The 57,671-nt window shown below is 41.0% G+C and carries 48 protein-coding genes, 3 tRNA genes and 3 pseudogenes (1 of these 54 running past the window's edge); 32 read left to right on the plus strand and 22 right to left on the minus strand.

Going from position 1 to position 57,671, the window contains the following annotated elements:
• The 4 genes and pseudogenes from FTT71_RS02780 to FTT71_RS02795 form a co-directional block, all read right to left on the minus strand.
• Nucleotides 1–324: pseudogene (locus FTT71_RS02780) on the minus strand (RNA-guided endonuclease TnpB family protein); the annotation flags it as partial.
• Nucleotides 325–498: 174 nt separating this feature from the next.
• On the minus strand, nt 499–903 hold the full coding sequence (gene rnk / locus FTT71_RS02785; protein ID WP_168461171.1) for a nucleoside diphosphate kinase regulator: 405 nt from the start codon (nt 901–903) through the stop codon (nt 499–501).
• Between the two features lie 163 nt (nt 904–1,066).
• The gene (glyA, locus tag FTT71_RS02790) at nt 1,067–2,320 is read right to left on the minus strand and encodes a serine hydroxymethyltransferase (RefSeq protein WP_019836649.1); all 1,254 of its coding nucleotides are present in this window, start codon (nt 2,318–2,320) and stop codon (nt 1,067–1,069) included.
• Nucleotides 2,321–2,497: 177 nt separating this feature from the next.
• On the minus strand, nt 2,498–3,760 hold the full coding sequence (locus FTT71_RS02795) for an alpha/beta fold hydrolase (protein WP_167846114.1): 1,263 nt from the start codon (nt 3,758–3,760) through the stop codon (nt 2,498–2,500).
• Between the two features lie 251 nt (nt 3,761–4,011).
• On the opposite strand from FTT71_RS02795, the gene FTT71_RS02800 reads away from it, so the two are divergent.
• From FTT71_RS02800 to FTT71_RS02810, 3 genes are all read left to right on the plus strand, one after another.
• Complete coding sequence (locus tag FTT71_RS02800; RefSeq protein ID WP_179994499.1) at nt 4,012–4,710, plus strand: exonuclease domain-containing protein; 699 nt, start codon at nt 4,012–4,014, stop codon at nt 4,708–4,710.
• 109 nt (nt 4,711–4,819) lie between these two features.
• Nucleotides 4,820–5,536 (plus strand): hypothetical protein, encoded by a 717-nt coding sequence (locus FTT71_RS02805; RefSeq protein WP_179988940.1) that lies wholly within the window; start codon nt 4,820–4,822, stop codon nt 5,534–5,536.
• 217 nt (nt 5,537–5,753) lie between these two features.
• Entirely contained in the window at nt 5,754–6,122 is a 369-nt protein-coding gene (locus FTT71_RS02810; RefSeq protein WP_004972910.1) for a hypothetical protein, read from the plus strand.
• Nucleotides 6,123–6,236: 114 nt separating this feature from the next.
• Here the strand turns inward: FTT71_RS02810 and FTT71_RS02815 are convergent, their stop codons facing one another.
• The 3 genes from FTT71_RS02815 to FTT71_RS02825 form a co-directional block, all read right to left on the minus strand.
• Nucleotides 6,237–6,455, minus strand: a complete 219-nt coding sequence (locus tag FTT71_RS02815) for a hypothetical protein (protein ID WP_004972907.1) — start codon at nt 6,453–6,455, stop codon at nt 6,237–6,239.
• 532 nt (nt 6,456–6,987) lie between these two features.
• Entirely contained in the window at nt 6,988–7,185 is a 198-nt protein-coding gene (locus FTT71_RS02820) for a hypothetical protein (RefSeq protein WP_004972905.1), read from the minus strand.
• A 155-nt stretch (nt 7,186–7,340) separates the two neighbouring features.
• Nucleotides 7,341–7,416 (minus strand) — tRNA-Arg (locus FTT71_RS02825).
• A gap of 179 nt (nt 7,417–7,595) precedes the next feature.
• Here FTT71_RS02825 and FTT71_RS02830 point away from each other — a divergent pair.
• The 7 genes from FTT71_RS02830 to FTT71_RS02860 all read left to right on the plus strand — a co-directional run bounded on the left by FTT71_RS02830 (nt 7,596) and on the right by FTT71_RS02860 (nt 13,730).
• Nucleotides 7,596–8,531 (plus strand): ABC transporter ATP-binding protein, encoded by a 936-nt coding sequence (locus tag FTT71_RS02830; protein WP_154320519.1) that lies wholly within the window; start codon nt 7,596–7,598, stop codon nt 8,529–8,531.
• A complete protein-coding gene (locus tag FTT71_RS02835) occupies nt 8,528–9,301 on the plus strand; it encodes an ABC transporter permease (protein WP_004972812.1) in 774 nt (257 codons plus the stop codon). The genes FTT71_RS02830 and FTT71_RS02835 overlap by 4 nt, the downstream gene beginning before the upstream one ends.
• A complete protein-coding gene (queF, locus tag FTT71_RS02840) occupies nt 9,301–10,116 on the plus strand; it encodes an NADPH-dependent 7-cyano-7-deazaguanine reductase QueF (protein ID WP_180160690.1) in 816 nt (271 codons plus the stop codon). Before FTT71_RS02835 ends, queF begins: the two co-directional genes overlap by 1 nt.
• An 18-nt stretch (nt 10,117–10,134) precedes the next feature.
• Nucleotides 10,135–10,785 carry a hypothetical protein gene (locus FTT71_RS02845; protein ID WP_180160691.1) on the plus strand — a complete coding sequence of 217 codons (651 nt, stop codon included), beginning with the start codon at nt 10,135–10,137 and terminating at the stop codon, nt 10,783–10,785.
• Between the two features lie 353 nt (nt 10,786–11,138).
• Nucleotides 11,139–12,140 (plus strand): lytic murein transglycosylase B, encoded by a 1,002-nt coding sequence (mltB, locus tag FTT71_RS02850; protein WP_180064482.1) that lies wholly within the window; start codon nt 11,139–11,141, stop codon nt 12,138–12,140.
• Nucleotides 12,141–12,434: 294 nt separating this feature from the next.
• Nucleotides 12,435–13,043: a septal ring lytic transglycosylase RlpA family protein gene (locus tag FTT71_RS02855; RefSeq protein WP_004972798.1), complete on the plus strand. Its 609-nt coding sequence runs from the start codon at nt 12,435–12,437 to the stop codon at nt 13,041–13,043.
• Between the two features lie 231 nt (nt 13,044–13,274).
• Nucleotides 13,275–13,730 (plus strand): DUF962 domain-containing protein, encoded by a 456-nt coding sequence (locus tag FTT71_RS02860; protein ID WP_004972797.1) that lies wholly within the window; start codon nt 13,275–13,277, stop codon nt 13,728–13,730.
• A gap of 34 nt (nt 13,731–13,764) precedes the next feature.
• On the opposite strand, the gene FTT71_RS02865 is transcribed toward FTT71_RS02860, so the two are convergent.
• From FTT71_RS02865 to rpsB, 3 genes are all read right to left on the minus strand, one after another.
• The gene (locus FTT71_RS02865) at nt 13,765–14,286 is read right to left on the minus strand and encodes a DUF3465 domain-containing protein (protein ID WP_004972795.1); all 522 of its coding nucleotides are present in this window, start codon (nt 14,284–14,286) and stop codon (nt 13,765–13,767) included.
• Nucleotides 14,287–14,478: 192 nt separating this feature from the next.
• The gene (gene tsf, locus FTT71_RS02870; protein WP_004972793.1) at nt 14,479–15,354 is read right to left on the minus strand and encodes a translation elongation factor Ts; all 876 of its coding nucleotides are present in this window, start codon (nt 15,352–15,354) and stop codon (nt 14,479–14,481) included.
• Between the two features lie 143 nt (nt 15,355–15,497).
• Nucleotides 15,498–16,244, minus strand: a complete 747-nt coding sequence (gene rpsB / locus FTT71_RS02875; protein WP_004972791.1) for a 30S ribosomal protein S2 — start codon at nt 16,242–16,244, stop codon at nt 15,498–15,500.
• Between the two features lie 208 nt (nt 16,245–16,452).
• Between rpsB and map the strand changes: the two genes are divergently transcribed.
• The 5 genes from map (at nt 16,453) to FTT71_RS02895 (ending at nt 21,456) form a co-directional block, all read left to right on the plus strand.
• Nucleotides 16,453–17,280, plus strand: coding sequence for a type I methionyl aminopeptidase (gene map, locus FTT71_RS02880; RefSeq protein ID WP_004972787.1), 828 nt, complete (start codon nt 16,453–16,455; stop codon nt 17,278–17,280).
• Between the two features lie 341 nt (nt 17,281–17,621).
• The gene (locus tag FTT71_RS02885; RefSeq protein ID WP_180160692.1) at nt 17,622–18,674 is read left to right on the plus strand and encodes an OmpW family protein; all 1,053 of its coding nucleotides are present in this window, start codon (nt 17,622–17,624) and stop codon (nt 18,672–18,674) included.
• 241 nt (nt 18,675–18,915) lie between these two features.
• On the plus strand, nt 18,916–20,127 hold the full coding sequence (locus FTT71_RS02890) for an MFS transporter (RefSeq protein ID WP_180160693.1): 1,212 nt from the start codon (nt 18,916–18,918) through the stop codon (nt 20,125–20,127).
• Nucleotides 20,120–20,254: a hypothetical protein gene (locus FTT71_RS13290; protein WP_004972778.1), complete on the plus strand. Its 135-nt coding sequence runs from the start codon at nt 20,120–20,122 to the stop codon at nt 20,252–20,254. Before FTT71_RS02890 ends, FTT71_RS13290 begins: the two co-directional genes overlap by 8 nt.
• Before the next feature lie 245 nt (nt 20,255–20,499).
• Nucleotides 20,500–21,456: a TauD/TfdA family dioxygenase gene (locus tag FTT71_RS02895; protein WP_131261572.1), complete on the plus strand. Its 957-nt coding sequence runs from the start codon at nt 20,500–20,502 to the stop codon at nt 21,454–21,456.
• Nucleotides 21,457–21,616: 160 nt separating this feature from the next.
• On the opposite strand, the gene sthA is transcribed toward FTT71_RS02895, so the two are convergent.
• Complete coding sequence (gene sthA / locus FTT71_RS02900) at nt 21,617–23,032, minus strand: Si-specific NAD(P)(+) transhydrogenase (RefSeq protein ID WP_042068765.1); 1,416 nt, start codon at nt 23,030–23,032, stop codon at nt 21,617–21,619.
• A 287-nt stretch (nt 23,033–23,319) separates the two neighbouring features.
• On the opposite strand from sthA, the gene lipA reads away from it, so the two are divergent.
• Together lipA and FTT71_RS02910 are read left to right on the plus strand one after the other, a co-directional pair.
• Nucleotides 23,320–24,333, plus strand: a complete 1,014-nt coding sequence (gene lipA / locus FTT71_RS02905) for a lipoyl synthase (RefSeq protein ID WP_179990319.1) — start codon at nt 23,320–23,322, stop codon at nt 24,331–24,333.
• Between the two features lie 212 nt (nt 24,334–24,545).
• Nucleotides 24,546–24,932, plus strand: coding sequence for a carboxymuconolactone decarboxylase family protein (locus FTT71_RS02910; RefSeq protein ID WP_004972770.1), 387 nt, complete (start codon nt 24,546–24,548; stop codon nt 24,930–24,932).
• A gap of 77 nt (nt 24,933–25,009) precedes the next feature.
• On the opposite strand, the gene FTT71_RS02915 is transcribed toward FTT71_RS02910, so the two are convergent.
• Entirely contained in the window at nt 25,010–25,270 is a 261-nt protein-coding gene (locus tag FTT71_RS02915; RefSeq protein ID WP_004972768.1) for a hypothetical protein, read from the minus strand.
• Between the two features lie 205 nt (nt 25,271–25,475).
• On the opposite strand from FTT71_RS02915, the gene FTT71_RS02920 reads away from it, so the two are divergent.
• On the plus strand, nt 25,476–25,988 hold the full coding sequence (locus tag FTT71_RS02920; RefSeq protein ID WP_131261573.1) for a tetratricopeptide repeat protein: 513 nt from the start codon (nt 25,476–25,478) through the stop codon (nt 25,986–25,988).
• Nucleotides 25,989–26,077: 89 nt separating this feature from the next.
• Here the strand turns inward: FTT71_RS02920 and FTT71_RS02925 are convergent, their stop codons facing one another.
• On the minus strand, nt 26,078–26,584 hold the full coding sequence (locus FTT71_RS02925) for a cysteine peptidase family C39 domain-containing protein (protein ID WP_178319510.1): 507 nt from the start codon (nt 26,582–26,584) through the stop codon (nt 26,078–26,080).
• 220 nt (nt 26,585–26,804) lie between these two features.
• Between FTT71_RS02925 and ahcY the strand changes: the two genes are divergently transcribed.
• From ahcY to FTT71_RS02955, 6 genes are all read left to right on the plus strand, one after another.
• Nucleotides 26,805–28,187, plus strand: coding sequence for an adenosylhomocysteinase (ahcY, locus tag FTT71_RS02930; protein WP_004972762.1), 1,383 nt, complete (start codon nt 26,805–26,807; stop codon nt 28,185–28,187).
• A 183-nt stretch (nt 28,188–28,370) separates the two neighbouring features.
• Nucleotides 28,371–29,207, plus strand: coding sequence for a methylenetetrahydrofolate reductase [NAD(P)H] (gene metF, locus FTT71_RS02935; RefSeq protein WP_004972760.1), 837 nt, complete (start codon nt 28,371–28,373; stop codon nt 29,205–29,207).
• 41 nt (nt 29,208–29,248) lie between these two features.
• Nucleotides 29,249–29,965: a 16S rRNA (uracil(1498)-N(3))-methyltransferase gene (locus tag FTT71_RS02940; protein ID WP_004972758.1), complete on the plus strand. Its 717-nt coding sequence runs from the start codon at nt 29,249–29,251 to the stop codon at nt 29,963–29,965.
• Nucleotides 29,966–30,151: 186 nt separating this feature from the next.
• Nucleotides 30,152–33,028, plus strand: coding sequence for an EAL domain-containing protein (locus FTT71_RS02945; RefSeq protein ID WP_180160694.1), 2,877 nt, complete (start codon nt 30,152–30,154; stop codon nt 33,026–33,028).
• A gap of 139 nt (nt 33,029–33,167) precedes the next feature.
• Nucleotides 33,168–35,447, plus strand: coding sequence for an NADP-dependent malic enzyme (locus tag FTT71_RS02950; RefSeq protein ID WP_004972754.1), 2,280 nt, complete (start codon nt 33,168–33,170; stop codon nt 35,445–35,447).
• 90 nt (nt 35,448–35,537) lie between these two features.
• Entirely contained in the window at nt 35,538–36,773 is a 1,236-nt protein-coding gene (locus FTT71_RS02955; protein WP_004972751.1) for a multifunctional CCA addition/repair protein, read from the plus strand.
• 170 nt (nt 36,774–36,943) lie between these two features.
• On the opposite strand, the gene epmA is transcribed toward FTT71_RS02955, so the two are convergent.
• Both epmA and FTT71_RS02965 read right to left on the minus strand, forming a co-directional pair.
• A complete protein-coding gene (gene epmA / locus FTT71_RS02960; protein WP_096902381.1) occupies nt 36,944–37,924 on the minus strand; it encodes an EF-P lysine aminoacylase EpmA in 981 nt (326 codons plus the stop codon).
• Nucleotides 37,921–38,988 carry a 4-phosphoerythronate dehydrogenase gene (locus FTT71_RS02965; protein WP_180160695.1) on the minus strand — a complete coding sequence of 356 codons (1,068 nt, stop codon included), beginning with the start codon at nt 38,986–38,988 and terminating at the stop codon, nt 37,921–37,923. The genes epmA and FTT71_RS02965 overlap by 4 nt, the downstream gene beginning before the upstream one ends.
• A 51-nt stretch (nt 38,989–39,039) precedes the next feature.
• Here FTT71_RS02965 and FTT71_RS13295 point away from each other — a divergent pair, with 51 nt between their 5' ends.
• On the plus strand, nt 39,040–39,171 hold the full coding sequence (locus tag FTT71_RS13295) for a hypothetical protein (RefSeq protein ID WP_256732322.1): 132 nt from the start codon (nt 39,040–39,042) through the stop codon (nt 39,169–39,171).
• A 26-nt stretch (nt 39,172–39,197) separates the two neighbouring features.
• Here the strand turns inward: FTT71_RS13295 and purL are convergent, their stop codons facing one another.
• From purL to FTT71_RS02985, 4 genes and pseudogenes are all read right to left on the minus strand, one after another.
• Nucleotides 39,198–43,034, minus strand: coding sequence for a phosphoribosylformylglycinamidine synthase (gene purL / locus FTT71_RS02970; RefSeq protein ID WP_180160696.1), 3,837 nt, complete (start codon nt 43,032–43,034; stop codon nt 39,198–39,200).
• 331 nt (nt 43,035–43,365) lie between these two features.
• Entirely contained in the window at nt 43,366–44,133 is a 768-nt protein-coding gene (locus FTT71_RS02975) for an OmpA family protein (protein ID WP_180008701.1), read from the minus strand.
• A 2-nt stretch (nt 44,134–44,135) separates the two neighbouring features.
• On the minus strand, nt 44,136–45,095 hold the full coding sequence (gene tagF / locus FTT71_RS02980) for a type VI secretion system-associated protein TagF (protein WP_179994234.1): 960 nt from the start codon (nt 45,093–45,095) through the stop codon (nt 44,136–44,138).
• Nucleotides 45,096–45,132: 37 nt separating this feature from the next.
• Nucleotides 45,133–47,952, minus strand: a pseudogene (locus FTT71_RS02985) (ImcF-related family protein); the annotation flags it as partial.
• A 101-nt stretch (nt 47,953–48,053) separates the two neighbouring features.
• Between FTT71_RS02985 and FTT71_RS02995 the strand changes: the two are divergent.
• A pseudogene (locus FTT71_RS02995) lies at nt 48,054–48,707 on the plus strand (IS66-like element ISAba25 family transposase); the annotation flags it as partial.
• Between the two features lie 727 nt (nt 48,708–49,434).
• On the opposite strand, the gene FTT71_RS03000 reads toward FTT71_RS02995, so the two are convergent.
• Nucleotides 49,435–49,524, minus strand: a tRNA-Ser gene (locus FTT71_RS03000).
• Between the two features lie 129 nt (nt 49,525–49,653).
• On the minus strand, nt 49,654–51,687 hold the full coding sequence (locus FTT71_RS03005; RefSeq protein ID WP_004972684.1) for an NADPH-dependent 2,4-dienoyl-CoA reductase: 2,034 nt from the start codon (nt 51,685–51,687) through the stop codon (nt 49,654–49,656).
• 611 nt (nt 51,688–52,298) lie between these two features.
• Between FTT71_RS03005 and argG the strand changes: the two genes are divergently transcribed.
• A complete protein-coding gene (gene argG, locus FTT71_RS03010) occupies nt 52,299–53,642 on the plus strand; it encodes an argininosuccinate synthase (RefSeq protein WP_004972682.1) in 1,344 nt (447 codons plus the stop codon).
• A gap of 116 nt (nt 53,643–53,758) precedes the next feature.
• On the opposite strand, the gene FTT71_RS03015 is transcribed toward argG, so the two are convergent.
• Nucleotides 53,759–55,018 carry a GGDEF domain-containing protein gene (locus tag FTT71_RS03015; protein WP_096902183.1) on the minus strand — a complete coding sequence of 420 codons (1,260 nt, stop codon included), beginning with the start codon at nt 55,016–55,018 and terminating at the stop codon, nt 53,759–53,761.
• 197 nt (nt 55,019–55,215) lie between these two features.
• Here FTT71_RS03015 and pyrC point away from each other — a divergent pair, with 197 nt between their 5' ends.
• From pyrC to FTT71_RS03040, 5 genes are all read left to right on the plus strand, one after another.
• Nucleotides 55,216–56,250, plus strand: coding sequence for a dihydroorotase (gene pyrC / locus FTT71_RS03020; RefSeq protein ID WP_004972678.1), 1,035 nt, complete (start codon nt 55,216–55,218; stop codon nt 56,248–56,250).
• Nucleotides 56,235–56,897: a ribonuclease T gene (rnt, locus tag FTT71_RS03025; RefSeq protein WP_131261730.1), complete on the plus strand. Its 663-nt coding sequence runs from the start codon at nt 56,235–56,237 to the stop codon at nt 56,895–56,897. The genes pyrC and rnt overlap by 16 nt, the downstream gene beginning before the upstream one ends.
• A gap of 215 nt (nt 56,898–57,112) precedes the next feature.
• On the plus strand, nt 57,113–57,271 hold the full coding sequence (locus FTT71_RS03030) for a hypothetical protein (RefSeq protein WP_004972674.1): 159 nt from the start codon (nt 57,113–57,115) through the stop codon (nt 57,269–57,271).
• Nucleotides 57,272–57,420: 149 nt separating this feature from the next.
• A tRNA-Glu gene (locus FTT71_RS03035) sits at nt 57,421–57,496 on the plus strand.
• 110 nt (nt 57,497–57,606) lie between these two features.
• A protein-coding gene (locus FTT71_RS03040; RefSeq protein ID WP_026438458.1) for an amino acid permease crosses the window boundary here: on the plus strand, nt 57,607–57,671 show its 5' end (the start). 1,354 nt of this gene lie beyond the right edge of the window; only the first 65 of its 1,419 coding nucleotides appear in the window; the start codon lies at nt 57,607–57,609; its stop codon lies off the right edge, out of view.

The raw sequence follows: 57,671 nt of genomic DNA on the forward strand, positions 1-57,671 counted from the left end.
CTTTTTAAAGGGAACCCATCCCAAAGAGCGCCTTGCTGATTTTTTATTGCTGACACGCCATTTCAGCTTTGCCTTTTTAAATTGCTTTCTTCGGGTGACTAATTCTTCAGTTACAGCCTGAATGGTTTGACTATGTAAATTACATTCTTTGGATGTGCCTTTCGTATATTTGGCAATATCAAAAGCAGAGAGAAATTCACCTTTCCGCTTCAAATGCCTAAACCCTAAATCATTGACATAATTCCAGACGAAGTTCACTTCTGATGCTAGTTGGTCTAACACCTTGCAATGTTTGTCTTTTATACGTAATTTAAGGGTTTTCATGTACTTATATTAACAATCAAAACTCAAGGAAAATAGTCCTTAGTTAAATCAAACGACACTTCATGTCGTGTCGCTTATATCTCTGACCTGAAGGACAGAGTTTTACGCTCCATTTGATAAAAAAGCCATGATCAACATGGCTTTCAATGTTCCTAACGCAGGATGATAAACAGATTATAAATAATCCCCTTCGCGCTCTGGTTGATACAAAATTTTCTCAATCTTGACTCTCATCAAATGACCGTCTGGCTGTGGCCATTCAATTTCTTGCCCTTCTGCTAAACCTAAAATGGCCGTGCCTACAGGTGCAACCACATTCACCTGTCCTTTCTCACCTTTAAAATCATGTGGATAAACCAAGGTAATTTCAGTCGGTTCTTTTGCAGGTGCAATGGTAATCAACGCACGGGCATTCATACTCACTACATTTGCAGGTACGTCTTGAGGAGCAACGACTTCGGCACGTGCTAACTCATCTTCTAAATGTTGCATCGTAGGCGTCAATTTTGGTTGATGCTCAAGCATTGTTTCTAAACGATGCAAATCTTGTTCTGAAATAATAATCTTTGGTTTAATCATTTACTTATATTCCTGTCATTAGACAAACACTGAATCAATCAGCTTATCTACCCTCATATTCAATACGCTTAAGTTATAACAGAAATTCAGCTTATTGAATGAAGAATCATTTTTTTACATCCATAAAAAAAAGCCCCTTGAGGGGCTTTTCTCAAGGATGTGCTTATTTTGCGTAAACTGGGAATTTCGCGCAAACAGCTTCAACTTTTGCTTTTACAGTATTAATTACAGCTTCGTCGCCTTTGCTGTCAAGAATGTCTGCAATCCAACCTGCAAGATCACGTACTTCTGCTTCACCAAAACCACGTGTAGTTACCGCTGGAGTACCGATACGGATACCAGAAGTTACAAATGGAGAACGTGGATCGTTCGGTACAGAGTTTTTGTTTACAGTAATGTGCGCAGCACCTAACCATGCATCTGCATCTTTACCTGTAATATCTTGCTTGATTAAAGAAAGCAAGAACAAGTGGTTTTTCGTACCACCAGATACTACATCATAACCACGTTCAATAAGAACTTCAGCCATCGCTTGCGCATTTTTAACAACTTGTTGTTGATACGCTTTGTATTCAGGCGCCATTGCTTCTTTAAAACAAATTGCTTTTGCTGCAACTGCGTGTACCAATGGACCACCTTGGTTACCAGGGAACACAGCAGATTGTAATTTTTTCTCGATCTCTTCGTTTGCTTTCGCAAGAATTAGACCAGAACGTGGACCACGCAATGTTTTGTGTGTAGTAGTAGTCGTTACGTCAGCAATTTGCACAGGGTTCGGATATACACCAGCAGCCACTAGACCTGCTACGTGTGCCATATCTACAAATAAATAAGCACCAACTTTGTCTGCGATGTCGCGGAAACGCTGCCAATCTACAATTTGGCTATACGCAGAGAAACCCGCAACAATCATGCGTGGTTTGTGTTCAAGCGCTAAACGCTCAACTTCTTCGTAATCAATTTCGCCAGTTTCTGGGTTTAAACCATATTGGATAGCGTTATATGTTTTACCTGAGAAGCTTACTTTTGCACCATGAGTCAAGTGACCACCATGTGCCAAGCTCATACCTAACACAGTGTCGCCTGGGTTAAGTAAAGCTAAGTAAACTGCAGAGTTTGCTTGTGAACCAGCGTGTGGTTGAACGTTAGCATAATCTGCACCAAAGAGTTCTTTAGCACGGTCAATCGCCAATTGTTCAATAATATCTACGTATTCGCAACCGCCGTAGTAGCGTTTGCCTGGGTAGCCTTCTGCATATTTATTGGTAAGTTTTGAACCTTGAGCTTCCATTACTGCAGGTGAGCAGTAGTTTTCAGAAGCAATTAACTCAATATGAGCTTCTTGGCGCGCATCTTCATTGGTGATCGCTTGAGCTAATTCTGGATCAAATTCGGCAATAGAAATATTGGCAAACATTAGCGAGGTCCTATTAATTTAGGGCTTTTAAGCCGTGCTAAGATTGGCGCGTATTGTAGCATAAAGTTTGTGAACTGAGAGAATGAACTTTGCTCAGTTTTACATAAAAATAGCTCATGTTTCAGATAAAACACGAGCTATTTTAGGTCAAATCAATCTTTATCGTAATTCAACAACTTATTGAATAGGCATTAGTGATTGAACATCTTTGACAATCTCATCCATATTATCCACATACACCGAACCATGATCCCATTTTTGCTCTACAGGTAAATCCTGATCAGTGACGTAATGAATTTTAGTTCCCATCCCTTGAGCTGACTGAACCAAGTAATCCGTGACTTGTTTCGGTACAGTTGGGTCAGCCGTTCCTTGATAAATAAATATAGGCGTACTGATTTTCACTTTTAATGGCTGTGAACCATGGGTTAAGAAATCTTTAACTTCAGGGATGGTCGTCATGAAATTCGGTTGAGTACGTGGATAACCATCCAATTTTCCATAAGTCTGTGCGTGCTCTCGCATTGGCTGAAGCATACTCCCACCTAATGCCTCATAACAGATTGACTCTGCCTGAGCAGCAAGTTGATCTGTTGGTGACACAAATATTTCAGAATATTTCAAGGTTGGAGCAGTATTTCTTAGCCCCGCAGCAATTAGAGCAGTAAACGTATCTAATGGTACAAGTGTCTGTACTTTCTTTATTACATCTGGCTCCTGAGCTGCTTTTTGTTCACCACCCGCCAATACCAACGCTAAATTTGATGCAGGTGCGATAGCTATGGCACCCTTATAATTTAACTGCGCACGCGATGCATACTGTGCTGCACCTAAAGCCGCATGTCCACCCTGTGAATGTCCAACTACACTCCATCGCGTTTCTGCAGTATTACCCAAAAGCTTGCTTGCAGCGACAACAGCATCTGTAATCGAATAAGCTGCACTTTTTAAATTCAAGAATGGATGTAATTCTTTACCACTCGGTTCGCCTAAACCTTCGTAGTCGGGTGCAACAACGGCATAACCTGCTGCCAATAGTTTAGCAATGAAGTACTCATTTCCATTTAAACCTTGACGACTTGGTGCACACGCATCTGCCACGCCTGTTGTGCCATGCGCCCAAACTACAAGTGGCCATCCGCCCGCAGGCTTAACTGTTTGAGGGGTAAAAACAAGTGCAGTTGCCTGAGTTTCCTGTCCATTTACCCCTAACATTTTATAAGTCATCAATGTTTTAGAGGCACTTACTGTATCTAAAACATTATTCGCATTGGCACCCTGATCTAAATAAGGCTCTGTTTTCACGACAGGGGCACTAAAATTATATTTCGGAATGCCATCCTCAATAACCACAACACTCGTATCGTCATGATCATCATTACACGCAGTTAAAAACAAACTGCTGCTGGCTAAAGCCACGCTTAACCATATTTTTTTCATTTGCTTACCCTTGTCTTCATATTCTTATTAATTGCATCCTTCGCAATCTTTATTTGTACGCTTTTTTATCGTATCAGGCAAGATTTCAACAATTAATATGCAAGTGTATTTTATTTAAAATTAAACACTTACGGTAAAAATCAGTAAATTGATCACATATACAAGTGCCTATTAAATTTCAATTCAATTTGTCATACGCAGCGGCTAATGTTAGATTGCATTTTTATTGAATGACGCAAGCGAATCAGGACATGCAGGCAATTATTCTCGACACTGAAACCCATACTTTAAATGGACAACCCATTGAGATTGCCTACGCCCCCATTCAAATTCAAGATGGCAAAATCAGTCTAGATAAAAGTCAAATTTTCGATCAGTTATATCAAGTCGATGAGCCGATTTCATTCGCAGCGATGGCGGTGCATCATATTTTAGAATCGGATTTAATTGATCAACCGCATTACAGCAGTTTTGAATTACCTGCCGAAACCACCTATATCATTGGGCATAATATTGATTACGATATTCGCGCTTTAGAAAAATGTGGTGTGGATACTTCTAAAATTAAAGCCATTTGCACTTTGGCACTTGCACGTCGCGTATGGCCAAACGCCGAAGCACACAATATTTCAGCTTTAATTTATATGATTACCAAAGGCAGCGAAAAAGCGCGTGACATGATTAAAAAAGCGCATCGTGCCGATATGGATATTATTTTAACAGCCAATATTTTGATGCATGAAGTTCATCAACTACAAATTCAAAGTATTGAAGAACTCTATATCGCCTCAGAAGAAGCACGTATTCCACAAATTATCAATTTTGGTAAACATCGTGGTACGGCAATTGCCGACCTTCCTGCCGATTATGTGCAATGGTTATTAAGACAAGAAGATTTAGATCCTTACTTACGCAAGGCGCTCGAAAATACCAGCATTTTGACTTTATAAATGTTTCAAGTGAATCTTATTGCATTTACCTGTCATAAATTATTCATATTATTGTAATTTTCAAAGTCTATGCTTTGCCTTAATTTATTGGGGAAATAAATTAAGGCTCATGTTTAATTATCAAAAAACTCAACTCGGTCTAGATGCATTACAACAGCGCACACGTGATTTAAATGCACGTCAACGTCGTTTATTGGTACTGATTGGTACTGAAGATTTTGATTTACTCGGAGATCAGTTCAAGCAACGTCTTGCACCACCTGAATTGATTGAACAGCTATTAGATATGCACCTGATTGCCCCTGCTGCGCTTGAGCAAGACACTTTGCAACACCAAGAGCAAACGGCTAACATTCTGCTGCAACAAGAGCAAGAGCCATCATCTACCACTTTACACACAGAAATTCATAGCCAACTTGCAAGCAGCACCCCGCAAGCGCATGCTGAAAGTTTGGCAGAACCAATCCACACCCAACATCTTCAAGTAAATTCAGTTCCTGCATATTTAGAAGCACGTGTTGCAGCTGCCATCAATACAGAACAGCCCGCTGAACAACCTGAACCCCAAGCAGAAATACAGCCTGAAATTACCGCTTTGAGTTTTGAAGATGTAAAATTTCTCATGATGGATACTTTGCAGCGTCATTGTGGATTAATGGCAAAACAACTGATTCAGCGAATTTTACAAGCTCAGGATATTCGCAGCTTAAAACTCTGCCAAATGCAATGGATTACCTCTTTGCAAGAAACTCGTTTACCACCGAAAGCACTCAATCAGATTTTGCAGCAAATCAACCACTCTCTGCAAAAGCTTAATCCGACTTAAAGCTTAGATTTTTTTACTTAGTTTTAAGTCTTTTTAACAATTAAAACCATGCTCAGGGACATATGGATTAATTTATTTTTATTACTTTTCAACACCTTAAAAACACATATAAACCTTAGATCCATTATTCCTATAAAAGCTAAGACTTTAGCGGCATAGCCCCGACTGATAAAAATCAGCGATATAGTATTTTCTAGAATTGTTGAGGCACAGGGTTATGATGAATTATGCATTTTTTTTAGCGTTTGATGCTTATGACAATCCAATGCAACTCAGTAAAGTTGGCAATTGGGTGATTACCTTTTTAAGCCCAAAAGATCAGGAAAGCCAAATACAGTTAGCGATTACCAATGTGTTGCCGCGTCAAATTTCAGCACATTTACAACCGCGACGCATAGTGATTCAACAAAGTACAGATGCCCAGCTCTGGCAAATCTTGCAAATTGAATGTTTTGATAGTCAAACCAATCAAGAGTTGAGTTTTCAACCCGATGATGACATTGGGCAAGCGGTCATTCAAAAAATTATTCAAGAGTTTGATAAATACGATGTAAATATCCAACTTGTAGAAGATCAGACGGTTTAAAGCGATATGTTTTACACTTAATGAGCACTTTATTTACGTGTGCTTTAAAAATCCTGCGCACAAAAAAGCTCATCGAAATGAGCTTTTCTAAAAATAAAGTAGTCTCACAAATATTTACTCCAACACACGGAAAATACTATCAGACTCGCGGCTTTCAAACAAAAGTTCGATGCTTGGTAAAATCACTTCACCTTCCACAATAATGTGTTCAATTTTGTGAAATAGTGCCAAACCCGCTGCCAATGAAGTTTCTGGGATATTACGTAGCAATGCTTTTGCTTCGTAAATATGGCTAAACTGGTCTTTAACTTTAATATCGATGATTTGCGTCATTGTTGTTCCCTTTTTCTTGACGGAAATTTTTTATACCATAGCTTATAAATTTTTTAAAAAAGTGAGTTGTTAGATTGTTTGACAATGTAGTATTTTTTTAAACTAAATTTAAATTATCTAATAAATTCAAACACATATTTTTTAAAATTTTATTTACAACTTACAAAACCACAGTAAATTTGCTTGTTTTTCATTCTAGCACAGAAAAAACTCGCATTGCTGCGAGTTTTTTTATGTTGGAAGGCTAGTGCTGATTTTATTGTTTGAACAAGAGTTACAAACTCAACGAGCTGTCATTGATCCGTCCAACTGCATCGTAGCGTCTATTACATTGAATGACCTACTGTAGTTTTAATATAGTGAAACTTATTTTTTGCTGCAATAGCCCACTACATTTCAACACATTCACACAGCAAAATTTCAATTGATTTAATTTTCAGTTACGGCATAATTTTATGCGGTTAAAAGCTCCAGCTTTGCGATTAGCTTCTGCATAACTTGGCGATACTTTCAAATAATAAGAAGTCGACGATTATTCAATTAACTCAATTTCATAATCAACATCTTGCAGCATATCTTTATTGTATAGCTTTACCATTGCTGTTGCTTCAGCATAATCGTAGAACAAACCTTCTGCGACGGCTTTACTGCGAAATTCCGTGGTACCAATTTCATTATCATGCGGAACAAAATATAAGTTTTCTGGAATGAGTTTAACGATATAGCCCACGAAGCTGCCTCAGATTTTTCAGTTTTAAAATATGTGAGTTTTATATGCTGAAAAACGTGATCAGGCTATGGCAAATAAGATCGAATGTTTATCTTAATTTTTTATATACTTTTCAACTATTTTTTATATTACAGTTCAATGCTTATATACTAATTTGGTGCGCTCAGCGGGACTCGAACCCACGCCACAGGCTTCGGAGACCTGTACTCTATCCAGTTGAGCTATGAGCGCGCGCTGCACATCATAACAAAAAATTGCTGAAGGTAAAGCAACTATATATAAGTTACGTATTTTTATGCTTATGCTTTAAACAATGTTCCAAACTTGCAACATAGAATTCCATCTAACTTACTTGGTTTATTGGCGCAGATCGCTCACAATAGTGGCTCTATTCCTCAAGTGAGAATTTCATGACTGATGCATTGACGTTAAGGGACGTGTCAAAGACCTATCGAAATGGTTTCCAAGCACTGAAAGGAATTAATTTGACCGTTCCTGAAGGCGAGTTTTATGCCCTACTTGGACCCAATGGTGCAGGTAAATCTACAACCATTAGCATCATCAGTTCTCTCACCAAAAAAACGGCAGGCACGGTAGAAATTTTTGGGCACAATCTGGATACACAACCATCTCAAGCCAAGCAGTGCTTAGGAGTTGTGCCGCAAGAATTTAACTTCGGTCAGTTTGAAAAGACGTTTGATATTTTGGTCACACAAGCAGGCTATTACGGTATCCCTAAAAAAATTGCCGAACAACGTGCCGAAGAATATTTAGAAAAACTGGGTTTGTGGGATAAACGTGCCACTCAAGCGCGAATGCTGTCTGGCGGTATGAAGCGTCGTTTAATGATTGCACGTGCCATGATGCACGAACCGAAACTGCTTATTTTAGATGAACCGACTGCAGGTGTAGATATTGAGCTGCGCCGTTCAATGTGGGATTTCTTGACAGAAATGAATGATAAAGGCACTTCAATCATTCTCACTACCCACTATTTAGAAGAAGCGGAAATGTTGTGTCGTCGTATCGCGATTATTGATCGTGGTGTGATTAAAGAAGACACTTCAATGAAAAACTTCTTAAACCAGTTAAGTGAAGAATCTTTTATTTTTGATTTAGCTGAACCGATTCAACCCATTCATTTAGATATTATTGGTGTACGTTTCAACTTAATTGATGCAGTGACCCTAGAAGTCACCATGGATAAAGCTCATACCTTAAATGATTTATTCCAACTTTTAGAAGCGCAAGGCATTCGCGTGCGCAGTATGCGCAATAAGTCCAACCGTCTAGAAGAGTTATTTGTCAAAATGGTCGAAAAGAATTTAGATGGAGCTGCGCAATGAATTTTACCCAACTGCGGATTGCACTCTATACCTTAGTGCATAAAGAAATTCGTCGTTTTATGCGCATTTGGCCACAAACCTTGCTCCCGCCAGCCATCACCATGAGTTTGTACTTCGTGATTTTTGGTAATTTGGTCGGTTCCCGTATTGGTGAAATGGGCGGCTTTAGCTATATGCAATTTATTGTGCCCGGCTTAATTATGATGGCAGTCATTACCAACAGCTATGCCAACGTATCTTCAAGTTTTTTTAGTGCAAAATTCCAGAAAAGCATTGAAGAACTAATCATGAGCCCTGTACCTTTGCATGCCATTTTATGGGGCTATGTTTTGGGTGGTGTTAGTCGTGGCGTATTGGTCGGTATTATTGTCACCACCATGAGTCTATTCTTTACCGACCTTTATATTACCAATTGGTTTGTTACCATTTATACCGTATTAATTACGTCCTTTTTATTTTCATTAGGCGGTTTTATTAATGCTGTTTATGCCAAATCATTTGATGATATTTCTATTATTCCAACTTTTGTACTGACTCCACTGACTTATTTAGGTGGTGTATTCTATGCCATTAGTGCCTTAAGCCCTTTTTGGCAAAATCTCTCTTTAATTAACCCTGTGGTGTATATGGTTAATGCTTTCCGTTACGGCATTTTAGGACATAGTGATGTCAACGTGACGATTTCATTATCTGTGATTACACTATGCTGCGCAGTGCTTTATGGTATTGCCTATCATTTACTTTCTCGTGGTTCAGGAATGCGTGAATAATGAGTGTTGAACAATCTCTCCTTGGTAAAGACACCAATTATCCTACAGAATATCAACCCGATATTTTATTCCCTATTTCACGTGCTGCTGCACGTGAAAAATATGCAGATGTTGAGGGAATTCAACTCGGGCAAGACTGGTGGCACGTTTTTGAAATTTCGTGGTTGAATGCCGCAGGTGTTCCACAGGTTGCGATTGGTCGGATTACGCTACCTGCTTCATCACCTAACCTGATCGAATCAAAATCATTAAAGCTCTACTTTAATAGTATGAACTTTACTCGCTTTCAGTCTGAAGCCAATTTCATTGAAACTGTTGAGCATGATTTAACGGCTGCTGCGCAAGCACCTGTTACGCTAACTTTATTTCAGGTCGATGATTTAGCGATTAGCCAGCCTGAAGGTATTTGTATTGATCAGCTCACGCCTGAGCGTTTAGAGCAGCATCCTGACCCAAATTTATTGCAATTCGATTTAGAACAAGCGGAAGATATAGAGGTACAACTTTTCTCACATTTATTACGCAGCAATTGTCCTGTCACAGGACAACCTGACTGGGGCACGGTTTTTATCCGTTATCAAGGCAAAAAACCTTGTTATCGCAGTATTTTGGCTTATATTATTTCTTATCGTCAGCATAATGGTTTCCATGAACAATGTGTGGAACAGATGTTTGCAGACATCTGGCAAAAATTCGCACCAGAAAAACTGATGGTATATGCAACCTATACACGTCGTGGTGGTTTAGACATTAATCCTTGCCGTGTATCGGACTTAACATGGATGCCTCGCCCTATTCGTTTAGCGCGACAATAACAACATTGAGGTTGAACAATGCCATTTTTTGGATTCATTCCATCTGCAGAATTATTAAATACGATTGAAACTGCACAACAGAAAAAAAATTCAAGTGAGCCGCTGTACCCACTGCGCGACAAAACCGCATTAATGATTAATGAAGAAATCATTGATGCAATTTTAACGGAGTTGGTACGTCGTTTTCCTGCCAGCGATAAACGCGACACTGCCGAAAAACTTGCGGGCTATGTCAAATCTACCGTTGCAGTACTCCTAAAACAATTATTAAGCAAAGCGCCAAATGATGTCGTGAAACAATCGATTGAATTTTCTGAGCGTAGTAGCTTTAAAGATGCGGCAGGCAATGCACGCATCGGAGAAACACTAGATGCGAGTTTGGTGACCAGCCTTAAACACAACTATGCCGAAATTCAAGCAGGCAATGAAGTCAATAAAGCGGCTTTAACTGAACTGTATAAACAGTTCGCAGAAGCGACAGTACGTCACTTTATGAGCGACTTTAACAAAACCCTCGATTTGGGCATGATTAAGCGTAAAGCAGCAGATATTGGCGCAGCAGCGGTAATTAAAGCTGTCCATATTGCGGTGGATAAAATCATCCCAAATTTAACCAAAGAGGAACTCTTGGTTTTAGCGGAATATCACGACACTTTATTCCATCCTTAATATAGATACGTACATACATCTTAATCATGTAATGAACTGACAAAATGCCTGATTTCGATCAGGCATTTTTATTCGGAGAATAAATACTGTCAAATCTGTCCGTTTTTAGACAATTGCAGCAAGTTTTTGTGATGCGTTTTAACTTTGTTACAAATCCTGCGCGCTTTTTACACATTCTTTGTCTATTTTTGTATAAGTTTTTACAAAGCAAGCGCGCTTGAATGCTATCTTAGCCGCTGACTTCGCTTTAGCGCTTTAAGGTCAATCTAAGACCTCTTCTTCTATATAAGTACAAACTTATTTACTGCATATAAATAAGTTGTGCAAATCATCAATTTGGAATTTTGCCCAATATGTTCAAACTTGATTTTTATAACAAACTAAAACGTGTTTCTTTACTGATCGGTGCATTTTCTATCACCAGTTTCTGTCAGGCCAATGATTTTCAGCAACATCCGTCTTATGCCAGTTTTAAACAAAAAACGATGCAAACTTATGGCTTGAGCGAAGCGCAAGTTGACTGGGCAATGAATGGTTCTAAAAATTTACCCAATATCATCAATATTATGAACCGTCCAGGCGAAAGTAAGCCTTGGTATGCCTATAAAACGAATTTCCTTGCAGAAAGCACTATTCAGCGCGGTGTGCGCTTTAAACAACAATATGCAGACACGCTCAATCGTGCTGAGCAGCAGTTTGGTGTGCCACAAGCCATCATATTAGGTATATTGGGCGTAGAAACAGGCTTTGGCAGCAATAAAGGTTCATTTATTACTCGTGATGCTTTAGCAACGTTAGGTTTTGGCTACGAACGTCGTGCTGAATACTTCAAAGATGAACTCGCTGCACTCATTGCATGGTCATATAAAGATGGTATTCCAACCTCTTCTGTGGTCGGCTCTTATGCAGGTGCAGTCGGCTACCCTCAATTCATGCCAAGCAACATTCCAAAATTTGGGGTGGATTATGATGGCAACGGTCATATCGACCTTCGTAATTCAGCAGTAGATGCGATTGGCTCAATTGCAAATTACTTGGCACAGCATGGCTGGCAGCGTAATCAACCCATTGCATTTGCAGCACGTTATACAGGTAACAATCCTGACAGCGTCATCGCCAAAGATTTAACCCTGCCAACACCTTATGGAGTTTTAAAATCGCAAGGTGTGATGCCAATGAATCCAATTGTGCAAATAGATGACCTCGACTTGGTCAATGTCATTCAATTACAAGAAAATTATGGTCATATCTACTATATAACCTATCCAAATTTTCAGGTGATTACGACTTATAACCGTAGCCGTATGTATGCGACTGCACTGTGGTTATTGGGCACTGAAATTGCGAGTCGCTAAACAAAAATTTAAATATAAAACAAAAAAGTCAAGAAATATTTTTGACAATTTGATCACAGAACAAACTTTTTACACATTGTGTTACAATATTGGTTATTTTTTAATCAAATAGAGTTAGTTTTTGGTACTTTTTGTCATTATTTTCGTATAAAGACTAGACACCTTTAGTAAGGGATGAATATTATCCACTTCGTCAAATGTAGTCGAAAAAGTGAAATTACAGACAGGATTACCGCTATTTCAATCAGTTAAGAGCGAAATAAGTTAAAAATTCTGTCTTCAGGAGTTCAAACCATGCATAGTTCACTTAAATACTTACTTGCACTTTCTGCAGCTGTTGCCCTAAGTCAGTCGCAAGCTGAAATGGTGCAATCATCATTCAACAATGATAATGAGTCATCTAGCCTAGCTGCGCGTGTACTCAACAAAGAAGCACAAAGTTTTAATTCACATTTCTCAAATTTGAATAGCCTTTCAATCACCGAACGTTCAGGCGACCAAATCCGTCGTCAAACGATTGCAGCGAAAATTGAAATTCCTGCTGAAGAGCCTTCAGTGATTGAAAAGTTAAATACAGTGGCATCAAACACTGTACGTAAATTTAGCCAAACAGGTATGGCATCTTGGTACGGTCGTCAATTCCACGGTCGTAAAACTGCAAGCGGTGAAACGTTCGACATGAACGCAATGACTGCTGCACACCGTAGCCTGCCGCTAAACTGCTATATTCGCGTAACCAATAAAAACAATGGTAAGAGCGTTGTAGTTAAAGTAAATGACCGTGGTCCATTCCATGGCAACCGTGTACTCGATCTTTCTTATGGTGCTGCAAAACAATTGGGCATCACCAATGCAGGTACTGCCAAAGTAAGCATTGAGCGTATTGACGGTCCAAACTCTTAAGATTCGCTTACACGACTTCACATTTGACTTGAAAGCCACAGCAATGTGGCTTTTTTAATGCCTGTAAGATTTACAGTCATCCCATGCATGTCTGCACAAAGATGATCCACACAAATTTTGTTGCCACTTCATTTTGAAAATATGAATACTGTTTTGACCGCCTCACTGTTCTCAGTTATATTTTAGACAGTCAAACAATAACAACGGATGATCGGTCTACAGGAGTAGCACATGAAGACAGTAAGCGAGTGGCTAGATGAATACAGCGAGAGCCATCAAAATAAAACCAATAAATTAATTCACTGGGTGTGCGTACCTACGATCTTTTTTTCGATTGTCGGCATCTTGGCGCATTTCAGCGCTTTACTAACAACATTACTTCTGGTGCTCAGTTTTATTTTTTATGCACGTTTAGACTTGGTTCTTGCAGTTGCAATGGCAGCATTAATGCTGGTAATGGCATGGCTGATTTATGTTTTGCCTGTTGGAATGGGTTTTTATATCGCAATTTTTGTTTTGGCGTGGATTGGGCAGTTTTATGGTCACAAAGTTGAAGGGAAAAAGCCTTCATTCTTCAAAGACCTCCAATTCCTTCTCATTGGCCCAATTTGGTGCATGGATGCCTATTTAGGTAAAATCCTACCCTCTTGGAAAACACGTCGTAAAAACAGCATTATGAGCATTTAAACGCTATATCCTATTTTCGTTATCGGAAGAACCGTTATTGATAGGTTCTTCCTTGATGTTTTAACCATCCGCCCACGTGTTTATTTGCTGGATCATGATGCGTCCAGTGAATCACCCCACCCTTATCTGAGTATTCATATTCACCAAAAAACTCAACAGTATCACCTTTTGCAATATTGGTAATTCGTGGTGCAAGATCAATATTATGTGCAACCAATACAGTTTGCCCATTATTCAGTTTTAAAATAAATTTTTGATGACGTGAGCCTTCGTTGTCATCCGCTAACACTGCAATGACCTGCCCACTCGCACGGACTTGTAAATCGCTCTGTTTGCGCTCAAACGCACGTTCAATCAGCTGAACACCCTGAGCATCATCTTGCAGCGCATCTCGCTGTACGTCTAACTGCTCTTTTTCAGTTTGCGATGTGCGAGCAGTACTTGTAGATGGTGCATTTGATGTTTCAGACTGAAACTGCTGTAAATCTATGCCAAAAAATGCAGCAATTAGCACTACAATAATTGCGCCGATGCTTAAATTCTTTTTATTTGCCATATAACCTTCTTGTTCTGATTCCACCCTATACGATTAAGTCAATTATTCGTAACATACTGATTTAAAATTAATATCTTTAATCTTCATCTCAATATTTATGCCACGATTGCATATTGCCAAAATCTATATTCACAAAAAAGCCCCAAAATAAATTGGGGCTTTCCTTACAAAATATTTTACCTTAAGTAAAAATTATTTTGCAGCAGCTTGAGCAGCAGCAACTTCTTCAGCGAAGCTCATTTCTGCTTTTTTCTCAATACCTTCGCCTACTTCGAAACGAACGAATTGAGCAACAGTTGTACCAGTTGCTTTTAATACTTCAGCAACTTTCTTCTCGTTGTCAATTACGTACATTTGACGATCAAGCGCAACTTCGTTCAAGTATTTTTCAACTGAACCAGTTACCATCTTCTCTACGATGTTTGCAGGCTTACCAGATTCAACTGCTTTCGCTTCTGCAATTTCTTTCTCTTTAGCGATAAGATCAGCAGGAACTTGTTCAGCAGTAACAGCAACTGGGTTGAATGCAGCAACGTGCATTGCAATACCTTTACCAGTCGCAGCATCACCTGTGTAAGAAACAACAACACCGATTTTTAAACCGTGCTTGTACACAGCAAGGTTTTCACCTTCAACGATTTGTGCACGACGAACTTGGATGTTTTCACCAATTTTTTGAACAAGTGCAACACGTGTTTCTTCAACAGTTGCGCCATCTTCAAGTTTAAGTTCAGCAATTTTAGCAGCATCAGTTTCGTTTGCAGCAAGAGCAGCAGCAGCAACTTTCGCAGAGAAACCAGCAAAGTTTTCGTCTTTTGCAACGAAGTCAGTTTGACAGTTTACTTCTAAAAGAATCGCTTTGTTGCCTTCTTGAACGATTGTGATTGCACCGTCAGCAGCAATGTTACCTGCTTTTTTAGCAGCTTTTGCTTGACCAGATTTACGAAGGTTGTCAATCGCTAATTCGATGTCACCGCCCGCTTCTGTTAATGCTTTTTTACATTCCATCATTGCTAGACCAGTACGATCACGCAATTCTTTAACCATGCTTGCTGTAACTGCAGTCATGTTTATCTCCTAAAATCGGTAGAAAATGAATTCTTTTTTTAACAGAAACGGCCCAGAGGGTGTCTCTTGGGCCGTCTGCATACATGACGCTTACTTTGCCACCATCACATGTCGCAAAAATGACAAGCTTACGTCAAAACGCATTAAGCCTCAGAAGCAGGAGCTTCTTCGCCTTTTGCTTGAGCATTGGCTTGAGTTTGAGCGTATTCTTTACCAGCAATGATCGCATCAGCCATTGAAGAAGCGTAAAGTGTTACTGCACGGATCGCATCGTCGTTACCCGGAATAACGTAGTCTACGTTGTCTGGGTTAGAGTTTGTATCTACGATACCGATTACAGGAATACCTAAGTTTTTAGCTTCTTTAATTGCAATTGCTTCGTGATCAACGTCAATTACGAATAATGCGTCAGGTAAACCACCCATGTTTTTCACACCGCCTAAAGCGCGCTCAAGTTTTTCCATTTCACGGCTACGCTCTAAAGCTTCACGTTTAGTAAGCTTAGCAAAAGTACCGTCAGTAGACTGAACTTGAAGATCTTTTAAACGGCTGATAGATTGGCGAAGTGTTTTCCAGTTCGTCAACATACCACCTAACCAACGGTGATCTACATACGGTTGACCAGCGCGTTGAGCTTGTTCACGGATGATTGCAGAAGCAGCACGTTTTGTACCAACGAACAAAACTTTGTTCTTTTTGCTAGCCAATTGGTTTGCAAAGTTCAAAGCATCATTTAACGCAGGAACAGTGTGTTCAAGGTTGATGATGTGAATTTTGTTACGCGCACCAAAGATGTATTGACGCATCTTTGGGTTCCAGAAACGTGTTTGGTGACCAAAGTGTGCGCCAGCTTGAAGAAGGTCGCGCATGCTTACGTTGTAATCTGCCATTTTCTTTACCTTAAATGTTTGGGTTAGGCCTCCATATATCCGCATTCTCCACCCCAAAGGGCACCCAGAGTAATGTGACGATATATGTGCGGATTTTTAATTTCCCTTTTACCAAGCTCTTTGAAACATATTCATAAAAAGCATTTGATAAAATGGGCGGCTATTTATACCATAGTCACACACAAATTTCCAAAAGTTTTTAAAGATCATGAACACAACTTATCAAGCACCTCGTCGACTCATCAAAACCGCAGAAGATATTGAAAAAATGCGCGTGGCAGGACGACTGGCGGCAGAAGTTTTGGAGATGATCAAAGCACACGTTAAACCAGGCGTTACTACGCTCGAACTGGATACGATTTGCCATGACTATATTGTCAATCAACAACAAGCTATTCCTGCCTGCTTAGGTTATGGTGCTGCTCCGGGTCGTCCAGCATTCCAACACACCATTTGCACATCGGTTAACCATGTGGTTTGTCACGGTATTCCGTCAGAAAGTAAAGTGCTGAAGAAAGGCGATATTTTAAATATTGATGTCACAGTCATTAAAGATGGTTTCCACGGCGATACCAATATGATGTATATCGTGGGTGGTGAAACTTCCATTTTAGCCAATCGTTTATGCAAAGTTGCCCAAGAAGCGATGTATCGCGGTATGGCAACCGTTAAACCCGGTTCAACCATTGGTGATATTGGTCATGCGATTCAAAAATATGTTGAATCTGAACGCTTTAGTGTCGTGCGTGAATATTGCGGTCATGGTATTGGGACGACCTTCCACGATGAGCCACAAGTATTGCACTATGGTCAAGCCAACACAGGCATGATTTTAGAAGAAGGTATGACTTTTACCATTGAACCAATGGTCAATGCAGGCGTATGGCAAACCAAATTACTTGGCGATAAATGGACAGTGGTGACCAAAGACCACAAATTATCGGCACAGTTTGAACACACCATTTTGGTCACCAAAGATGGCTTGGAAGTGCTGACTGCCCGCCCTGATGAAGATTTATCACGCTTTACTGCATAACGTGTTTGCAGCCAAAATCTGTCATTGGCTAAAAATTTAACCCGTATGTCAAAAAGATCAGTTCCGACTGGTCTTTTTTATTAATTTCAACGCATACAATTTCTATAAAATCTTTTTATTTCAAACCAATAGAACTTTAAAGCCATCCAATAAAACAAGCATTTTCACGTATTCAACAGTTTTGGATTTAACAAAACACCTGCACACTTTTCCAGTTATTCACAAAAGTTTAAAAAAATATCTTGTAAAAACAACAGTTTTATTTTTCCAGTCCATTTCATAATGCCTTGCATAACAATGCCGTAAATAACAACAAGCAAAATTGGACATGGAGTTCCACAATGAAAAAAACACTATGCTGTTTGGCACTGAGTAGTTTGCCAGTCATTAGTTATGCCAACTCACCTTATTTTAGTTTAAAAGATGGTGATGGTTTTAAACGCTTTTCTGTTTCGGTAGGTGCGCTGCACGTTATGCCACAAGGTAAAGCACAACCTTTTCGGGTCAATACAGCCATCCACAATGGCTACACAGCGGATGTCGGTGAGGTTCAATCGCAAACTGTAAAAGATAATTTACGTGACGGTTTTGAGCCACCCATATTATTAAGCGGAGCATTAAATTTGCTGCCTACCGTGCCTGCCAACATGAGTGGACAAGCCACAATTTCAGGTTTGGAACAATGGGATAATCCCGGTACAGGTTTAGAAGCAGATGATGTCACTACACTGGGTATCATCAGTAACTATTTCTTTACTGATAATATTTCCTTTGAAGTCAAAGGCGGCATTCCACCTAAAGTTGATTTGCAAGGCAAAGGGAAAATTTATGCACCTTTCTCCGCAATTGCACGTCCATTAGGCGGTGCGTTGGGTGAGCTAGAATTACAAAACGATATTTTCATTACCGATTTAGCAGCACATGGCCCTGCTGCTTCTGCCCGAGCATGGACACCTGCATTTGAGTTTCAATATCACTTTGGCAAAACAGGCGTAAATAAGTTCCGCCCTTATGTTGGCCTAGGTTTAATGTATGCCTACTTTAATGAACTGGAAATTAACCCGCGTACCGAACAGGATCTGATTGCCGCCGGTCATATGATTGCTAATATTAAACAGGGGCAAGCCGGTGCATCATTGGAAGGCACACCAAGTAATGCCAATCCGAAAGTTGAACTTGAAGCCTCGGATGCGTTCGCACCGGTAGCCACGGTTGGTTTTACCTATGACTTTAATGAAAAATGGTTTGCAGTTGGTTCACTATCTTATGCACACCTTAAAAATGAAACCACCATTACGGTGACCGATGCCAAACATGGTGAATTGATTCACTCTAAAGCAGATATTGAAGTGAATCCAGTGATTGCCTATGCAGGTTTTGGTATGCGTTTTTAAGCATTAATAGCAGTCTTTGATCAGTCCTATTTAAGACGATAATCCCCTTCACTTAATCCTTCTCCCACAGGGAGAAGGATTTTTCAATATCCATTTGGCTTGTAGCTCATGATCATTTTTTGCTTAGAATATTCAAACTAATATCTATAACCAAATTTTATCATTTGATGAATTTTATTTTATCGCGATCTGCGGCTGAATCGACTACCATAACAAGCTGTTAGCCATACGTGGATGCCTTATGTCGAATGCTCAATTTTCCAAACCTCTAATTTATATGTTAATTGGAAGTGCCATTATTTTGGCATTATCGCTTGGGGTTCGGCATGCATTTGGTTTGTATTTGGTGCCTATGAGCCATGAATTTGGCTGGGGACATAATGTCTTTAGTTTAGCCATTGCCATGCAAAACCTGATTTGGGGTGCAGTCCAACCCATCACAGGTGCTTTTGCAGACAAATACGGTAGTAAAATTGTAGTTGCAGTTGGTGGCGCACTGTATGCACTCGGCTTATTGCTCATGGCCGTCAGCTCGACAGGCTTATTGCTAAATTTAAGTGTGGGTTTAATTTTAGGTTTGGCACTTTCTGCAACCTCTTTCCCTGTGCTACTTTCTGCAGTAGGTCGCGCTGCTCCTCCAGAAAAGCGTAGCCTTGCAATGGGTATTGCCAGTGCTGCAGGCTCGTTTGGGCAATTTATCATGTTGCCATCGACCTTATTGTTATTACAAAGTGTAGGTTGGTCGGGCGCATTAATTGTCAGTGCGATTTTAATTGTCTTGATTGTTCCTTTGGCATGGATGCTCAAAGCACCCATGTATCAAAACCCTAATGCAAGTTCAGTCAGCCAACCCGCTTTAGGCTTTAAACAAGTTTTGGAGATTGCCAAAAACCATAAACCCTTTTGGTTTTTAGCTTTGGGCTTTTTTGTCTGTGGTTTTCAAGTGGTGTTTATCGGGATTCACTTACCTAGCTACTTAATCGATCATGGCTTTAATGCAACCACAGGCACAGTTTTTCTAGCACTCGTGGGTTTATTTAATATTGTAGGCACTTATACGGCGGGTTGGTTAGGTGGTCGCTATTCCAAACCACACTTGCTGATGTGGCTTTACGGACTACGCGGTATTGCCATTATCGCCTTTTTAATCCTGCCTTTAAGCATCTGGACAATTTATGCATTCGGGATCATTATGGGTTTGTTGTGGTTATCTACAGTGCCTTTAACCAATGGTATTGTGGCAAATATGTTTGGGATTAAATACCTGACCATGCTCAGTGGCATTGTGTTTTTTACACACCAAGTCGGCTCATTTTTTGGTGGATGGCTTGGCGGTTTAAACCACGATCTGACAGGTAACTATAATGCTATCTGGATTGTTTCTATTGCTTTAAGTGCGTTTGCGGTCTTGGTGCATTTCTGGGTCAATGAGGAGCACGTCATTCATGACTAATTCTTTATTTAATTTTAAAGTGCTGCTCGCGCTGGCGGTTATTGCCCTGCTCGTCTTTTCAATTTTTTTATGGATGCAAACGCCTCAACTGTTTGAGTATTTTAATCAGGCATTCTGCGCACATTAATTGTCTGCGTCACTCGATCTCTTTATCAATGTATTCAATACTGAAGGAGTAACTTATATAACTTGCTCCATTGACTAGATTGCATTTAAACAGCAAATCTATGCAAAATAAGTTAAATGGTTCAAGATCAAACATTTATTTAAAAAGATAATATTTTTCATAAGCTTAGAATTTCTTTTAATTTTATCTGATGGCTGTTTTTACTTAAATTTTCTTGACCATATACCAAGAAAGAGTAAAACCCAATGAGCAGTCTAAGCCCACTTTCTCAAGCGATTCATGATGCACCACGTTGGCATCAAGCCGATTCATTACAAAATCCTAATGATATTCAAATACAACCTTTAGCAGGTGCTGCCTTAGGTGCTGTCGTGACAGGACTAGATACGAAAAAATCCCAAACAGGGGCAACAATTTATCGTCTAAAACAAGCTTTGGCACAACATCTAGTTTTGATTTTTAAACAACAACAGCTAGATGATTTACAGTATTTAGCATTTGCCAGTTACTTTGGTTCTATTTTCCGTCCAAGTTCAGACAATCCTGTTTTAGGCAGTCAAGCCGACACAGGCACACCGCCCGATGTTGTACCAGTATCTAATGCTGTTGGACAAGGTGATTATACGGGACATGCAGAACTCAAACCGCATGCAGACCATCAATGGACACCTCTACCCTCTTTTGCCTCGCTGCTGTATGCCATAGAAATTCCAAAACAAGGCGGACAAACTACGTGGTACAACACCATTAAAGCCTACGATGCCTTAGATGAAACCACCAAAGCGGAAATTAATCACCTTCAACTCATTACATACAACCCTTTTGTTCGTGCGCAAAATACGACTGCAACGGGTAGCTATGGTAATTCGCCGCTGTATCGTTTTCATGATCAACCTATTGTTGGTCATGGCTATCCACACCCTTTGGTGAGAGTCCATCCTGAAACTGGACGTAAAGCCCTTTGGCTGAACACCCATTCTGAAGTTGAGTTGCTCAATTATGACGATCAGGCAGGTAGTGAATTAATTGCTCGGCTCCGCGCACATATTTTAAAGCCAGCCTTCCGCTACACGCATCATTGGGAACAAAGGGATTTGGTATTTTGGGACAATCAAGTGACCTTACACTCTAGGGAGCCATTCCCTGCCGAGCAACGGCGCTTACTTAAAAGAATAAGTTTGGCGGGTAGCCGGCCATTTTAATCTTGCTACTCATGTTAAAAGGCAGCACGCCACTATTGGACTCAAATAAAAAGATGCGCCAAAACTAAAATAACAAACGAACAACTTAGAATAAGAAAACCCGTAAAGCCTAAACTTTACGGGTTCTTTTTTAATGAACTTTAAGCAATATTGCAGTAACTTAGAATAAACGATTCATACCATTTAAAGTTGCTACACGGTAAGCTTCAGCCATGGTCGGATAGTTAAATGTTGTTTCCACAAAATACTTAATGGTATTGTTCGGGCTGTTCATCACCGCCTGACCAATATGGATAATTTCTGCCGCATTATTACCAAAGCAATGCACGCCCAATACTTCTAAAGTGTCACGGTGGAATAAAATCTTCAATTCACCCACTGTATCACCCGTAATTTGCGCACGTGCCAAATGACGGAAAGATGCCTGACCAACTTCATAAGGAATTTTTTCTTCCGTCAATTCCTGTTCAGTTTTACCAATCGAAGAAATTTCTGGAATGGTATAAATACCTGTTGGAATATCGGTCACAGGCGCAACATTTTCTTCGCCACTCATATTTGCACCCGCGCAACGACCTTGGTCATAGGCAGCTGATGCTAACGAAGGCCAACCAATTACATCGCCCGCAGCATAAATATTCTCTACTTCGGTTTGATATTGATCATTGACTGTTAACTGACCACGGCTGTTTGGCTTAAGTTCGACATTTTCAAGACCTAAACCATCGGTATTACCCGAACGACCGTTACACCACAAAATCGCATCGGCTTTGATTTTCTTGCCACTTTGCAAATATAAAACCACGTGATCATCAAAAGTTTCTAAATGATCAATTTGCTCATTGTGGCGAATCAGCACCCCTTGCGCACGCAAGTGATATGACAAGGCATCTGAAATTTCATCATCCAAATAGCTGAGCAATTTGTGCTGAGTATTAATCAAATCAACTTTATGATCTAAACCAATGAAGATGGATGCATATTCACAACCAATCACACCCGCGCCATAAATAATAATTTTTTGAATCGAGAAATCCAAATCCAAAATTTTGTCTGAATCAAATACACGTGGATGGTTGAAATCCAACATTTCTGGACGATATGGACGGCTACCTGTCGCAATCACAATTTGCTGACACATAATGGTTTCTTTAATGCCATCTGCACCAAATACCAAGACCGTATTTTTATCTTGGATATAAGCACGACCATGATAAATCGCAATTTCATTACGGTCATAAAAGCGAGAGTGCGTTTCAACTTGCTGCTGAATAACTTTATGCGCACTTTGCAACACTTGCTTCATGGTGAACTGACGCCAATCGCCCATTTTTTTAAACATTGGGTCACGGCGATAACGGATAATATTCGACACTGTCTGACGCAATGCTTTACTTGGAATGGTACCCACATGGGTACAGTTACCGCCAAGCTGCTCACGAACATCTACAATCGCAACACGCTTACCAGATTTGGCAAGTTTCATTGCCGCGCCTTCACCCGCAGGGCCTGAACCGAGAACAACCGCATCGTACTTCACGAAAGTTCCACTAACGACCTCTTTTTTACGTGGCATTCAACGCTCCTTTTCTTTAAATCTGTCTTTTCAATGGGCTATATTATGACGTAAATCTTTTGAATTTTCTGTATTTACTGTGCATATATTACGTGATAACCACATTTTTTATATGAATATCGTTTTTACCCAATTTAAGCACAATTTCGTTATAATAACCGTCTTATGATGAAGTTAAGGTGACATTTTACTTTTGCACTTAGATTCGGTTTAATCAGACTCTATTTCACGTAAAATCTAGCCTACACTAAATCTCTCCCCTTTCAAAAACAGTGGAAAAGTTGAATATGTCTGCAAACCGTAAACCAGAACAGGGTGTCAAACTTCGTGGTGCTGAAAAAGTCGCACGTATTCCTGTAAAAGTTGTTCCTACGGTTGAAACGCCTCGTAAACCTGACTGGATTCGGGTCAAAATGACGGCACCAGAAGAAGTTCAACGTATTAAAACCACTTTGCGTCAGCAAAAATTGCACACCGTTTGTGAAGAAGCCGCTTGTCCAAACCTTCCAGAATGCTTTGGTGGTGGTACAGCAACCTTTATGATCATGGGTGATATTTGTACCCGTCGCTGCCCGTTCTGTGATGTTGCGCATGGTCGTCCAAATGCACTAGATCCTGAAGAACCTCGTCACATGGCAGAAACCATTGCCAACTTAGGCTTAAAATATGCCGTGATCACCTCTGTAGACCGTGATGACTTGTTAGATGGTGGTGCACAACATTTTGTCGATTGTATTAAAGAAGCCCGCTCTTTAAGCCCAAATACGTTGTTAGAAATTTTGGTACCAGACTTCCGTGGTCGTATGGATATTGCACTACGCATTATGACCGAATGTCCGCCAGATGTTTTTAACCACAACATTGAAACTGTGCCACGCTTATATAAAGCCATGCGTCCGGGTTCAGACTATCAGCACTCTTTGAACTTGCTGAAAATGTTTAAAGAATATTGCCCAGATATTCCAACCAAATGCGGTTTGATGGTAGGTATTGGAGAATCTGAAGAAGAAGTTATTGCACTGTTAGATGATCTTAAAGCGCACGATGTAGATTATGTGACCATTGGTCAATATTTACAGCCATCTAAAGAACATTCGCCAATTGACCGCTTTGTAACACCTGAAGAATTTGAGCGTTATACAGCGCATGGTCAAAAGTTAGGTTTTAAAAATATTTGGGCTGCGCCAATGGTACGTTCAAGTTATTTTGCAGACCGTCAATATTATGGTGAACCTGTACCAACAGTACGTCGTAAAGCCGACCCTGCTAAAAAAATTAGCGTGCAAACCATTGAAGCTTAACACTCGCTTATTTCAAAATTTGCGATAAAGCTAAAACAGCCCCGACTTTATGTTTGGGGCTTTTTTATACCTTGTGGATATATTAAAAATAGATAGATGTGAATATTTTTTGATGGTCTACGACCAAGTGCGCATGGTGTCATCGCCATAAATTGTTAATCTATGCACTTAATCTATACACCGAGCTCAAACAATAAAACAGGGATAGTAAAATGTCACAACAAGACTATGACAATGGCTTAAAAGTTCGCACTGAAGTCATGGGCGAAAGCTTTGTAAAACGCGCACAGGACAACACTGTACCATTTACCCAACCTTTGCAGGACTGGATTAATGAACATGCATGGGGTTCAACTTGGCAACGTGAAGGTGTGTTACCACGCAAATATCGTTCCTTAATTACTATCGCCTTTTTAACTGCTTTAAAAAGCCCGACAGAGCTTAAAGGACATATTCGTGGTGCGCTAAATAACGGGGCAAGTGTCGAAGAAATTCAGGAAGTCTTGTTACACAGCTTGCCTTATTGTGGCGCACCTGCAACTCAGGAAGCTTTTCGCGCAGCGTTGGAAGTTTTGGCAGAACATACTGCAAATACTTAAACGCAATCTAAATCAAAAAATATAAACGCTCGACATTTCACTAAAACTATTTGGTGAAATGTCGGTAGAGTTGAGTTTTAAATCCAATACACATTAAAGCTATAAAAGAACTCATTTAACTCAAAGCGCACCTGATAACCCAAATCAGTCAGCTGTGCCGATAAATTTCGAATATCTTCTAAAGGTAAATGTTTTGGCAGCACAGTAAAAACTGCGGTATTGCCCTGCTTGGCATTCTCTTCGATTAAAGACGCCAAACGCTGCTTATATAATTCAATATCTAGCTTGGCATGATCTGAATAAACTTTTGCTTGTTCAGCAGTTAAAAAATTTGCCATCTTATTGTTCTCATTATGACCATGTTTAACATTCAGCATATTGAAACTTGACGATATGGCTCAAGTGATTTTTTGTTATTGTCTGCATAAACGCATGATCAATTAACCCTAATTTTTTAAAAAAATCACACCGAAGATGGCTTTTTCCCAGCAGACCTTTTAGGCTATCGCACAATCTTATGTTGTAATTTTGCTGGATGACATTATGTCAGAATCTGTTTCAATCTCCCCTGCGCTAATGAACCGCGCCATTGCAGGACAAGCCGATGCCCAATTTGAAGTGGCGGTGCTGTATATGCAAAGCGATTTTAATGAAGATATTGAACTTGCCGAACAATGGGCGCTCAAAGCTGCCGCAAACGGACATATCGAAGCCATGTATTGGCTTGGTGAAGGCTATACCGTATATGCCAAAGATGTTCTAGAAGATGACCCTGAAGATGCCAAACAACATTTTGAAGATGCTTTTGTCTGGCTCAAAAAAGCCAGTGATGCACAACACCCTGCCGCTATTTTAGAGTTGGCAGGCTACTACCGTCGTGGTGATGTGGTTGAACAAGATGTCGCTCGCTCTGTGGCATTGGTACAGCAAGCAGCAGAATTGGGCGAAGTACAAGCCATGCGTGACCTTGCTTTTATTTATGCAAATGCTTTGGGTGTAGATGCTGACGAAAATAAAGCTGAATATTGGACACAAAAAGCCGATGCAGCGGAGTAATTTATTTGTCTAGCCAATCAATTGATGGGCTAGACAATTTTTGCATGACTCGAATCGTCATTGAATAAAGCTTAGACTTTGAATAACACTTAGACTTCGACCACAATTACTTGTCTGCAAATGCCCTCTTGCTGACGCTGTTGTTCAAACACAGCCGCAGGCATCGGCTCAAAACTGTCAAAGAAACAAATTTCAGCATCATCAATAGAATATAGCAATGAGTGATTGCCCACGCCTTCTAAAGTGTCGTAGTAGACAATTACAAATTTATTTTCATCAAATGCGTGCTGAATTTGCTGATAGCCGATTGCCGCCAATACAGGCAATTTAAGCTGTTCAGCTTCGGCATAACTTAACTTTTCTGCATCTTGTAAATCTGGGTCAGGGTCAGTATAAAACTGCACATTAAAGCCAAACTTTTTCAGTCCAACAGCCAAGCCAATTGTGGTTGTGCCCTGCTCTGGCGTATAACCACACACTTCAATCAATTGTTGAATATCGGCATCAATTCCTAAGTGTCGTAGCAACATCCACACTGCGTAAATCCCGCCGTTGGCTTCTAAATTTGCCAACTCTTGAGGAAGCTCTAAAGCCATCATTCAATCTCAAAAATATGTTTGTAGTGATAATAAACAAAACATGATTGGAACTGAATCAATTTCCAAGTACAATATCGCGCTAGTCGAGGGATGCTGCGACGTTTTACAGGCACGAAATGTAAAATCGCCAGGCTCGACCAGCATAGCAACGCGTTTGCTATGCAAGAAACGGCATCCGCGAACTGAATGATCAATTGTTTTTTATAAGGAGATCGTGATGAACGCGGTTAATGCTTCATTTACAGATTATAAAGTTGCCGATATCACACTAGCTGATTTTGGTCGTAAAGAAATCAAACTTGCAGAAGCAGAAATGCCAGCCCTTATGGGTTTGCGTAAGCGCTACTCAGCTGCAAAACCTCTTGCAGGCGCGAAAATTCTCGGCTGTATCCACATGACCATTCAAACTGCTGTTTTAATTGAAACGCTAGTTGAATTGGGCGCAGAAGTTCGTTGGACTTCTTGTAACATCTTCTCTACTCAAGACCACGCTGCTGCAGCAATTGCTGCTTCAGGTGTGCCTGTTTTTGCTTGGAAAGGCGAAACTGAAGAAGAATATGTATGGTGTCTTGAACAACAAATTAATGTAAATGGCACACCATGGGATGCCAACATGATTTTGGACGATGGCGGTGACTTAACTGCACTTGTTCACGAGAAATATCCTGCATTATTAGAGCGCATTCACGGTATTACTGAAGAAACCACTACGGGCGTACAACGTCTAATTGAAATGTGGAAAGATGGTTCTTTAAAAGTGCCTGCAATTAACGTCAACGACTCTGTGACTAAATCTAAAAACGACAATAAATACGGTTGCCGTCACTCACTCAACGATGCGATTAAACGTGGTACAGACATGTTATTGTCTGGTCGTCGTGCATTGGTTATTGGTTATGGTGATGTAGGTAAAGGTTCTGCACAATCTTTACGTCAAGAAGGCATGATTGTTCGTGTTTCTGAAATTGACCCAATTTGTGCAATGCAAGCATGTATGGATGGTTACGAAGTTGTATCTCCGTACAAGAATGGCGTACAAACAGGCAATAAAGCAGACGTGAACCTAGAGCTTTTAGAAAATACTGACTTGATTGTGACTACAACAGGTAACTATCACGTGTGTGACGCAGCAATGCTAGATACACTTAAAGCAGGCGCTGTTGTATGCAACATTGGTCACTTCGATACTGAAATCGACACCAACTACTTACGTGGTTATAAGTGGGTTGAAGTGAAGCCACAAGTACACCAAGTGTATCGTTCAGAAAACGAAAACGATTATTTAATCTTGCTTTCTGAAGGTCGTTTAGTGAACTTGGGTAACGCAACAGGTCACCCATCACGTATTATGGATGGTTCATTTGCTAACCAAGTATTGGCACAAATGCACTTATTTGCAGAGAAATTTGCGGATCTTCCTGCCGATCAAAAACAAGCGGCAATTCGTGTTGAAATCTTACCGAAAAAACTAGACGAAGAAGTTGCTGCTGCAATGGTTGCTGGTTTTGGTGGTGTATTAACACAATTGACTCAAGTACAAGCGGACTACTTAGGTGTAGCTGTTGAAGGTCCGTTTAAATCGGATGCTTATAAATACTAAGTTTTTAATCCTTCTCCCTAACCCTCTCTCATAGGGAGAGGGAATGATTCATTGTTTAATGAATGTATTCGAGGGTAAGTCCTCTCCTGAGCAAGTTTAAAGCACTGCTTTTAAACCCAGCGCAAGAGAGGATTTAGGAGAGGTGAAAAAATATAAATAAGTATTTATAACAAGGATTTAATCATGACCAAACAAGTTCCTATTTCATTTGAATTTTTCCCATCTAAAACCGATGTAGGTGCAGAAAAACTCAAAGTTGTGCATCAAGAATTACAACTTTTAAATCCAGAGTTTTTTTCTATCACTTATGGTGCAGGTGGTTCTACTCGTGAACGTACTTTATCGACCATTAGCGACTTCAATGGCAAAGGCACACCTGTAGCGCCGCACCTGTCTTGTATTGGTGATGACAAAGCGCGTATTGCTGAATTGCTTGATATTTATAAAGCACAAGGCATTGACCGCATTGTGGCTTTGCGTGGTGATTTACCTTCAGGTCAAGTTGGTTTAGGCGAATTGCCGTATGCGTCTGACTTGGTGCGTTTTATTCGTGAACATTCAGGTGATCATTTTCACATTGAAGTTGCGGCTTATCCTGAAATGCATCCACAAGCAGACCACTTTGATCAAGACATTAAAAACTTTGTCACCAAAGTAAATGCTGGTGCCAATGCTGCCATCACCCAGTTCTTTTTTAATCCAGATGCGTACTTTTACTTTGTAGAACGTATTCAAAAGCAAGGTGTGAATATTCCTGTTGCGCCTGGCATTATGCCGATTACCAATGCCAGCAATTTAATTCGCTTTGCAGATGGTACAGGTGCAGAAATTCCACGCTGGATTCGTAAGCAATTAGCAACCTATGGTGATGACACAGCTTCAATCAAAGCCTTTGGTCATGAAGTGATTATTAAACTGTGCGAACGCCTGATTGCAGGTGGTGCACCAAGTTTGCATTTTTACACCATGAACAACACCGAACCGACTCGTCAATTAGTGACAGATCTTGGTTTGGCTTAAGCTGTATTTTTCATATTTATTGACTTGAACGAGTAATCCCTATGCCCCGTTTTTATATTGAGGCTGAATTAGCAGTAGATACACAAGTTGAACTGACTGAAACAGTATTTCATCACTGGGTGAAAGTACTACGCGCACAAGTCGGTGAAACCGCCACCTTGTTCAATGGGCAAGGTGGTGAATATGAAGTGGAACTGGTTGAAGTTACCAAAAAAACAGCGCAAGTGCAGATTAAAAGTTTTAATCCAGACAATCGCATCCCAAGCTTTAGCGCCTTATTAGGACAAGTAATGAGCAAAGGCGATCGTATGGATTATGCGATTCAAAAAGCGGTAGAGCTTGGCGTGACTAACATTCAGTTGCTCACCTCTGAACGCTGTGAAATGCGCTTAAAATATGACCGCGATCAAAAAAAATTAGATCATTGGCAAGGCATTGCCATTGCAGCCTGTGAACAATGTGGCATGAATATCGTACCGAAAATTTTAGCCCCACTACGTTTAGAGGACTGGCTGAATAGTGACCTTCCTACCACCAAATTAGTGTTAGCACCGAATAAAGATCAAGTAGATGTGCTAAACAATGTCAGTAAAGATTTGGCTTTATTAATTGGGCCTGAAGGTGGTTTAAGCGAAACAGAAATTAGCGCTGCCAATGCGGTTGGCTTTCAAAACTGGTGTATTGGTACTCGGGTATTACGCACTGAAACCGCACCTGTGGTTGCTTTAGCTCTCTTAAATTATCGCTTGGCCGAGTAATTTATCCGTTTTTACAGAAATCGATTGCCAATAACATTGCAATTTATAAAGTACAGGATTAATCTCGAACAATATATTAAAAAATTTGCATAAAATTTAAACACAAAACAGCAATATTTTATGCATGAAAGTGATGTTATTTAAAAATATAAATGATGGAATCATTTAACTAGATTTTGGGGAAGTATGTCAGACGCTCAAGATGAATTGTTGCAGCAATACTTAGATGCTGCGCAAATCACCAATACCATTCGGCTTATTCGATTCTTTTTGGTCAGCATCCTGATTGTTTGCCTGTATGTGTTTTTTATTTATCAAATTTCTTTCTCACATTCATCACCTTACTTCAATATCTGGTTTATTCTCACTGAACTGACCATTGGTTCGTGTTTACTGCTCACAGCAATTCACTTTAAAGTGGGACAATATCAACTCCAACAAGCACATCGTTGGTTAAAATTGGTGTGTTTCTTGATCGGAACAGCAATCGCGGTTGGGGTAAGTTTACTGTATTACTTTTTACCTCAGCAAAACCCTGAACTGAGCAACTATGAAGCGATTATTTTAGCGACCTTATTAATTATTGTGAGTCAAACCTTTGCCCTCACCTTTTTAACGCAGCGCTTGAGTTATTTTTGCTGGGTATTCATTCCAGTGATCACACCCTATATTGCCGCACAGTTTTTAGTTCACTCCGAAACTTCCGCTTTCTTTTTTCTCGCGACAAATTTTGCCTTAATTACCTTACTGATTTGTGCCAATACTTCAATGCACATGCATCGTCGTTTATCGAGCGTCTATTTTAAGAACGACCAATTCAAAAAAGCCGCAGAGCAACAAGTCGGCTGGACAGATCAACTCTGCCAACAATTACAAGTTGAAATGAACAAGTCCAAAGATATTGAACTTCAACTGCAATTTAACAATCAAATGCTAGAACAAAAAGTAAGAGAACGTACCTTTGACTTAGAACAAACGCACCAAGATTTAATCAATCAACAACATAGTTTAATTTTGGCACATGAAGCCGCAGGTCTAAAAGCATGGGACTGGAATATACGGCAACGCAGTATTGTCTTTGGTAGTGGCGCACAGCAAACTCCTTTAGAGAATACTAAACAGCATCGGAATAAATTACAGCAACTGATTCACCCTGATGATATTCCGCACTTTCACCAAACCATGAAACAACATTTACGGGGTCTAACTGAACGCTATCAAGCCACATATCGCGTACAACATAGTTCAGGTCAATGGTATTGGGTGCATGATATTGGGCGGGTGATTGAGCGTGATCCTGTCACCAATAAACCTTTACGCATGGTGGGGATTCGCCGTGACATTCACCAAGAACGGATTGGGCAAGAACGCTTAAAACTCACTGCCAGCGTACTTGAACAGGCAGCCGAAGGTATTTTTATTTTAGATGAAAACCTACGCTATATTGAAGCCAATCCATTCTATGCACAAATGAGCGGATTTAAACGCGACCATATTTTAGGTAAATATCTGTTTGATTTGGTCGAGTCCAACAAAGCACATCAACGCATTACGCAAGAAGAAATTCTTCAACAATTGCTCAGCACAGGTAAATATGATGGTGAAATGAATACAAGATTCCGCTCTGGTAAAGAACTCGAAGTTCGTGTGCATATCAATGCTGTCACCGATGAGCAAAACCGCATTATTAATTATATTGGGATTGTGTCTGATTTAACCGAACATAAATTACAAGAACAGCGTCTATCCTATTTAGAAAATTACGACCCACTGACCGACTTGCCTAATCGCTTTTACTATAATTATCAACTACATCAATATCTTATTTCGCAGCAAGATTCATTGCAGCAATTGGCGGTCATTCGACTCAATATTGACCGTTTCAGACCTTTAAATGAATATTTAAGCAATAATGGTGGCGATGAATTACTCCGTCAAGTGGCGCAGCGTTTACGCATCACCAATGCCGAAGCGCTGTTTGTCGCGCACTTAAATGGCGATGATTTTGCAATTGTGTATGAAATTTCTCATATTCGCCCTTCTATACAGCAGCACTGTGAACGCATCGCCAAAGCCTTTAATTTGCCGTTTAATGTGCAGGGACAAGAACATATTATTACCCTGTCGATGGGGGTTTCCCTCTATCCTGAACATGGACGCCAGCTGGATTATCTGAATAATTGTGCAGAACAAGCCTTGTCTGAAGCCAAGCGTTTGGGTGGTAATACCGTTAAATATTACGCTTTAGACAACACCAAACTGCTAGAACAAGATGTGCATTTAGAGCGTGACTTACGCCAAGCCATTAAAAATGATGAGTTAATTGTATATTATCAACCTAAAATTGATTTCCATAATTATCAGGTAGTTGGGTTTGAAGCATTGGTGCGCTGGAAACATCCAACCAAAGGCATTATTCCACCGAACCTATTTATTCCTATTGCGGAACAAACCAGTTTAATTTCCGATATTGGTCGGGTTGTAATTCAACAAACTGCCAAGCAAATTCGTGAATGGAATCTGTTAGGTTTTGATCATATCCAAGTATCGGTTAATGTAGTTGCACAACAACTGCAACGTGGTCAATTGCTGCAAGATTTAGATGATGCGATTAATACCTATCAAATTTCAGGTGCAAGCTTAGAATTAGAAATTACCGAATCCTCTTTAGTGGAAAACTCCACAACCGTGAAGTCTTTATTAGATGAAATTAAACAACGTGATATTCATATCGCCTTAGATGATTTTGGTACAGGCTATTCTTCACTTTCTTACTTAACAGACTTCCCAATTGACAGTTTAAAAATAGACCGTAGCTTTGTTTCTAAAATTGGGAATACCAAACAAGAAGCCATTGTTAGTGCCATGATTGCTATGGGCAAAGCCATGGGCATGAGTGTGGTGGCTGAAGGGATTGAAACTGAGCAACAACTGCAATATTTGCAGAATTTAAATTGTGATATTGCGCAGGGGTATTTATTCTCTAGGCCTTTGCCTGAAAGTGAAGCGACCCAATTTCTAAAAGCCAATTTAGTATCGCGCGCTTATCGCTCCTTAATCTGAAACTAGACCCAAAAGCTCTAAGTTTGTTCTAAAAATAAACAGTGACGTCTGTGCTAAGGGGGCAAGTAATGGTATATTCGATAAGATTCATAAAAAAACCACCAGCATCGCTGGCCAACTTGTCACACACGAGATTCAGATGGACGATCAATCATTAAAACAGCAGGCACTTTACTATCACGAATTTCCAACACCAGGAAAAATCAGCGTTACTCCAAGTAAGCAGCTGGTCAACCAACGTGACTTAGCGCTCGCTTACTCACCAGGTGTCGCAGCACCATGTTTAGAGATTGAACGTGATCCTTCAACAGCTGCACTTTATACCGCTCGCGGTAACTTGGTTGCTGTCGTTAGTAACGGTACAGCAGTATTAGGTTTAGGTAATATCGGTCCTTTGGCGTCTAAACCTGTGATGGAAGGTAAAGGCGTACTCTTTAAAAAGTTTGCTGGTGTCGATGTATTTGACATCGAAATTGCTGAAAATGATCCAGACAAAATTGTAGATATTGTTGCAGCATTAGAACCAACTTTTGGTGGTATCAACCTTGAAGACATCAAGGCGCCAGAATGTTTCTACATTGAGCAAAAACTTCGTGAACGCATGAATATTCCTGTGTTCCACGATGACCAACACGGTACGTCAATCATTGTAGGTTCTGCCCTACTCAATGCCTTGTTACTTAACGGCAAGAAAATTGAAGAAATCAAAATCGTTGCTTCAGGTGCAGGTGCAGCCGCACTGTCTTGTTTAGACCTGTTATGTGCATTGGGCGCGAAAAAAGAAAATATCATTGTTGCGGATTCGCGTGGTCTAATCACCACCAAACGTGAAGGTTTGGATGACTCGAAAAAACGCTATATGCAAGACATTGAAGGAACGCAACTTGCTGATGTAATTAGCGGTGCGGATATGTTCCTTGGTCTTTCTGCAGCGGGTATCTTGACCAAAGCTATGGTCAAAGAAATGGCTGAAAATCCAATTATCTTTGCTTTGGCTAACCCAGACCCAGAAATCTTGCCTGAACATGCGCATGAAGTACGTCCAGATGTGATTATGGCAACAGGTCGTTCGGATTATCCGAACCAAGTTAACAACGCACTTTGCTTCCCGTATATTTTCCGTGGTGCATTAGATGTTGGCGCAACTACCATCAACGAAGAAATGAAAATTGCTTGTGTACACGCAATTGCACGCATGGCACACATTGAAGCAGATGCAGCAACTTATGGTGAAAAATCTGCATCATTTGGTCGTGACTATTTAATTCCACGCCCACTTGATCAGCGTTTAATTCTTGAAATTGCACCTGCAGTTGCTCAGGCAGCAATGGATTCAGGTGTAGCAAGTCGTCCAATTCAAGACTTCTCTGCATACCGTCAGCGTTTGTCTGAGTTTGTATATAACTCGGCATTTATGATGAAGCCTATTTTTGCTCAAGCAAAAACTGATCCTAAACGTATTGCTTATGCAGAAGGTGAAGACTTACGCGTCCTTCGCGCAGTACAAATTGCAGTGGATGAAGGCTTGGCTAAACCAATCCTTGTAGGTCGTACCTCAGTAATTGAAGCGAACATCAAAAAGTTAGGTTTACGTCTTGAACATGGCGTGAATATGGAAATAGTAGACCAGGAAAACAACCCTAACTACGAAAAATTTGCAGATGATTACTACACCATCATGCAGCGTAAAGGCGTTACACCTGAATACGCGCAGCGTGAAGCACGTCGTCGCTCTACCCTCATTGCAGCAATGTTAGTGAAGCATGGTTTAGCCGATGGTATGTTATGTGGTACTTATTCAAGCTACGACATTCACCTTGATTTCGTAAAAAATGTGATTGGTCTAAAAGAAGGTCGTACTAACTTCTTTACCCTTAACGCATTGATGCTTGAAGATCGCAACTTGTTCATTGCCGACACTTATGTCAACACAAACCCAACTGCTGAACAGTTGGCTGAAATGACACTTTTAGCGGCTGAAGAAGTACGCCGTTTTGGTATGACACCACGCGTTGCTCTACTTTCTCACTCAAGTTTTGGTTCTGACCAACAAGACTCTAGCGCACAAAAAATGCGTAAAGTCTTTGAAATCTTGAGTGAGATTGCACCTGAGCTTGAAGTTGAAGGTGAAATGCACGGTGATGCAGCATTAGACGAAAATATCCGTCATTTTGCTTTCCCGAACTCACGCTTCAAAGGTTCTGCAAACTTGTTGATTATGCCGAACTTAGATGCTGCCAATATTTCATTTAACTTGTTGAAATCGACTTCAGGTAACAATGTTACGATTGGCCCTATCTTGTTAGGTGCAGCAAAACCTGTACATATTTTGACTCCGACTGCAACGACACGTCGTGTTGTGAATATGACTGCCCTCACTGTTGCTGAAATTCAACAAACAGCACAAGTTAAAGCATAAACCTATATTTCTGAGTGACTGACTCAGAATTATAGACTTGAGAAAACCTCTATTCTGTAGCATGATTGCTTGAAGAATAGAGGTTTTTTCATGCAAGTTTATTTAGTAGGCGGTGCAGTTCGAGATCACTTACTCGGGCATCCCTATCACGAAAAAGATTATGTTGTCGTTGGCGCAACGCCCGAACAACTTTTGGCTCAAGGCTTTCAACCTGTGGGCAAAGACTTCCCTGTTTTTCTTCATCCTGAAACCAAAGATGAATATGCACTTGCTCGCACTGAGCGCAAATCTGGACACGGTTATCACGGTTTTGAATTTCATACCGACCCAAGCGTGACCTTAGAAGAAGATTTAATCCGTCGTGATTTAACCATTAACGCCATGGCAATGGATAGTGATGGCAATGTCTACGACCCTTACGGTGGACAGCAAGATCTGTGCAATAAAGTGCTGCGCCATGTTTCCAATGCTTTTGTAGAAGACCCGTTACGGGTGCTGCGTATTGCTCGTTTTGCAGCACGTTATCATGCTTTAGGCTTTGTGGTTGCACCTGAAACCTTGTTATTAATGCAAGAGTTGGCAGAATCTGGTGAGTTACATGCGCTGACACCTGAACGCGTATGGAAAGAAACTTCACGTGCCTTAATGGAAGCACGTGCCGATGTTTATTTTGAAACATTGCGTGCCTGTGGTGCTTTAAAAGTTTTATTTCCTGAATTAGATGCTTTATTCGGTATTCCACAGCGTCCTGAATATCACCCTGAAATTGACAGTGGTGTGCACACCATGATGTCACTACAACAAGCCTGTCGTGCCAATTACTCACTCGATGTACGCTTTGCAGTGTTATTGCATGATTTAGGCAAGGCCTTGACCCCTGCCGATGAATTACCACGGCACATTATGCATGAAGAACGTGGGATTCGACCTGTAACGGAAGTGTGTGAACGCCTGCGCGTACCGACCAATACCAAACAACTTGCACTTGCTGTATGTAAAGAGCATTTAAAATGCCACCAAGCATTGAGCTTAAAGCCTGGCACGTTATGGCGCTTATTACAGCGTTTGGATGTCTTGCGTCGTCCTGAGCGTGTAGAAGCCTTTGTACAAGCCTGTGAATGTGACTCTCGTGGGCGTTTAGGTTTGGAAGATCGTGACTATCCGCAAGCGAGCTATATTTTGGAAGCGATTCAAGTGGTACGCAGCATTAAGGCGCAAGACTTACCTGCCGATGTCCAAGGCCCCGATATTGGTGAAATGCTGATTGAACGACGCATTAAAGCGATTGAGCAATTAAAGGCACGTCACTTGGCTGCTACTGCTTAGGCTATTTAAGTCTATAGAACGTCATTACATGCGTTCTTTGATCTATCATTCTTAACCTATTTAAGTCAGCCTAAATTTCTGATCGAAAAGCCGTAATCTTCTAAAATATAGAAGCTACGGCTTTTTAGCTCAAATAAATCCTTCTTGAAATAAGAAACTGTCTTTTGCTTTTAGGCAAGCTGCGCAGGAAAGCTAATCACTTGCTCTAAACGCATCTGCTCAGTTGCAATCATCAATAAGCGATCTATGCCCAAGGCGATACCTGAACATTCAGGCATGTTCGGCAACGCAGCCAATAAATATTCATCAATTGGCATCACATGTAAACCAAGTTGTGCGCGTTCTGCATTATCGGCTTCAAAACGAGAACGCAGCACAGTAGCATCAATCAATTCATCATAGGCATTGGCAAGCTCTAAACCTTCGATATATAGCTCAAAACGGGCTGCGACCAATTCCCCATCATCATCTGTTCTGGTTTTAGCCAAAGATGCTAATTCAGGTGGAAAATCGGTTAAAAATACAGGAGCATCAAAGCCCAAACTTGGTTCTACAAAATGTGAAAACAATAGGTCGATGTAGCCTAGACGGTCATCACCCAAATCCAGATGCAAACCCACACGATGACAGCAGTCTTTCAATTGTTGCAGACTTGCCTGTAAAGGATTTAAATCCAAACGATCCATAAATGCGTGTTTATAACTCAACACTGTTGGACGTACTTCGCCAAAGCGTTGTTTTAACGTCAGATTAAGTAAATCTGTCACCTCAAACATAAGCTCTTTCAGGCTAAATTCGGGACGATACCATTCCAACATGGTAAATTCGCTGTTGTGTTTACGTCCATGCTCATCATCACGAAAGACTTTGCAAATTTGATAAATAGCACCACTACCACTGGCCAATAAACGCTTCATGGCAAATTCAGGTGAGGTCTGTAAATAGTGCGTATGCAATTTGCCCTGCACATGGCGCTGTGCTTGCACTGAAGCCAAATGCACATCTGTCACTCCTGCCTGTGACAAAATTGGCGTTTCAACTTCAAGTACTTCACGTTCCGCAAAAAACTGGCGTATTTGTGCATACAATTGTGCACGTGCGCGCATGCTGTTTAAGTCGCAAGTTGGTTGATATTGGAGATTTGAACTCATGCTTGCGGGCCTCCGTGTGCTGCCCATTCACGACGCAGAGGATAGGTTTTTCTTAAATGATCAAAAGCCTGCTGCTCAACTTTGCCCGCTTTGACACAGGCACGTAAATTGGCATCATCCTGTGCAATATCATAAATTTGACTTAAATGTGCATGCAGACTATTTTTCAAATCTTGGGTTTTGAAATATTGCGCGCAGCTTGGCAATTGAGTTTCAAATTGTTTTGTGGCATCTAAACCAAAATTTTCACAAAAAGCCTGATAAATCATTTGTGTGCCGCGTGCCTTGCCTTCTAGGCTATACCCTGCAATATGCGGGGTTGCCAAAGCAAGCAAATCTAATAATTCTGCAGAGATTTCAGGTTCATATTCAAAAACATCTAATACCACTAAACGCTGAGTATGTTGAATATCCTGCATTAAAGCCGCTTCTTCTACCACTGGCCCACGCGCTGAATTAATCAGAATGGCTTGAGGCTTCATACATGCCAAACGCGCTGCATTAATTAAATGATGAGTAGGATGTTCACCAGTTTCTGTTAATGGCACATGAATGGAAATTGCATCTGCCTGTTGTAATAGTGCATCTAAGTCACATTGCTGTACATTGGGCAACTGCACAAATGGATCGTATGCGATGACATCCCAACCGAATAATTGTGCCATTTTGACCAAGCGCGAGCCGACATTGCCCAGTCCAATAATGCCAAGTTTAAAGTTTTGATTGGCATGTAGTAATTCAGGCTCGAGATGAAGCAATGCGGTAATCACATACTCACTCACCGCCTGCGCATTACAACCTGCCGCATTTGACCATGCAATGCCCTGCTGCTCGATGGCTGGGATATCAAGGTGGTCTGTGCCAATGGTCGCGCTGCCAATAAATTGAAGCGCGGTCTGTTGAATCAATGCTGCATTCACTTGGGTGACGGAACGAACTAGCAGCGCATCAGCATCTTGCACATCTTGATGCGTTAGACGGCGTCCAGCCTTGTGCTCTATTTCTGCCAAATCTGCAAAGAAATAATCGGTATATGCCAGATTTTCATCTGCAATGATTTTCATAACGCCATCCCATGTGTGTTTGCTTGTTTATGATAGCTTGAGTTGTCTAGGATGACTATGATTGTTGAGATTAATGCAGAATTGTTGAACAGCAAGCCGACGATTCATTTAGGTGGAAACATGCACGTCTATATAAAAGTTGCATATTCACAGCAAAAAAATCAGCCACCCGAAGGTGGCTGACTGCTATAGATTAAGCGAGTTAAATCTTAACCAATAAATTTACGCGCATTGCGGAACATACGTAACCATGCACCATCTTCAGTCCATTCTTCAGGTTTCCAAGAATGTTGAAGCGCACGGAAATTACGTTCAGGGTGCGGCATCATAATTGTTGCACGACCATCTTTTGAAGTTACGCCTGAAATACCTTCTGGCGAACCATTCGGGTTCATTGGATAATGTTGAGTCGCATTTCCGTGGCTATCGACATAACGTAAAATCACTTGGTTGCCTGCGTTCAAGGCTGCCAAATTAGCTTCTGGTGCAACGACGCGACCTTCACCATGTGCCACTGCGATTGGTAAAATCGAGCCTTCCATATCTTGCAATAATACAGAGTTTGATTTTTCCACACGGACGTTAACGCTACGCGCTTCAAACACTTCTGAAGTATTGCGATGGAAACGTGGCCACGCTTCTGCACCTGGAATGAGTGGTGCTAATTGTGACAACATTTGACAACCGTTACAGATACCCAGTGAGAACGTTTCTTGACGGTTAAAGAATTTCTCAAACTGGTCGCGTAATTTCGGGTTGAACAAGACTGACTTCGCCCAGCCACCGCCAGCACCTAATACGTCACCGTAAGAGAAACCACCACACGCCACTAAGCCTTCAAAGTCGTCTAAATCGACACGCCCTGCAAGCAAGTCACTCATGTGTACGTCAACGGTGTTAAAGCCGACTTTGTCAAATGCTGCCGCCATTTCTACATGACCGTTTACGCCTTGTTCACGTAAAATCACCATGTTAGGACGACGTGTGTTGATGTATGGCGCTTCAACTGGCTCATTTAAGTCAAATGTCGGTTGAGCAATTAAGCCTTTGTGGTTTTTGTCTGTGATCAAAGCAAATTCTTGATCAGCAGTTTCTGAGTTGTCACGTAAACGCTGGATTTGGTGTGATACTTCACTCCAAGCCGCTTGCAAATCGGCACGTTCAAGCACCAAGCCATTTACAGCAAGTTGGTCTGTGCTATTAACTGTACCGACTACCGAAATCGCATCTTTCAAAGTAGATGCAGCAACTTCAGCAGCTAAGTTAGCCCAGTCTGCTTTAGAGATTTGTAGTACTGCACCAATTTCTTCAGCAAACAATGCCGCAACAGATTGATCTTCTAACGCCACACCTAAACGTGAAGCGAACATCATTTCTGTTACAGTTGCCAATAAACCACCATCACCAATGTCGTGATAAGCTTGAATCAAGCCACGGTTATTCCAGTCTTGTACCAAAGCAAAGAATGCTTTGAATTCGTCAAAGTTATCGACATCTGGTGTTACTGAACCAATAGCTTTATACACTTGCGCTAAAATTGAACCGCCTAAACGGAACTGACCTTTAGACAAGTCAATACGTACCAATACTGAATCGGTATTTTTCAATTCAGGGGTTAGTGTTTTACGTACATCGGTCACTGGTGCAAATGCAGTAATTACACCTGACATTGGTGAAGTTACAGATTTATCAACACCTTCGTCATTCCAAGTGGTACGCATAGACAATGAGTCTTTACCTACTGGAATTGCAATTCCTAGCGCAGGACACATTTCCATACCAATGGCTTTTACACCTTCAAACAAAGCTTGGTCTTCGCCTTTTTGACCTGCTGCTGCCATCCAGTTTGCAGATAATTTAATGTCGCTGATCTGGTCAATTTTGGCTGACATGATATTGGAAATAGATTCTGCCACTGCCAAACGCGCAGATGCTGCAGGGTTTAATAAAGCTACAGGTGGACGTTCACCCATCGCCATTGCTTCACCTGTAAAGCCTTGCAAGCTGGTAGTGGTTACTGCTGCATCTGCAACAGGCACCTGCCATGGGCCAACCAACTGATCACGTGCAACCATACCTGTAATTGAACGGTCACCAATCGTGATTAGGAATGATTTAGAAGCAACAGTTGGATTCTTGATGACACGGTAAATCGCATCTTTCAGATCAGTAACTTGAGCTGCATCAAAATCATCACCTTGACGCTCAATGCTTTCATAAGAACGGCTCATGCGTGGCGTACCACCTAACAAGACCTGCATTGGCATATCTACAGCTTTGTTATTGAACAGTGGATCTTCAACCGTTAAATGACGCGCTTCTGTCGCTTCACCCAATACTGCAAACGGACAACGCTCACGCGCACAGATTGATTCAAATAATTCTAAAGAACTTGGACGGATGGCCAATACATAACGCTCTTGCGCTTCGTTTGACCAAATTTCCATTGGTGACATGCCTGGTTCTAAAGATGGAATCTTACGCAAATCAAGTACAGCACCTAGTTCGTGATCATTCACCAACTCAGGCATTGCGTTCGAAATACCACCTGCACCCACGTCATGCACTGATACGACTGGGTTAGCATCTTCCAAACGCCAGCATGTATCAATCACTTCTTGGCAACGGCGTTCCATTTCTGGGTTTTCACGTTGTACTGAAGCGAAGTCAAGATTTTCACCCATGGTTCCGCTATCTACAGAAGATGCAGCGCCACCGCCTAAACCGATCAACATCGCAGGGCCGCCTAAAACGATTAATAAATCGCCTGGCTGAATTGGGTCTTTTTCGACATGGTCTGGACGAATGTTGCCGTAACCACCTGCAATCATGATTGGTTTATGGAAGCCTTTTACTTCACCATTCACGTTTTGCTCGAAAGTACGGAAGTAACCATTTAACGCAGGACGACCAAATTCGTTGTTAAACGCTGCACCGCCCAATGGGCCTTCAATCATAATTTGTAATGGCGATGCCATACGTGAAGGCTTGCCATAGTTTTCTTCCCAAGGCTGTTCAAAACCAGGAATATTTAAATTCGATACTGTAAAGCCTGTTAAACCTGCTTTTGGTTTACCACCACGACCTGTCGCGCCTTCATCACGGATTTCACCACCCGAACCTGTCGCAGCACCTGCAAATGGTGCAATTGCAGTTGGGTGGTTGTGTGTTTCCACTTTCATAAGAATGTGGGCAGCTTGGCTCTTATATTTATAAACGTAGTGACCTGTTGCAGCATCTTTTTTCGGATAGAAACGCTGCGTATCAAAACCAACAATCACCGAAGCGTTGTCTTTGTAAGCCGACAATACGTCTGTTGGTGATTCTTTATAAGTATTTTTGATCATTTGGAACAATGACAATGGCTGTACTTCGCCATCAATTGTCCATTCAGAACCAAAGATTTTGTGACGGCAGTGCTCAGAGTTGGCTTGTGCAAACATCATCAATTCAATGTCATGCGGATTACGGCCTAACTTGATAAATGCTTCGGTTAAATAATCAATTTCTTCATCAGACAAGGCAAAACCAAACTCACTGTTGGCTTTTACCAATGCCGCTTTGCCTTCACCCAAAATATCAATGCTATTTAAAGGTTTTGGTTCAGTTTCAACAAATAACGCTGCAGCATCGTTAATGTGGTTAAACACACTTTCGGTCATGCGGTCATGCAATACTTGTTTTACTTCGTTTGAAACGTCTGTAATACCTTTTAAGGTAAACAAAACACCGCGTTCTAGGCGGTGTACAGGCGTATTACAGTTGGCAAAAATATCGGTTGCTTTTGATGACCAAGGAGAAATTGTGCCCACACGTGGTGTCACTAAAATTTGAACTTCATCACTTGCAGCTTGGCGTAATTCAAAAGATGCACCATCGTTTAAAAGCTGTAAAGCAGATTGCTGTTGTTGCTCGTCGAGCGCTTGGTCAAATAAATAAACCCATTGGCTATCGAAAGATTGAACAGAACTCATTGACGCTAAACGGTTTAAGAGTTGAGTTTTCTTAAAAGATGAATGTGCAGGTGCACCGGCAACGATAAACATGCTGATTTTGGCTCCACGGGCTGATCTTTTGGACCATGCCACAATGTGACTTGAAGAGAGCGCATATTCTACTGTGAAATGCCATAATCAGCTAGATGGAAAATGGTTTTCTTGGCGCGTTTCGGCAGTAAAACTTCCGAATGTTGATTTAAAGCCTCTATTTCAGATCAATGTATTCAAGATTCGTGCTTTAAATTGCACAAAGCACTCTCACTGTGGAAATTACTGAATGATTGATGCTGTTTTTATTTTCTATGCCATCTGTTTACACACAGATGCTCTAAAGATCAGGACATGACGCTCAACTTCCGCCTTGCTCAATATCAACTAATCAAAGCACCTCAAATTCAATACGTCGATTTTTCTTACGTCCTTGTGGCGTTGTATTGTCTGCGACAGGCTGATTAGAACCTTGACCTTCGGTGCTTAAATGCGTTATCGCAATACCTTTATCGATCAAATAATTTTTTACCGCGCCTGCACGTGATTGGCTTAACACTATATTTTTATGCGCATCGCCCGAACTGTCTGTATGTCCAACAATTTTCACTTTTTGGGTGCCAACTTGCTTCAATGCCACAGCCATTTCATCCAGAATTTTTTGCCCTACGTCAGTCAAAATTGCACTGCCCGATTCAAACTCAACAATCCTGTTTTTGAGCGCAGCATCCAGCATTTTTTGTTCATACTGACTCCCCGAAAGCTGTGTGTTCAAACGATAAGGCTGCTGTACCAAAGCCTGAAAATTTGCTGTCGTGGCTTGAATTTGATGAGCAGCATTCACTTTTCCTTTCAAATCAACTTGAGTCCCTTTCACACGTAACTGCCCTTGAGAAATCTTTTTTAACTCTGCTGTAATCATACGAGTGACTGAATCATCCCAACCATTCGGTGCAGCAACTGCACGGACTTGAATTTTATCTAACACCTGCGATTCACCATACACAGCTTGCATTTTCGCCAAAATGGCTTGTTTACTTGCTTCGTTTGGCACCACACCTTCTATAACAATGGGCGCTGCATAGATCAAATGACTTTGGACTAAAAAACACAAGCCAATAAGTAGACTTACGCGAATACGTTTTTGATTATTTTTCATATTTATTTATCTAAAAAAGTTTGCCTAAACAGCTTCAAGGCTTGGTTAAGATTTAACTGCCGCTGACAAAGTAATTGTTCCAATGTTGCAAGACCTGCATTTTGTTCTAAATAAGCATCAATCCAAGTGGCTTGAATTAAAGAAACCCAATGTTCACCCTGCATATTTTGAATAAATAGATCGCGCAGCGTCATGACATCAGCCCCCTGAAAATCAATGATCAAAATGGGTGCCTCAAAATGTAGTATCCCCAGCAAAATTTCAGTATGATGCGCGCCTAAAAACCGCCCGATCATGCCCATCCAAAATGCTGCGATTTCAAAGCAATATCGCGGATGATTCAGCGGTAAAATCATCACTTTGTTTAAACGACGAGTGCCATTTTTGAGGACGGGTTGCAGTAAAAGTCCCAACCCAATCATACTCTGAGCCAAGTCATTGACACTGATTTTCATTAATTGTGCCAATGAATGCGTGCTGTGTTTTTCATAAAAGTCTTGGTATTCTTCTGCACTCAAAAGTTGAACCCTATTCGGCAATTGATTCAACAGTTCAAATGACATATTGGGATCACGGATATTGCTTAAGACCTGATTGCGTTGCAATAAATCAGTCCAAATAGCTTTGTAAAAAAACGGCACAAATAATAACTTTTGACTCGGCTGTTCGACCTCAAACAACTGCCCCAGTAGCATTGGAAATGCCCGCCCCGAGCTATCTTGGCTCGCCTTTAAATTAACAGCTAAAAACATTGGTTCTGCTGGATGGGCAATCAAAAAATCTAAAGCAGGCAAAGTTGCATAACGCTGTTTAAAATCTGCGCTCTGCATGGCATGTTCCAGTGCATTACTAATCCACTGATCGAGCTGCTGAATGAGTTCCGATTGCCCTTTAGACTTTATAAAATCACCACGGGCAGGTATTTTTCCATAATATAAAGGTACGGTTTTTACTGCTTGCATACCCACCACGCCTTTTGCCAAGTGTTATTTCTCTTGATCATTGCGGAACGCCTCCCACTTGTGCAGACATTGTAGTTTTAGACTGCGTAGCCGCTGTTTGTGCGGGACTCATTGCTGTCGTTTGTGCAGCAACCACAAGAAGTGCTTTGGTCGTGGTGACTTGATCGACCAACTGCAACCCCACATAACCACGACTTGAACCAATATTGCCCGAGCTATGACCGCTAATGAGTCGGAAATTCACTTTTAAAGATAAAGATGGTTCCGTTTTACTGACCCAAGTCATTTCAAAGTGACCGTTTTGCTCTTTGCGCTGTGCAGCATCAATTAAACGGTTAATGCCATATTCGCCCGGTGCTTCAAAAATAGTATGCGACTGACCGTTTAAATCGACTGCACTAATACGCACGCCGGGAATTGCGCCTGGATTGGGCCACACAAAGTTGACCCATTGTTGAATTCCATTTTCAAACTGCATTCGCTGACCATCAATATCAATGCTATACGATAAAAATTGTGGGTGCTGTAATGGATAAAATTGGAAATTGGATTGATTTGAAACAGCAGATGTTGCAGGCTGATCTAAACGTCCTGTTGCCATACCATGAATTGGCGCAACATATTGCGGAAATGCCATCACAAACTGAGGATTTAAATTTAAGCCTAAATCTTTCCATGTTTTTGAAGTTAAGACATAACCACGACGAATCAACAACGGATCTAAAGTGTCTTTGACAAAGCCAGCAATACTTCCTGTTTCACCAAAAATTTGTCCCATTTCCTGACTGGTTGCCTGTAAAGTCCCCCCTGAATGAAATGGATATTTCTGACCTAAATGTGTTGCAAACGGTTGATAGGCTTGAATACGCCATAATTTATTAATTTCATCTTGTGTCGGTACAATTAAACTTGCAAAAGATTGAGTTAGCGGTGTCATCAACAGTTTTTGTAATAATTGTTGGTCAGCCTCTTTTAAACCCACCATCATTTTTTCATCGACATATTTTTGCGTTGTATTAAAGACCGAGTTTTGATCATGGATGGTTTGTTTGAACAATGCCATTGCACTTGGTCCAATTTCCCCTGCCGTTTGAAGATCATTTAACTTGCTGCGCACCTGTGCAAGGTTGTTCATATACACATCAAACAGAGATTGATCCTGTAAATCGTCACGTTTACGCAGCAGTTGATAAAACATTTGGTATTCTTGAGAAATCGCACCTTGCGCTTTTAGAGCTGCCTGCGCTGCAGCTTTGTCATTAGATTGACGCAGCACTTTGTCTTTAAACCACGCCATAAATCCTTGTTCAGGCACAGCAAGTTCAGCTTGCACAATTGGATTATCCCAATTGGTTTCCACTGCAATACGTTGCAATAACTTGCGAATTGGCGAGTTTTGCGGCTCTCCCAACAGATCAAGCTGTTTCACTTGCTGATTGAACTGATCTGTTTTTGCATAATGGATGCCATTTAGAAATTTCTTCCATTCACTCACATATTCTTGCTGATACAAGCTCAGCAATTGTTTACGGATTTGTTCAGGACTTCCTGAAAAAGTTAGATCATCCGACTGATGACTATTGAGCACCCAATCTTTGCTGTCCGTTGGCTGATTGGCTACCTGATCAATGGCTTGTTCGACATATTCATTCCACGCCTGCTGCGTAAAAATACCAGGCAAAGCATGACTGCCTAAAACAATGCGACTGTGTTGCTCCCCCACAATTTGACTGACCGTAAGTGCAGGAAAACGTACTGCTGCACGCATTTTTATTTCGTTATATACCCGATCTCGTGCAGGCATTCCCTGAATGACCGACAACAGCACTTGACGAGTTTGATCGACCATTTGTGCATCGCTTTCCAGTACAGGAAAATCGTCCTGATGAGCGAGTGTCATGGCATAAGACAGGATTTTTTCTGCCTGCTGAATCATGTCCGTACGTGGCATTTCTCCACGATGGGCATCCAACCAAGTGCGCCAAAAACGTGAAATCTGATCACTTAAATGACTGCTCTCCCGATATTCAGGATTCGTCAGCATTAAATAAGCCTTTAACGCATTATAAGCATCTTGCGGATTTTGCACGGAAGGCTCTAAATATGGTTGAGTTTTCGCAACTTGCTGCGTTTTTGCATGTATATGATGCGCTTTGAGTGTTGCCGCATCTTGTTGGGCACGCTGTAAGTATTGCGCGATATTTTGCTGGGTTGGCAACAATACAATCTGCTGAACTCCTTTTAGATATTCAACTTTGAGCTGTTCGCGTAACTTCTTGCCCTGATATAAGCCAAAACTGAACTTAAGTGGACGTTGTTCGGAAAACCCATCCAACTGTTGCAGACGTGCTTGTAAAATTAATAAGCTTTCGAGTTGTGTGGATAAAACCTGTCCAAAAGTTTTTTCCAGTCGTATAACTTGATCTAAGTCTGCCTGAACATCGGCAATGAGTTGTTGGTTATGACGATATGACCACACCCAAACACTGAGCAACAATCCAACACCAAGTAATGCAGCAGTAAACGCCATATATCGCTGACGTTTTTTCGCAGGATTAATATGTTGTTTCACCAAATGTTGATCACGCAAAATCACATTGGAAAACAAACCTTGTAAAAAATAACCATGATTTGGGGCAATCGAACTTTTTTCTTCGTCCTGAAAAGGGCTTGCAAGCTGCTGCAGTTGAAATTCTTGTGCAATACTTTCTGTCATCGGGCTTTCGATGCTGCATTCCTGTAAAGCACTGGTAAAATAAAAACCTCGAAAAACAGGTTGGAATTGATACGGATTATCTTCAAATAAAGTACCAATAAAACTTTTTAATGCTGGCTTTAAGGTTTTAAATTCCATCGGGTGAGAGTTATCGTTTGAAGGATAAAAAAAGAATAGGGATTCAGCCACAGGTTGAAACTTAATACGAGATCAAAGGGGTCAGTTTTAAATTGCCGTTGACAGAGTTCTTGAAAGGCTGGCAGGGCTATCTAGTCTGTGATGATTACAGTGGTTATAAAGCACGCTTCAAATCAGGCCAGGTCATTGAGGTGGGCTGCATGGCCCATGCACGTCGTAAATTCCATGAACTGCATGTGACCGGGAAAAGTCAGGTCGCTGAACAGGCATTAGTGCTGATTCAGAAACTGTATGTCATAGAAGCAGAACTCAGGAAAAAGACGGATGGTACAGCGGAAGACCGCCGCGAATACCGACAACAGCATAGCCAACCGGTGATGCAACAACTATATGAATGGCTCAACCAACATCATCTGACGGTGCCATCGAGTTCTCCCACCGCCAAGGCCATCAATTACACTCTGAAGCGTTGGCCAGCCTTAAGCCGTTATCTGGATGATGGCAATCTACCGATATGCAACAATTGGGTAGAGAATCAGATGCGTCCCTGGGCGTTGGGGCGCAAGAACTGGCTGTTTGCAGGTTCGCTGCGCAGTGGTCAGCGAGCGGCGAATATCATGACTTTAATCCAGTCAGCAAAGCTGAATGGCTTGGATCCGTATGCCTATTTAAGTGATGTGCTGAAAAGGCTGCCGACACATAAAGTGACCCAAATTGAAGAATTGCTGCCGCACCGCTGGAAACCTGAATCGAATTAAAAAAAGCTATGGGGTTCAGCGGATGCTTACTGTACTGAAAAGGCTGCCGACGCATAAAGCGACCCAAATAGAAGAATTACTGCCACATCGCTGGAAATCCAACTCAAATTAAAAAATAGGCATGGGGTTCAGCGGACGCTTACATTTAATTTTTCTAGCCCGTTGAAAAGCATTACAATTGATCGCCATTTGTTCAATATTTGAAGGAAGTACTTGTAATAACTGTTGAAAATGAATCATGATACGCCACGGTAGTTGTGTTTTGTGTTAGCGCATTAATAAATACAACCACCTTTTTTATTTTTCAAGCGATAATTATAATATATTTCAACAATTTAAGCCTTAAGTTGGCGCGTATGCCATCATGGGTCTTATGCACCTTGTTCTTCATATCATAAAATTTTTCATCGGTGCCATAGAGATCAATAGCTACATACTTCAAAAGCCCTTCCCAATTAAAAGAGTTATTTAAATATCGAAGACTTAGACCAGTACCCACAAATAAAACTGGGTGATTCTTGTAACTACTAACAAACTCAAAAATGTCCATAACTTAACTTCTAAATTGTTGTTCTGAAGATAAGCACATCTTATATATTAGAAACAATTCAAGCAATTTGATAATTAGTATTTCAAAATTAAATATTTTTTGCTTACTACAGGCTTACGTTGCATAACCCTAGAAACAACAAAGCCCTGAATATGTCAGGGCTAAGTCATTGATATTTGGCGGAAGCGGTGAGATTCGAACTCACGGAGGACTCGCGCCCTCGTCGGTTTTCAAGACCGGTGCATTAAACCGCTCTGCCACGCTTCCATGTGGGCCATGATACGAAGCTTTTGATTTGATGACAAGTAAAAAATACCACTCAAGCACTCAAGTGAATATTGTTTCACCAAATCAGCGCTAAAGTTCATCAAAACAACAGCATAGCCACCTCACTTTTTAAAGTTTAGCAGCCAATTCAGCCCCTTCACGAATCGCACGTTTTGCATCTAACTCTGCAGCAAGCTTTGCACCACCAATAATATGATAGTTAGCCAAAGTATTTTCATCTGCCGCAGGCATTAAATCTTTAACCGACTCCTGCCCTGCACAGACTACAATGCTATCTACACGTAACAATTGGTCTTGACCTGCCATTTCAATCCACAAGCCTTCATTGCTGATGGCTTTATATTGCACACCACGTAGCATACGCACCGCATGTTTTTTCAACTGTGCACGATGTACCCATCCTGAAGTTTTACCCAAACCTGCACCTAAAGCTGTCGTCTTACGTTGCAATAAATAAATTTCACGGACTGGGGGATGAACTTCTGGAGCAAGCATACCACCTTCAGTCACATAGTTAGGATTCGGATCGACTCCCCACTCACGCTGCCAATCTGCCAAAGGCTGCGGTTGTGGCTGATGTTCAGGTTTCAGTAAAAACTCCGACACATCAAAACCGATACCGCCTGCACCAATCACAGCGACTTTTTGTCCAACAGGTGCACCACGTAATACTTCTGCATAAGACAATACTTGCGGTGCATCGCTGCCTTCAATTTTTAAAGCACGTGGTACTACACCTGTTGCAATGACCACTTCATCAAAACCTTCACGTTCGAGTTGCTCGCGGTTGACTTTGGTATTTAAACGCAAATCGACCCCAGTTTTTTCAATTTGCACTTTAAAGTAGCGAATGGTTTCGTGAAATTCTTCTTTGCCCGGCACGACTTTTGCCAAGTTGAATTGACCGCCCACTTCGTTGCTGGCTTCAAATAAAGTCACATGGTGCCCACGACTAGCAGCAACTGTAGCAGCAGACATTCCCGCAACACCACCACCGACAACTGCAATACGCTTCGGTTGCTTGGTTTTTTCATAGACCAATTCAGTTTCATAGGCTGCACGCGGATTGACCAAACAAGTCGCACGCTGATTTTTAAAGGTATGATCTAAACACGCTTGGTTACAGGCAATACAGGTGTTAATTTCATTGACACGATTGGTCGCAGTTTTATTGACCCAAAACGCATCTGCCAACAATGGTCGTGCCATTTGAATCATATCAGCTTTACCCGCTGCCAATATTTCTTCTGCAGTATCAGGCATATTAATACGGTTGGATGCAATTACAGGAATCTCAACGTGTTTTTTCACTTCTGCGGTGTAATCAACAAAAGCTGCGCGTGGCACAGAAGTCACGATGGTTGGAATGCGCGCTTCATGCCAGCCAATCCCTGTATTGAGCAAGTTCACACCCGCATGCTCTAAGGCTTTGGCAACGGTAATCACTTCGTGCATGGTATTGCCATCGTGGACTAAATCCAGCATCGACAAGCGGAAGCAGATAATAAATTTTTCACCCACTTCGGCGCGAATGGCTTTGACTACTTCTAAAGCAAAACGCATACGGTTTTCAATCGTACCGCCCCATTGGTCTTCACGCTGATTCACATGACGGCTTAAAAACTGATTCAGTAAATAGCCTTCCGAACCCATAATTTCGACACCATCGTAGCCTGCCATTTTGGCTAAACTAGCTGTTTTCGCATAATCTTCAATGGTATTTAAAATTTGTCTTTCACTCATTTTACGTGGTTTAAATGGTGAAATTGGAGATTTAATCGGACTTGCAGACACCACAAATGGTTGATAACCATAGCGTCCTGAATGCAGAATTTGCATTAAAATTTTCGCACCATGCTTATGTACGGCATGTGTCACTAATCGATGTGGTGCAACATCGCCCAATGTATTCATAGTACCGCCCGCAGGCAATAACCAGCCTTGACGGTTAGGTGAAATACCACCTGTAATAATTAAACCCACGCCACCTTTGGCACGTTCGCCAAAATAAGCAGCCAGTTTTGGATAATTATAAAAACGATCTTCCAAACCCGTGTGCATTGAACCCATCACGACACGGTTTTTAATGGTGGTAAATCCTAAATGTAATGGTTTTAGAATATTTGCATAGCGAGTTGTCATGATGAGTCCTTATATAATGAGCTTTGCAACTTGTTGCATGAATACTTTAACCGATTTTTATAAACTGTTTATGACTCTAAAGTTCGACTGTGTGGCGCAAACGTCAATTTATAGGGTCTGTTGACACTTCTTCTATGTTTGCGACGTGAGAGATATATCTCGCAAGGTTTTTTAGCTGATATAAGGCATGAGGCAGGAAATTTAATCATTCTAAATGACTGACTCATAACGCAATAGCAGCAAAAAATATGCTTGTCCCCTTGCGCAGCAAACAAAGCAGTGCTTTGTTCTTGCTCATGTGGCTAAAACTTTCTCAGATTGCGTTATGAAACTTGGCAATAGACCCTAACTATTCTTGATATAAACTTGATATAAAACCGCCCAAAAGTAAAAGTGATTTTATTCTGCACCATCCCAATTGCAGGTTTTGATCTTCAACATCTATACCAAGTTTGCCATTTCTAAATGAAAATTTAAGCCTGAACCTGATTTTTTTATCAAATGCGCTTTTTTAACGAAAACAAGCATTTTAAAGAGTGCTATAATTTGCAGTTTAGAATTCTCCTTGGCCACCAAATGTGGTGCCTATTTTAAAAAAGTTAGGACTAGCAATGACTGATAATGCAACTATCTTGCAGAATGTACCAGTAGGCAAAAAAGTCGGTATCGCCTTTTCTGGTGGTCTAGATACTTCAGCTGCTTTATTGTGGATGAAGCAAAAAGGCGCTGAACCATATGCGTATACCGCAAACTTGGGTCAGCCAGATGAAGATGACTATGATGCCATTCCAAAGAAAGCCGAAGAATACGGTGCGGTAAAAGCAGTCTTGGTTGACTGCCGTATGCAGTTGGCTTTGGAAGGTATTGCTGCCATCCAATGTGGTGCATTCCATATCAGCACAGGCGGTATACCTTACTTTAACACCACCCCGCTTGGTCGTGCAGTAACAGGTACAATGCTAGTGACTGCCATGAAAGAAGATGACGTAAACATCTGGGGTGATGGTTCAACCTATAAAGGTAACGATATTGAGCGTTTCTATCGTTATGGTTTATTGACTAATCCTGCGCTTAAAATTTATAAGCCGTGGTTAGACCAAACCTTTATTGATGAATTAGGCGGTCGTGCGGAAATGTCACAATTCCTTATCGACAATGGTTTTGACTATAAAATGTCAAAAGAAAAAGCTTATTCAACTGACTCAAACATGCTAGGTGCAACACACGAAGCGAAAGACCTTGAGTACCTAGATGCTGGCATCAAAATCGTTGATCCAATCATGGGCGTGGCGTTCTGGAAAGATGACGTTGAAGTTAAAGCCGAAGAAGTGTCGGTTACCTTTGAAGAAGGTATGCCAGTTGCATTAAACGGTCAGCGTTTTGAAAACCCTGTTGAGTTGATTCTTGAAGCGAACCGTATTGGTGGTCGTCATGGTTTGGGGATGTCTGACCAAATCGAAAACCGTATTATTGAAGCAAAATCTCGCGGTATTTATGAAGCACCAGGCATGGCGTTATTGCACATTGCTTATGAGCGTTTGGTTACGGGTATTCACAACGAAGATACTATTGAACAATACCGCATTAACGGTTTACGTTTAGGTCGTTTATTGTATCAAGGTCGTTGGTTCGATTCTCAAGCGTTAATGTTACGTGAAACTGCGCAGCGTTGGGTGGCTAAAGCAATTACTGGTACAGTGACTTTAGAATTACGTCGTGGTAATGACTATACCATTATGAACACTGAATCTCCGAACCTCACTTATGAAGCTGAGCGTTTAACTATGGAGAAAGGTGATTCAATGTTTACGCCAATGGATCGTATTGGTCAGTTAACTATGCGTAACCTAGACATTACCGATACACGCGCTAAATTGGGTCTTTATACCAATTCTGGCTTATTGTCGATTGGTTCAGGTTCTGCAGTGCCACAATTGAAAGACAAAAACAAATAATCACTTGGTGATGATTTTGTGAAATCGAAAGCCGCTCAAATTGAGCGGCTTTTTTATGTTTGTTTAAACATGAGGACTAAACAATTCATACTAAATGAAAGCTGCAATAGAAAAATTTACAGCACTTCTTCCACCTGCAAAGTGTGGTAATAAATTTGATTACGTCCCAACTGTTTCGCACGGTACAAGGCTTGGTCTGCACGTTGTAAGAAATCGCTTTTAAAAATGTCCGCCTCACCTTTATAGACGGTAAAGCCCAAACTGATGGTGACATTACTGTCAACCAAAGATTGACTATGTGGAATCGCTAAACGCTCAACCGCTTTAAAAATATTGGAAGCCACAGCATACGCACCATGCGCATCGGTTTCTGGCAATAACACCACAAATTCTTCACCACCATAACGCGCAACAAAATCCATGTGACGAATTGAGTCTTTAATGGATTTGGCAATCGCTGAAATGACTTCATCTCCCTTTTGATGCCCATAATGATCGTTATATTTTTTAAAAAAATCGACATCGATAAAGAGTAAAGACAATGGCACTTCATCATGCCGTGCCTGTTCGAAATAGCTGTCCAGCATTTCATCAAAAGTACGTCTGTTGGATACTTTAGTCAGCGCGTCATGCTGACTTAAATGCAACAATTCTTCAGCATGAATACGGTTAATTTTTTCACTAAGTCGGGCTTGGTGCATGACCAAAAAAATCATCCGCTCACGGGTACACAGCATTTTACTGATTAAAAAACCCACTACCGTACTGCCAACCAACACCCGCCCCATCACCATCACATCAATTGGAATATACAAGGTTAATAGCATAATCATGGCAACCACAGCCGCCATTAACCCAGTCAGCAGCATGTGAAACGGCTTCACCCCCGTCAGTACAAAACCCATAATATAAATCATGCTGATGATCATCATGGCTTGGTGTCTAAACACTTCGGTATGCACCGTCATGGTCAGCCAGGTCATCGACACAATGGCCCAAAAAATCATAGCCATGGCGGCATAGGCATAATACGGGCGCAAAATTTTATAATGGGCAAAAAAGAACAGGGTCAGTAAGCAAAACGCGCCATTGACCAAGCCTAGTAAAGAGTGGATAAAATCGTGTTTAAAAAAATTACGATCAATAATCCAATAATCCCCAGTAATCATCAGCACGGTGATAATAAAGTAGATGAGTACGCCCGACCAAAAATATTGGTTAATGTTGTGCCGAGCTTGTTCAAGATGCTGTTGCCAAAACTCAACTTCCAGTTGTTTCGGAAAAACCTGCCCCGCACGTTTACGTTGACGTTTAATCAACTCTTCATTTTTTTCTTTGTCGTACTGTAGCTTGGCTAACTTATATTTGTATTCCATGGATGCTTTAAATTCCATTTAATCACGATTGTTGCACAGCAAAACTGTAACAACCTGAATATAATTTTTTTAGTGGTTTAAAAATAACACAATGTCGAAACAATTAATTCAGGCATTTCTATTTTTTATGGCTTTCGACGTTACCATTTTAACATTTATAGATTATCATCTGTTTTATTTTTCAGACTGGCAGCGCCTTGAATACGATTACTCTTATCCAGCCAGATGACTGGCATGCTCATTTACGTGATGGTTTAGCACTACAACGTACTGTTCCCGATCTTGCCAAGCAATTTTCACGCGCAATTTGTATGCCTAACCTTGTTCCACCAGTAAAAACGGTAGAAGAAGCGGAAGCGTATCGTGAACGCATCATGGCACACGTCCCTGAAGGTGTAAATTTTGATCCGCGTATGGTGTTGTATTTTACCGATCAAACCTCTCCCGAAGAAGTCAAGAAAATTAAAGCCTCTGCGCATGTGAATGCCATTAAACTTTACCCTGCTGGCGCGACCACCAATTCAGACAATGGGGTGAGCGACATTCGTAAAGTATATGCGGTGATTGAGCAACTTGAAGAACAACAAGTGCCATTATTACTGCACGGCGAAGTCACGCACAATCATGTCGATATTTTTGACCGTGAAAAACGTTTCTTAGATGAAGTGCTTTCACCATTATTACAACAATTTCCAAACTTAAAATTGGTGCTTGAACACATTACGACCTCTGAAGCAGCGCAATTTGTTTTAGAACAAGGCCGTAATGTCGCAGCAACCATTACCCCACAACATTTATTATTTAACCGTAATGATATGTTAGTAGGTGGCGTAAAACCGCATTTCTATTGTTTGCCTATTTTAAAGCGTCAAACCCATCAACAAACCTTATTAGAAGTCGCAACTAGCGGAAATCCTAAATTTTTCTTAGGGACAGATAGCGCACCGCACTCAAAAAATGCCAAAGAAAATGCATGTGGCTGTGCAGGCTGCTATAGTGCGCCTACGGCAATTGAGCTTTATGCACAAGCTTTTGATCAAGTTGGACGTATTGACCGCTTAGAAGGCTTTGCAAGCTTCTTTGGTGCAGATTTTTATGGTTTGCCGCGTAATACCAACACCATTACTTTGGTGAAAGAAGAGCAAATCATTCCAACCAGTTTAGACTACTTGGATGGTGAACAAATTATTCCGTTATATGCGGGTAAAACCATTCAATGGAGAAAAGTGTGACAGATACAACTTTGCCCGTGATGGGGCAACGTTTTCGTGGTTTTTTGCCTGTGGTGGTTGATGTGGAAACCGCAGGCTTTAATGCCCAAACCGATGCTTTGTTGGAAATTGCTGCCATTCCAATTATTTATGATGCGGATGGCAAATTTGTACCAGGTGAAGCGTATCATGCGCATATCAACCCGTTTGAAGGGGCAAATTTAGACCGTCGTTCGTTGGACTTTATTGGGATTGATCCTTTCAACCCTATGCGTATGGCTATGGCTGAAGATGAAAAAACCGCATTAAAACGGATTTTCAAATCAGTCAATGAAGTGCGTCGCCAACAGAATTGTACCCATGCCATTTTGGTCGGTCACAATGCGCATTTCGATTTAGGCTTTGTACAAGCAGCCATTGCCCGCACAGGCACGAAAAACCAAAACCCATTCCACAGCTTTTCAGTGTTTGATACAGTGACTTTAAGTGCGGTGATGTTTGGTCAAACGGTGCTGGCAAAATCATGCATTCAGGCAGGTATTGAGTTTGATGGCAAAGAAGCTCATTCAGCTTTATACGATACGCAAAAAACTGCAGAGCTGTTTTGTTTTATTCTAAATAAACTTGCGCCGCACATGGTAGAGAACTTACTCAACCCAGATCAATAATACGATTTGTACTCGAACATTGAGATGTTTACAGGATGACAGACTGCGTTTGTCGTCCTGTTTTCTTTTTAGTGTTGTGGTTTTGATTCGTGCTTTTCAACCACAAGACTGAGCATCAAAATGATTTTTACTGCGAATCAGCTTTTATGCATGCAGTCTTTTGAGCTGGCTTTGGTTATAATGGCAATATTCCAATTTGTGTTATTGATTCTGCCATGTTGAAAAAAATTGTCTTGGTTTTGGTCATTCTCGCGCCTTCTGCGTTGTATCTTTATATTGTGAATCGTGAGCCTGCTCAACCTAAACCAAGCACTCAACCCGCAGCCACACAAACAACAACCACTGAAAAGCAATATCAAACCCCTGATCATTAAAATGATGCACCGTATTCAAATTTACATGCACTGATTTATTTTTAAAGATGTATTATTTTTTAAGCAAATAACAAATAGTGCGGCAGTTTTTTTAGATTCAGGTTTGACACTGTCGCTAAAAATTCATAATATACGCATCACCTCGCAACGTCCCTATCGTCTAGAGGCCTAGGACATCGCCCTTTCACGGCGGTAACCGGGGTTCGAATCCCCGTAGGGACGCCATTTATCGTGCTATACGATCATTTCTAATCCAAATTTATTATTTCAAGATTGCAGATTTGTAGTTTTTCTCTACAATACTTCGCTTCATTTCATTTTTTCTCCTATCACTTATGCCGTCATCGAATCATCAAAATGATGCTGTGCATCAAGGCAATACTATGCCTTTAAAACGTGC

The sequence above is a fragment of the Acinetobacter sp. YH01004 genome (assembly GCF_013420455.1).
Classification (GTDB): domain Bacteria; phylum Pseudomonadota; class Gammaproteobacteria; order Pseudomonadales; family Moraxellaceae; genus Acinetobacter; species Acinetobacter towneri.

Coding starts and splice junctions, on each gene's coding strand:
- FTT71_RS02950 (WP_004972754.1), top strand. CDS start 33,168: ATGGACGATCAATCATTAAAACAGCAGGCACTTTACTATCACGAATTT.
- FTT71_RS02855 (WP_004972798.1), top strand. CDS start 12,435: ATGCATAGTTCACTTAAATACTTACTTGCACTTTCTGCAGCTGTTGCC.
- ahcY (WP_004972762.1), top strand. CDS start 26,805: ATGAACGCGGTTAATGCTTCATTTACAGATTATAAAGTTGCCGATATC.
- FTT71_RS02915 (WP_004972768.1), bottom strand. CDS start 25,270: ATGGCAAATTTTTTAACTGCTGAACAAGCAAAAGTTTATTCAGATCAT.
- FTT71_RS02940 (WP_004972758.1), top strand. CDS start 29,249: ATGCCCCGTTTTTATATTGAGGCTGAATTAGCAGTAGATACACAAGTT.
- FTT71_RS02945 (WP_180160694.1), top strand. CDS start 30,152: ATGTCAGACGCTCAAGATGAATTGTTGCAGCAATACTTAGATGCTGCG.
- FTT71_RS03005 (WP_004972684.1), bottom strand. CDS start 51,687: ATGACAACTCGCTATGCAAATATTCTAAAACCATTACATTTAGGATTT.
- argG (WP_004972682.1), top strand. CDS start 52,299: ATGACTGATAATGCAACTATCTTGCAGAATGTACCAGTAGGCAAAAAA.
- FTT71_RS02815 (WP_004972907.1), bottom strand. CDS start 6,455: ATGACGCAAATCATCGATATTAAAGTTAAAGACCAGTTTAGCCATATT.
- FTT71_RS02955 (WP_004972751.1), top strand. CDS start 35,538: ATGCAAGTTTATTTAGTAGGCGGTGCAGTTCGAGATCACTTACTCGGG.
- FTT71_RS02885 (WP_180160692.1), top strand. CDS start 17,622: ATGAAAAAAACACTATGCTGTTTGGCACTGAGTAGTTTGCCAGTCATT.
- FTT71_RS02920 (WP_131261573.1), top strand. CDS start 25,476: ATGTCAGAATCTGTTTCAATCTCCCCTGCGCTAATGAACCGCGCCATT.
- FTT71_RS02835 (WP_004972812.1), top strand. CDS start 8,528: ATGAATTTTACCCAACTGCGGATTGCACTCTATACCTTAGTGCATAAA.
- rnk (WP_168461171.1), bottom strand. CDS start 903: ATGATTAAACCAAAGATTATTATTTCAGAACAAGATTTGCATCGTTTA.
- FTT71_RS02975 (WP_180008701.1), bottom strand. CDS start 44,133: ATGAAAAATAATCAAAAACGTATTCGCGTAAGTCTACTTATTGGCTTG.
- FTT71_RS13290 (WP_004972778.1), top strand. CDS start 20,120: ATGACTAATTCTTTATTTAATTTTAAAGTGCTGCTCGCGCTGGCGGTT.
- tagF (WP_179994234.1), bottom strand. CDS start 45,095: ATGCAAGCAGTAAAAACCGTACCTTTATATTATGGAAAAATACCTGCC.
- FTT71_RS02810 (WP_004972910.1), top strand. CDS start 5,754: ATGATGAATTATGCATTTTTTTTAGCGTTTGATGCTTATGACAATCCA.
- FTT71_RS02860 (WP_004972797.1), top strand. CDS start 13,275: ATGAAGACAGTAAGCGAGTGGCTAGATGAATACAGCGAGAGCCATCAA.
- FTT71_RS02795 (WP_167846114.1), bottom strand. CDS start 3,760: ATGAAAAAAATATGGTTAAGCGTGGCTTTAGCCAGCAGCAGTTTGTTT.
- FTT71_RS13295 (WP_256732322.1), top strand. CDS start 39,040: ATGACTATGATTGTTGAGATTAATGCAGAATTGTTGAACAGCAAGCCG.
- mltB (WP_180064482.1), top strand. CDS start 11,139: ATGTTCAAACTTGATTTTTATAACAAACTAAAACGTGTTTCTTTACTG.
- FTT71_RS03030 (WP_004972674.1), top strand. CDS start 57,113: ATGTTGAAAAAAATTGTCTTGGTTTTGGTCATTCTCGCGCCTTCTGCG.
- rpsB (WP_004972791.1), bottom strand. CDS start 16,244: ATGGCAGATTACAACGTAAGCATGCGCGACCTTCTTCAAGCTGGCGCA.
- lipA (WP_179990319.1), top strand. CDS start 23,320: ATGTCTGCAAACCGTAAACCAGAACAGGGTGTCAAACTTCGTGGTGCT.
- FTT71_RS02895 (WP_131261572.1), top strand. CDS start 20,500: ATGAGCAGTCTAAGCCCACTTTCTCAAGCGATTCATGATGCACCACGT.
- FTT71_RS02865 (WP_004972795.1), bottom strand. CDS start 14,286: ATGGCAAATAAAAAGAATTTAAGCATCGGCGCAATTATTGTAGTGCTA.
- FTT71_RS02830 (WP_154320519.1), top strand. CDS start 7,596: ATGACTGATGCATTGACGTTAAGGGACGTGTCAAAGACCTATCGAAAT.
- purL (WP_180160696.1), bottom strand. CDS start 43,034: ATGTTTATCGTTGCCGGTGCACCTGCACATTCATCTTTTAAGAAAACT.
- FTT71_RS02910 (WP_004972770.1), top strand. CDS start 24,546: ATGTCACAACAAGACTATGACAATGGCTTAAAAGTTCGCACTGAAGTC.
- FTT71_RS02805 (WP_179988940.1), top strand. CDS start 4,820: ATGTTTAATTATCAAAAAACTCAACTCGGTCTAGATGCATTACAACAG.
- metF (WP_004972760.1), top strand. CDS start 28,371: ATGACCAAACAAGTTCCTATTTCATTTGAATTTTTCCCATCTAAAACC.
- queF (WP_180160690.1), top strand. CDS start 9,301: ATGAGTGTTGAACAATCTCTCCTTGGTAAAGACACCAATTATCCTACA.
- FTT71_RS02890 (WP_180160693.1), top strand. CDS start 18,916: ATGTCGAATGCTCAATTTTCCAAACCTCTAATTTATATGTTAATTGGA.
- map (WP_004972787.1), top strand. CDS start 16,453: ATGAACACAACTTATCAAGCACCTCGTCGACTCATCAAAACCGCAGAA.
- sthA (WP_042068765.1), bottom strand. CDS start 23,032: ATGCCACGTAAAAAAGAGGTCGTTAGTGGAACTTTCGTGAAGTACGAT.
- FTT71_RS03015 (WP_096902183.1), bottom strand. CDS start 55,018: ATGGAATACAAATATAAGTTAGCCAAGCTACAGTACGACAAAGAAAAA.
- glyA (WP_019836649.1), bottom strand. CDS start 2,320: ATGTTTGCCAATATTTCTATTGCCGAATTTGATCCAGAATTAGCTCAA.
- FTT71_RS02845 (WP_180160691.1), top strand. CDS start 10,135: ATGCCATTTTTTGGATTCATTCCATCTGCAGAATTATTAAATACGATT.
- rnt (WP_131261730.1), top strand. CDS start 56,235: ATGGAGAAAAGTGTGACAGATACAACTTTGCCCGTGATGGGGCAACGT.
- tsf (WP_004972793.1), bottom strand. CDS start 15,354: ATGACTGCAGTTACAGCAAGCATGGTTAAAGAATTGCGTGATCGTACT.
- FTT71_RS02800 (WP_179994499.1), top strand. CDS start 4,012: ATGCAGGCAATTATTCTCGACACTGAAACCCATACTTTAAATGGACAA.
- FTT71_RS02965 (WP_180160695.1), bottom strand. CDS start 38,988: ATGAAAATCATTGCAGATGAAAATCTGGCATATACCGATTATTTCTTT.
- epmA (WP_096902381.1), bottom strand. CDS start 37,924: ATGAGTTCAAATCTCCAATATCAACCAACTTGCGACTTAAACAGCATG.
- FTT71_RS02925 (WP_178319510.1), bottom strand. CDS start 26,584: ATGGCTTTAGAGCTTCCTCAAGAGTTGGCAAATTTAGAAGCCAACGGC.